Origin of the sequence: Pseudomonas sp. AS2.8 (genome assembly GCF_014190935.1) — a bacterium.
Classification (GTDB): Bacteria; Pseudomonadota; Gammaproteobacteria; order Pseudomonadales; family Pseudomonadaceae; genus Chryseomonas.
In genome coordinates this window covers 1247315-1303344 of record NZ_JACHVV010000001.1, presented here as the reverse complement: position 1 = coordinate 1303344, position 56030 = coordinate 1247315, and the positions used below count along the sequence as shown (strand labels likewise).

Below are 56030 nucleotides of genomic sequence, written 5' to 3'. Positions count from 1 at the left end.
CAGCGCGAAGATCAGACTGCCCCCGACGATGTTGCCGGCCAGGGTCGGCCCGGCAAAGGTCAGCCAGAAGTCACCCCAGCTCGCCTCTCCGGCGAATACCAGATAGGCGACCTCCAGACTGCCGACCACGATGTGGGTGAAGTCCCCGAGGGCCATCAGGTAGGTGATGAGCACGATGATCCAGATCCTGGCGTGCTCTGCCGCCGGCAGCATCCAGACCATGGTGGCGATCATCCAGCCGGAAACGATGCCCTTGGCGAACATCGCCGAGGCATCGTTCTCCATCACCTTGGTGCCGATCTTCAGGAAGGACGCGTCGGCCTTGGCATCGAACAGTGGCAGATGCAGGATCACGTAGGCGACCAGGATGGTCCCGATGAGATTGCCCACCAGTACCACGCCCCACAGCCGCCCCAGGCGGCCGAAGTTGTGCAGCGTGGGCTCGCTCATCACCGGCAGCACCGCCGTCAGGGTGTTTTCGGTGAACAGCTGCTGACGTGCCAGGATCACCGCCAGGAAGCCAGCCGAGTAGCCGAAGCTGGCGATGACCTTGCTGTAGCCACCCTCGGGCAGATTGGCATTGAGCAGCCCCATCGCCATCAACGACAGGCCCATGGTCAGGCCGGCGGCCAGCGCCGACCAAAACAGCGCCGCGATGGTCCTTTCCAGTTCGTGATCACCCTGGGTACGGATGATCTCGTGCAGCACCACGGCGCGTGGCAACTGGTTCTCGTCGACGTCCTCTTCTTCCTCGCGACTCAGCTCGGGGTCGTCCGGACCGGATTCCTTCCGCTGTCGGGGCTCTTCGGCCTGCTCCTGGTCTCTCTTCATCAGACGGCCTGCTCGTCCCAGAGCAGCTCATCGTCGTCGCCAATCTCCGTCACTCGGTTGAGCGCGGCATCAGCTGCCTCTTCCGCTTCGGAAGCCAGATCGAAATGCCTTTCGGTAGCGACCTTGTGAAAGACCGGATGGGCATCTTCGCGTCGTGCCTTGACGGCGATGACTGCTTCGAAACCCTGTTCAGCCGGAACGGCGGACGAGATCGCTTCGTGATGATTGAAATGCTTGATAGCCATAGACGCCGTTGTCTCCACACCTGAGGCGACCGGACTGGTCGCGCCTGATAGATAGACTGTGCCGGCGGAAAAACGATCTGTGGCGAGGGAGCGGATCAGGCGCCGAGCAGCTTCTGCACCTGCAGGTGAAGACGCTCGAGGGAGAACGGCTTGGTCAGCAAGGGGACCTTGCCCAGCAACGGCGAGCCGGTATCGATGATTTCGGCGGGATAGCCGCTGATGAAGAGCACCTTGAGGTCGGGGCGCAGCTTGAGAGCGGGCTCGGCGATCATCACACCGGAGACGTCATCGGGGAGGCGGAAGTCGGTGATCAGCAGATCCAGACGTGGCCGACCGGCCAGGATGCGAAAGGCTTCGAGTGACGAGGGCGCCTGCAGGACGGTGTAACCCAGTTCGGAAAGATAATCCGCCAGAATCATCAAAATCTGCGGCTCATCCTCGACGACCAGGACAACCTTGCTCTGTTCCGCACTCACCATCTGACCCCTGTACCCACACGCTCGGCTCCCTTGGACACAAAGGGCCTGCAAAGTTCCGTTCTAGACGCAGATTTAGGGGGCGCCGGACGTGCCAGCGACCCCCTGGACCTTACTGCTGTTGCTTCTGGCCTTGCTCGTTGAGCGTGGTCTTGCCGGCACCGGTCGCGGCGCCAGCGCCTTCACCGGTCTTCTGACCTGCCGGGGTGCCCATACCAGCGCTGTTGGCCTTCGGCGGATTGCCTGCGCCTTCGGTGGCGAAAGCGGCGCCACTGGCAGCGATCAGACCAGCAAACATCAAGGCAGAGATTTTCTTCGCGTTCATGGTAGGACTCCGGGTTGATTGGACACTGTTTAGGCAGGCCAAGCGCCGATTCGTTCTCTACCAGATGCCGGAGGCGATGTAACGGAATACTAAAGATTGTCTGGCGGGCATTCCAGCGGCGAGCAGGCGTGCCAGAGCAGCGCAGTCACGAGGGCGGATGCCCCAGAGCCGTTGTTAGTCTGGCTATTGCCGCAACGAACCCGGAGCCAGACGCAGGGACTCCTCCCCGCCTCCGCGTGGCGGGAAGGAATCGAGGTCCTCACCCTAGACGGCGAATTCGCGCACCACGCGATTCAAGCCGCTGGCGAGCTTGGAGACCTCGGCGCTGGCGCTGGCGGTCTGGGTGGCTCCGGTCGCGCTCTGGGTGGCCAGGTCACGGATGCTGGTGATGTTGCGATCGATCTCCCGCGCCACCTGCGCCTGCTCTTCGGCGGCGGTAGCGATGACCGCATTGCGGTCGTTGATCTGGGAGATGGATTCGGCGATCTGCTCCAGGGACACATTGGCCAGCTGGGCGACCGAGGTGGATTCGCCGGCCAGTTGCTGACTCTCGGCCATGGCCCTGACGGCCTGCGAGGAGTCATTCTGGATGGCGCCGATCATCTGCTCGATCTCGCGCGTCGACTGCTGGGTGCGATGGGCCAGGGCCCGCACCTCGTCGGCGACCACGGCGAAGCCGCGGCCCTGTTCGCCCGCCCGCGCTGCCTCGATGGCAGCGTTCAGCGCCAGCAGGTTGGTCTGCTCGGCGATGGCGCGAATGACCTCGACCACGGTGGTGATGTCCTGAGCACGCGAGGACAGGGCCTGGATCTGCTCGCTGGTACTGGCCACGTTCTGCGCCAGGGCCTCGATCGACTGCACCGTGCGGGTGACCTTGTCCAGGCCGTCGCTGGTGAGGTTCTGGGTGTGCAGCGAGGTGCTGGCCGCATCGGCGGCATTGCGCGCGACCTCCTCCACTGCCGAACTCATCTCGGTGACGGCACTGGCGGCCTGGTTGACCTCGTCGTTCTGCCGTACATAACCGCGCCCGGCTTCGTCGATCACCGCAGTCATCTCTTCCGCGGCAGAGGCAAGCTGGGTCGAGCTGTCGGCGATATGGGAAACGGTGTCGCGCAGATTGCCCTGCATCTGGGCCAGGGCCTGCAGCATGCCTGCCGCCTCGTCTCGGCCGACCACGGTGATCCGCTCGGTGAGATCCTTGCGAGCGATTCGCTGGGCGATGCGCAGCGCTTCGCCCACCGGCAGGGTGATGCTGCGGATCAGCAGCGCCGCGAGCACGATGGTGGCCGCTATGGTCAGGCCGATCAGCCCATAGACCCAGAACAGGCCATTGGCATAGGTGGCGCCCGCCGCCTGCCCTGCGGCCTTGGCACCGCGTTCGTTGAAGGCGCTCAATTCGGCGATGGTCTTTTCCAGTGCGTTGGTGAGCGGACGGATCGAGGTATTGATCAGGGCGATGGCGCCTTCGTTGTCGCCCGCGCGCAGCTTGGGCTCGAAGGTATCCAGCAGGGTCCGGTAGCTTTCGGCACCCTTGACCACGGCGGTGTACAGCTGGCGATCCTCGGCGTCGGCCACGGTCTTTTCGTAGTCCTTGACCGCGGTGAAGAAGGCGTCGCGATAGCCCGGGAAGGCCGCGACCGTCTGGGCGCGCAGCTGCGGATCCGGCGTGGTGGTGGCCCTGAGGCTTTCCAGGCGCAGCCGCAGCAATCCGCCACTCATCTTCGCCGCCAGCTGGTTGCCCGGCAGCCAGTTGGTCTCTACCTCCTGTTCCGCCTCGAAGAGCTTGCCCATCTGCACCACGGCGACGCCGCCGAGGGCGAAGACGATCAGGACGATCACGGAAAAGAACAGCACGGCGCGGGGCGCGACGTTGAGGCTGCGAAGACTCATAGGTGGATATCCCTAATAAAGTGACTATTAGGGATATCGGCGCAGCGGAGCCCCCTTAAGACAGGGACGACGGACGGCCGCGAACCGACTGCCAGCGGTCGCGGCGTCCATTTGGGAGGACGGTAGCGTCAGAGCAACTGCAGCGGGTAGTCGAAGATGACCCGCAGCTGATCGACCGAGCCGCCGGTGGACAACGAGCCGCGGTGCCAGGCCTGGCGCACGCGAATGGACAGGCCCTTGGCCGTCCCGGCTTGCACAACGTAGCGCCCTTCCAGATTCAGCTCTCGCTCGCGGTCGTCGGCGCCGTACAGTCCGCGATAGGCGCTGGTGGCGGGCAGGTTGCTGCCATCGATGTTGGTGCCCTTGATGTAGCGGGTCATGAGGCTGAGACCGGGTACCCCGAAGGTCTTGAAGTTGAGGTCGTAGCGCGCTTGCCAGGAGCGCTCGCCGGGGGCGTTGAAGTCGGAGAACATCGAAGCATTGCCCAGAAACAGCCCACCGCCGGTGCGCCCGTTGTCGCCCATGCCGATATAGTCGAAGGGTGTGTCGCCGTCGATCCGCTGCCAGCCGAGGGTGACGGTATGGGGGCCCTGACTATAGGCCGCTGCCAGGCTGTAGGCGGTATTGTCGATGGGACCGGCCTTGGCGGCACCGGTGTCGAGGGTGCGGTAGAGGTTGGCGTCGAAGTTCAGCGACTGGGTCGCCGACAACGGCCGCACCAGGTTGAAGTTGCCGTAATACTGATTCCAGATGTCATCCAGTTGGGCGGCATAGAGCGACAGGCTGGCACCCTTGGCCAGCGCGTACTTGCCCCCGGCGAAATCGATGTGACTGGCACGGCGTCGGGCATAGCCGGCCAAGAGGTCGCCGTCCCTGTTGGTGCTGACCTGGTCGGTGCCCGAGGTGAAATGCCCGGCTTCCAGGGTCAGGTCAGGCAGGTCGGTGCTGAGGAGGCTCCAGCCGGTGGCGCTTTGCGGCAACAGGCGACTGGTGCTGATGGCGAAGACCGGTGCCGTGGGCAGTTGCTGACCATAGCGGACCACGGTCTTGCCTACCCGCAGCTTGGCCGCGGCGCCGGCGCGGGAGTACTCGTCCGCCGGTTCGTTGCCGGCGTGCACGGGCAGATTACCCGTCCCTCGCCGCCCGGGACCGCCATCGAGCTTCATGCCCAGGTAGCCGAAGGCATCGACGCCAAGACCTACCGTACCCTGGGTGAAGCCGGACTGATAATCGAGCAGAACGCCCTGGGTCCAGTCCTGCTGATCGGCACGTCCGTTGCGGCGATCGCTACCGAAGTAGTAGTTGCGCAGGGTCAGGGTGAGCTTGCCGTCGTCCACGAAGCCATCGGCCCGGGCCTCCTGCTCCGTCAGCAGCCACGCGCCGCTGCCCAGTACGCTGAGTGCCAGGGGTGTGGCCAGGCAGCCGCCCTGCAGCCAGCGATTGCCTCGGGGTGATCCTTTTCGATGACGCGAGCGTTCCATGAAGTCCTCTGCGGAGTGTTGGAGATCCGGTTGTCTGAACGACGCCCACACGCAGGCAGCGAAATCCTTTCGCGGTCTTGGTGACGTCTAGTGGGCGGTGCCCGCACCCCATGCGAGCACCGATCTCAGGTCAGGGACTCACCCAGTCGGCTGCCCTGCCCCTTTGCAGGTGCGCGTGCCTGCAGGGAGCTGTCGAGCATCGTCAGGTGAATACGCCGGTCGGCGACGGCGTCCACCAGGTTCTCGTCATGGCTGACCAGCAGGATGGCGGTCCCGGACTCCTCGGCGGTTTCGACCAGCAGCTCGATCATCTCCTTCTGGGTGATGAGATCCAGCCGCGAGCTGGGTTCATCGGCGAAGATCAGCGCCGGATCGAGCAGCAGCACGCGCAGCAGGGAAAAGCGCTGCAACTCACCCCCGGAGATATTGCCGGGCAGTCGATCCAGCAGGCGCTCGTCGAGGCGCAGGCGTTGCATCAGCCGACCGATGCGCGTCGCATCCAGCCGGTGCAGCCGCACCAGATCCGCCAGCAATTGGCGAATGGTCACCGAGGGCGCGAAGGCGGCCACCGGGTCCTGGTGCAGCTTCTGGAAGGCGAAGCGACCGAGGCCTGGCTGGCGACGGATCGCCCCGGCGCCGGGAGCGGCCAGGCCGAGCAGGATGTCGCCGAGGGTCGACTTGCCGCAGCCGGACGGCCCCGTCACGCCAAGAATCTCCCCGGGCCGGACGGTAAAGGACAACCCCTCGAACAGCTGCCTGCCACCGCGCTGGGCGGCGAGGTCTTCCACCGCGACCACGGCTTCGTCGGTGAAGGGTCGCGAGGGACGTTTCGGCCACTGGGCGGGATCGGCGGCCAGCAGCTGGCGGGTATAGGCATGCTGCGGCTGGCCCAGCACCTGCTCGGCCGTACCGGCCTCGATGACCTGCCCCTTGAGCATGATCATCACCTCGCCACCCAGCCGGCGCGCGACTTCCAGGTCGTGGGTGATGATGAGCAGGCTGCCGCCCTCGGCCAGCATGGCCTTGAGGAGATCGATGACCTCGTCGATGCGGTCGCAATCCAGCCCCTTGGTGGGCTCGTCGGCGATCAGCACCGGCGAGCCACCGGCATGGGTGGCGGCGAAGGCGAGGCGCTGGGCCATGCCCCCGGACAGCTGGAAGGGATACTTGTGCTCGGCGCCGGTCAGGCCCAGCCGCGCCAGATCCGCGCTGGCCCTGTCGCGGGCTTCGGTACGACCGAGGCCGACCACCTGGGTATAGGTCTCGGCGACCTGGGACAGCGCTCGCATGGTCGGGTCCAGGCTAAGCCAGGGTTCCTGGGGCAGCACCGCCAGCCCCCTGCCCCAGTGCTTACGGCGACCGATCTGGCGGCCTTCTTCGCCGAAACCGTCCGCCAGGCCTATCTGCCCGTGGGCCTGCAGCCCCGCCGGCAGGTTGCCGACGACGCCCTGGGCGAACAGGCTCTTGCCCGAGCCGGTCTCGCCGATGATCGACAACACCTGACCCGGCGCCAGGCGGATGGACAGCGGTTCCACCAGCTGGGTATCGGCGGTGCGGATCTCCAGCGTCGTGGTGGTGAGCAAGGCGGTCATGGCTTGCGGCCTCCGGTGATGAGCAGCAGTGACAGCACGGTCAGGAAGATCGCCAGGATCGGCAGGGCGATGACCAGGGGCGCCTCGGCGTAATAGGGCAGCAACTCGGTGATCATCAGGCCCAGCTCGGCGGTGGGCGGCCGTACGCCGATGCTGACGAACCCCAGGGCGGCGATGGCCATGATGGTCGAGGCGGCGCCAAAGGCGGCGATGGTCAGGAGAACCGGCGCCAGTTGTGGCCAGAGGTGCCGACGCACGATATAGACGGGACCGAAGCCCAGCAGCCCGCTGGCGGCCACCGCTGGCGAGGCCAGTACGGTACGGGACAGCGCCCGGGTCATGCGGAAGTACTCCACCCAGAGCACCAGGGCCACGGCGCTGTAGAGGGCGACGAAGGAGCCGGGAAACACCGCGACGATCAGCAGCACCAGCAGCAGGCCCGGCAGGGCCAGGAACAACTCGGCCAGGCCGCCCAGCAGCTTGTCGACCAACCCACCCTTCCAGGCGGCCAGGATGCCCAGCAGCACGCCGGGAAGGGCGGCGGTGCAGACGCTGATGAAGGCCAGCCCCAGCGAGAAGCGGATGGCCACCGCCAGCCGCGCCAGCATGTCACGACCCAGGTGGTCGGTGCCCAACGGATAGGCGCTGCTGGGCCCCGCGAGGATCGCCTCATAGTCCTGACGGGCGATGTCGCCCGGCCAGAGCAGCGGGGTGAGTACGGCAAAGGCGATCAGCGCCGCCAGCAGACCCAGGCCAAGCCCGCGTGCGGAGGATTTGACCGGAGGCGCCGCCGAAGCGACGGTGGCGTCGAGATTCATGCGTTTCTCCCGCGCGGATCGATCAGGTGGTTGGCGAGATCGACCAGGGTATTGAGGATGACGAACAGCAGCCCCATCGCCAGGGCGGTGCCCTGCACCATGGGCACGTCGCGCTGGACGATGGCGTGGACCAGGCCGTGGCCGATGCCCGGCCAGGCGAACAGCGTCTCCACCACCACCACGCCCTCGATGAGATACACCAGCTGCACGCCCAGGTAGGTCACCACCGGCACGCCGATATTGCGCAGGCCATGGCGCAGGAAGACGCCGGCGCCTCTCAGGCCCTTGAGGCGGCCGAAGCGGTAGTAGGCGGACGCGGCGACTTCCATCGTGGCGTCCCGGGCGACCCGCGACGACACCGCGGCCAGTCCCAGCGCCAGGGTCAGCGTGGGCAGGACGCTGTGCCAGAAGGTGCCGTGGCCGGCCGCCGGGAACAGTTGCCAGGAGATGGCGAACAGCAGCACGAAGATCACGCCCAGGACGAATTGCGGCAGCGCGCGGATCGCGGTGGTCAGCACCAGCAGGCCGCGGTCCAGCAGGCTGCCCGGACGCAGGCCGGCCATCACGCCCAGCGGCGGACCCAGCAGCAGCGACAGGCAGACGGCGCCGATGGCCAGGCAGATGGAGCTGCCCAGTTCGTGGGCGACGACGTCCATCACCGGCTTGCCGGAGACCAGCGAATGGCCGAGATCCAGGGTCAGCAGATCGCCGATCCAGGCGAAGAAGCGCCACAGCAGCGGCTGATCCAGATTCAGCTCGGCCCTAACCGCCTCGGCCGCGGCGGTATCCACCAGGTCATAGCCGTAGCGCCCCGCCGCGATGCGGTAGGCGGCATCGCCCGGCAGCAGGTTCATGAACAGGAAGGTGAGACCGCCGACCAGCAGGGCGACCAGGCCCGCCTGCAGCAGGCGAAAGGCGAGCAGGCGGGTCATGGGGCCCACCGCAGTTTGCTTAGGCCGAAGGTGCGCTCGAAGGGATCGATGGCGGCGCCTTCGACGGCATTGGACACGGCCAGCGTCTGGCGATACCAGGCCACCGGAATCACCGGCAGGTCCTTTTGCACCTGGGCCATGGCGGCGTAGCGCTGGCGCTGCTGCTCGGCCGGATCCTCGCTGGCCAGCAAGGCGGCCAGGGCCTGGTCGAAGGCCGGATTCTTCCAGCCCAGCGGCCCCCACTCGGCGCCGCCGTGGCTGAAGTCATTGAGCAGGGTGACCAGGGGATCCGGCACCAGGGCGAAGTTGCGGCCATAGAGCGCCAGTTGCAACGAGCCATCGTTGTGCGCGGCCGGGATGGCGCTGGAGTTCTGCACCGCGACTTCCACGTCCACGCCCACCTCGCGCAACTGCGCCTGCAGCGCGGTGGCGATCAGCGGCAGCTCGGGCCTGTCGGAATAGGTCAGCAGCTTGAGCCTGAGCGGCGTGCCGTCCTTTTGCAGGATGCCATCGGCGCCAGGGGTCCAGCCCTGCCCGGCCAGCAGCGTGCGCGACGCCGCCGGATCGTAGGCGAGCGGCGCCAACGCGGGGTCGTGCCAGGCGGGCACGTTCCTGGCGAACAACTGAGTCGCTCCGGTACCCGGCGCCCGCAGCACGGCGGCGGCGACGCCTTCGCGCTGGATGGCCAGGCTGAGCGCCTGCCGCACTTCCACCGGGGCGGTGGCGCCGGTACCAGAGTTGGGGGTCAGCAGCACTACCCGTGGGACCGGCTCGATCAGCACCTTGAGGCTGCTGGAGCGCTTGAGTCGGGCGATGCTGGGCGGATCGAGCTGGAACACCAGTTCGGCATCGCCGCTCTCGGCCATCAGGGTGCGGGTCTCACCGCGGCCGGCGGCCAGGTAGGAGGTCCTGGCGATCTCCGGCCTGGCGCCCCAGTAGCCTTCGAAGCGCTCCGCGGCCAGGCGTTGCGGCGGTTCCAGCAGGGTCAGCCGGTACGGCCCCGTGCCGATGATCTTCTGCACCTTGCCTTCGGCGTCATAGGCGGCCGGCGCCAGGATATTGGTGGAGGAATGCGCCAGCAGCGCCAGCAGGGGCTTGAAGGGTTTCGCCAGCCGGATCACCACCTCGTTGCCTTCGGCCGTGACCGACGCCATGCCCGCCTGCCTGAGCACCCCGGGCTTACCCCGCGCCGCATCAAGGGCAGCAGCCGCAGCCTCGGCCGTGAGTTCGCTGCCGTCATGGAACCTTACTCCCTGGCGCAGGGCGAGCCGCCAGGTCAGGCCATCCGCCGATTCGGTCCAGCGCGCTGCCAGGCCAGGGATTGGCTGGCCCTGGGCATCGGCTTCGAGCAGGGTCTCGGTGATCTGCATGCGCTGGAAGACGAAGCCAGAAATGGAAGGATCCAGCCCACCGATCTCGAAGGGGCCGACCACGTCGAAGACGCGTTCTTCAGCGCTGGACAGCGTCGGCACGAAGGCGACCAGGGTCGCCAAGGTCGAAGCGGCCAGCGCCAGGCGAAGGGAGCGGGATACGGGCATGACAGTCCTTAGCAGAGCGAAAGCGCCGGTACCCGCTGCCAACAGCTAGGCATCGGCCAAGCCAATGAAGGCGCACGTTATATCATAACGTTTTCATTAGAATCCAAGGCCAGCCCGTGATGGCAACATCTTGAAACAGCTGGAGAATTTGCTTGGGAGGTGCGGCAGGCGCTGAGGTCTTGTCCGGATAGCCGAAGTCTAGGCGGTCGCCCCTCAAGGGAAGGGGTGGCGAGAAGGGAGTCGAGTGCGACGTGAGTGCGCAGACCGGACGGCCGCTGGCCGCCCTGCCCTGCGCTGCCGATCTCTGCTCAGGCGGCCACGTTCAAGGTGCTGCCCGTGGCGGTGCTGCTGCCGTTGCTGCCAATGCTCTGGTACTGGCGCAATACCGCCTGGACCAGTTGCGTGTAGGGGCTCGACGACTCCTGAGTGCTGGAATCGGCCTCGCTGTCCCCTTGCCCGCCCACCCCCTGCGGTGGCGGTGGCGGCGGCATGCGCGGACGCGCTGAACCGCCCAGTCCGGCAACGCTGGAATCGCTGGAACCGCTGGATTCCTCAGTGCCCCTCTGCCCCTGGGGTCCACCCGGCGGTGGTGCGAAGGCCGAGGCGAATTCGCTTTCGCCGACACTGCCATCGCCATCCTGGTCGAGCATGCCGAGCAGCTTGTCGACGTCGATAGACCCGCTCTCGTCGGTATCCGTCTGGGTATCGCTCGCCGCGCTGGCGGCGGTGGTGAGTTCGCTCTTGCTGATGGAGCCGTCGCCATCGCTGTCGAGCTTGCCGAACAGCTTCTTCAACGGATTGCCGTCTTCACCCCCGCTGACGCTATTGCCGGACGCTGTCGCGCCAGTGCCTTTGATCGCGCTGGCACTGCTGTAGTAGCTGGAGTAGCCACTGCCTATTCCGCTGATCATGGATGTCTCTCCCGGGAAATGCGGACATCAGTGTTCCGCACCACCCAGTATCCGCCGGTTAGATGTCAGCCATTTGGTCACTTTGTATGCCCGGCGATACATCAGGGGCGCGGCAGCACCACCTGGCAGGTCAGGCCACCGCCGGGGGTTTCGCCGAGAGTCAGCTCGCCGCCCATGTGCGCCGCCGCTTCCCGGGCGATGGCCAGCCCCAGCCCGGTCCCGCCAGAGGATCGATTGCGCGATCCCTCCAGGCGATAGAAGGGTTCGAACACGGCTTCCCGATACTGGGCCGGTATCCCCGGCCCGCGGTCGAGGATGGAGATGATCAGCCGCTCCGGCTGCTCGCTCAGGCGGATCTCGGCCTGGCCAGCGTAGCGCAGGGCATTCTGCAGCAGATTGCCGAGGCAGGAGCGCAACGCCATGGGCGCCACCTTCAACGGCTGGCAGCTACCCTGGACAGCGACCTGGGCGCCCTCCTCGGCCGCGTCTTCGGCCATGGCCTCGACCAGCGCCTGGACGTCGCAGAGGATGGGACGCTCCTGCCGGTGCTGTTCGCGCAGATACCTCAGGGTGCCGTCGAGCAACTCGATCATGTCGTCCACGTCCTGGCTGACCCGGGCGTGCAGGCGCGGATCGTCGATGTCCTCGATGCGCAGCTTCACCCGCGCCAGGGGCGTACGCAGGTCATGGGAGATGGCGGTAAGCATGCGCCCGCGCTGCTGGAGCTGTTCGAGCAGATGCTGGTGCATGCGATTGAGCGCCCGCGCGGCCTCCCGGGTCTCCCAGGGCCCAGTGACCGGAATGGGCGAACCGTCGAGATTGTGGCTCAGGTGCTCGGCGGTCTCGGTCAGCTGGCGCAGCGGCCGGGTCAGCAATCGCGCCCCGAGCCAGGCGGCGATCACCAGCGAGCCCAGCTGGAAGATCAGCGGGCCGCCGAGAAACCACTCGATGCGCCGCCAGACGCCGGGTTCCCGGTGCGGGAAAGGTCCGGGCGGCGGTGTCCGGTCGAAGGCGGCCTCGCCCTCCATGGGTGGCGGCGGTGGCGGCGGTCGCTCGCCGAGGCCATGGCGAAACCAGAAGAAAGCCAGCAGATGGCCCAGCAGGATGGCCAGCAGAAAGACCGCGAACAGGCGGGCGAACAGCGTATCCAGGCGGCGCATGGCTAGTGCCCTATCTGCCTGGCATCGAACAGATAGCCCTCGCCGCGCACCGTCTTGATCAACTGCGGCGCGCGGGGATCGTCGCCCAGCTTGCTGCGCAAGCGCGACACCTGCAGATCGATGCTGCGATCAAAGGCCTCGATCGCCCGTCCGCGGGTGGCATCGAGCAGCTGCTCGCGGCTCAGCACCTGGCGCGGCTGCTCGATGAACACCCACAGCAGCCGCACCTCGGCATTGGACAGCGGCACCATCACCCCGGCCGGCGAATGCAGCTGGTGCAGGACGCCATCGAGCTTCCAGCCATCGAAGCTGACACTGGTCCGCGGCGCCTTGCGCTGGGGCACGCGGCCATCCTGGGTCCGCCGCAGCACCGACTGGATCCGCGCCACCAGTTCCCGGGGCTCGAAGGGCTTGGCCATATAGTCGTCGGCGCCCAGCTCCAGGCCGATGATGCGATCCGCCGGCTCGCACTGGGCGGTCAGCATCAGGATGGGAATGCCGCTGTCGCGCCGCAGCGAACGACACAAGGAAAGCCCGTCCTCCCCCGGCAGCATCAGATCCAGCACCACCAGGTCGAAGGCCTCCTCCGCCAGCGCCCGGCGCATCTCCAGGCCATCACCCACGCCGCGGGCATTGATGCTGAAGCGCGCCAGATAGCCACAGATCAACTCGCGGATCGACGGATCGTCATCCACCAGCAGGATGCGCGAGGTCCAGCGCGGGGATTCGGATGACAGCGACATCGGGGCTACCTGAACAGTCGGACGATCTGGACGTGCATGCTAGCCGCTCAGCCCGCGAGGCAGCTATGGCCTGGCATGTAGGCTTGTGTAAAGGTGGTCAAGGGATGGATACGGAGAGAGAGCCGGCCAGGCATGCAACCATCCGCCAGTCGAGAAGCCGTAAGCGCACAATGGTGATCGCGATTGCTAAGCCGTCCGTTCGATGGTACATCGGACAGATCGCCTCCCAGCTGCCGCGGTAGTCCGAAGCTGTGAAGCCATCAAGTACCGCACTCCTGGGCCTCTTGCTGCTCGGCCCCGATAGGGCTGAAGCCCAGCTACCTTTGTTGCGCCTCCTTTCGGAACGCCATCCTTGACGAGCAGATCAGCCGTATCGGCCACCCCTGAAACGAACCCGGAGCCCGTCGCGCTCAATGTCCTGCTGCAGGCCTGCGGCCAGGGCAATCGCCTGGCCTTCGAAACGCTCTACCGCGTGACCTCGAGCCGGCTGTTCGGCGTATGCCTGCAGTACGTGGGCGATCGGGCGGAGGCGGAAGAGGTCCTGCAGGAGGCCTATACCGCCATCTGGCTCAAGGCCGGCACCTTCGACGCCACGCTTTCCAGCGCCCTGACCTGGATGGCGACCCTGGCGCGCCACAAGGCCATCGATCGCCGCCGCGCGCAGCATCGACACGAGCCGCTCGAAATCCTGGCCGAGTGGCCGGCAACCCAGTCCGTCGCCGAAGACTTCGAAGCCCATCGCCAGCGTCGCCAGATCGAGCTCTGTCTGAAAACCCTGGGCAAGGACCAGCAGACCTATATCCGGGTCGCCTTCTTCGAGGGCTATTCCTATGCTGAACTGGCCGCCCGCCACAGTATCGCGCTCGGCACGATGAAAAGCTGGATCCGGCGTGGCCTCCTGCAACTGCGAGCGTGCCTGGGCCTATGAACGACAAGGAGATCCCCCTTCCGACCGACACGCGCTGCTCATCGCGGAATACGCCCTGGGCGTATTGTCCGCCGAAGAACGCCTGCAGGTAGAGGAGCTCTTGCGGCAGGACCCCGCACACCAGGCGCAACTGGCGGCCTGGCAACGGCACTTCGCCGAGTGGGTCGATGAGTTTCCGGTCGTCGAACCGCCGGCCCACGTCTGGCACGGTATCCAGCAACGGCTCTTTCCGACGGAGCAACCGGCACCCGAGCCGATCCGCCGCTGGAGCAACCCGCGCCTGTGGCGCTGGACGACCGGACTGGCACTGGTCGCTGCCCTCGTGCTGGCGCTGCTCGTGCTGCTGCGCCCGGTCCAGGTCACAGCGCCCGCCCTGCTCGCCCGCCTGGAACAGAGCAATGGCAGCCTGGCGTTCAGCGTCACCCTGCAGGGGAATGGTCGGCAACTGCTGTTCGTACCCGCCGGCAAGGCTGATTGGCCAGACAGGAGTCCCGAGGCCTGGATCATCACGGCGGATGGCAAACCCCATTCGCTCGGTCTGCTCCAGGACGCTACGGCCGTGACCCTGGCCGTACCCGCCGGGCTCGCATCGGCACTGACGCCAGGTGCGGTACTGGCGGTCTCCCTTGAGCCGCGAACCGGCTCGCCGACAGGCTCGCCCACGGGACCGGTCATCGCCCAGGGAAAAATAAGCTCGCTTTGATGCATCCGTTTGCCGGGCTGCTCCGTACATTCATCACCCTCATCCGGAGGGCCGAAGAACTCAGGAGACGCACCATGCACACCTTGCTCAAGCGCATCGCCATCGTAGCCAGTCTCGCGATCCTAGGTGCCACCGCCCCGCTCAGCTTCGCCGCTGATACCGTCATGGTCGGCGGGGCGCCCATGTACCCGTCCAAGACCATCGTCGAGAACGCGGTCAATTCCAAGGACCACACCACGCTGGTGGCGGCCGTCAAGGCGGCGGGCCTGGTCGATACCCTCAACGGCAGCGGTCCCTTCACCGTCTTCGCCCCGACCAACGAAGCCTTCGCCAAGCTGCCGGCCGGTACCGTCGATACCCTGGTCAAGCCCGAGCACAAGGCCGACCTGACCAAGATCCTGACCTACCACGTGGTGCCCGGCACCCACACCGCCAAGCAACTGATGGCTGAGGCCAAGATGCACGGCGGCATGACCAAGCTGAAAACCGTCCAGGGCGAAGACCTCACCGTGAAGCTGCATGACGGCAAGCTCTGGCTGGTCGACGCCAAGGGCGGCAAGGCCGCCGTCACCATCGCCGACGTGATGCAGTCCAACGGCGTGATCCACGTGATCGATACCGTGCTGATGCCGAAGTAACGGGCAGGCGGCGTGCGGACACCGGTGAGGGGTGTCCGCCTCTCTGTCGTATCGGCCCACGTGCCAGTTGCCTCTTCCCGGAGCTCATGGACGAACTCGCCCTAAACCCTGCAGGGTGTAAAGGCCGGGATCGACGCCATTATCTTGCACGGGGGAACGTGCAGCACAGCCTCACCGCCGACGGCGGCTACACCACGCGCCTGGAGCTGGAAGCCAAGCTGCCGGAAGACCTGGTCGACGAGATCCAGGGCGACTACACCGGCATCATTGCCTACTACCGCGACCCCAAGACCGGCAAGGAGCACCCGCTCACCGAGGGCGACCAGAGCAAGTCGCGGCGGCTGCGTCACCTGTACGCGACGAAAGCGACGGCGAAGCGGGAATGGAAACGACTGCAGGAAACACAGCAGCGACCTAGCACGCATGCAGACAACCTATAGAGCTTGCAGCCTCGGCTTCCCAATGATTTTATGTAGTGACTATAACGATTATGAATGAGTCTCTACCAATGGAGTGGCTGCTGTTAGTCCTTTCACTACCTACTGAAAACGCCACCGCTCGCCAACGGATATGGCGTGCTCTCAAGGCTTCTGGCGCAGCCGTCCTCCGTGATGGCGTTTACCTAATGCCTGAACGCGACGACTGCCGGGCAACGCTCGATGGTCTGGCATCGGACGTATCTGAAGCGGGGGGTTCTGCCTATGTGCTAAGGGTCGAGGGGCCAGAGCATGTGGACTTCAAAGGTCTTTTTGCGCGCAACGAAGACTATGCAGCGTTGCTCGCAGAGATCGCCCGAACCAAAGCGGCACTGACCGCTGATACCGTTCAGGACGTCTTGAAGCAGGCACGCAAATTCCGCAAAGCCTTCGCGACCCTAGCAGCAATCGATTTCTTTCCAGGCGAGGCTCAGCAGCAAACGGATCAAGGCCTGCAGGAGCTGGAGCTCGCCTGCGCCCGCGTGCTGTCCCCTGATGAACCTCATGACAGCCAGGGAGTGATCACGCCGCTGCGCATAGCGGACTACCAAGGTCGAATCTGGGCTACTCGCCAAAGGCCATGGGTAGATCGACTTGCCAGCGCCTGGCTGATTCGTCGATTCATTGATCCAGAGGCGAAGATGTTGTGGTTAGCGAGCCCTGCAGATTGCCCACGCGAGGCCCTGGGTTTCGATTTCGACGGCGCCGCCTTCAGCCATGTCGGGAGTCGCGTCACCTTCGAGGTGCTGGCGGCAAGTTTCGGGCTTACCCAACCTGCTATCGCCCGCCTGGGGTTGCTAGTGCATTACCTAGACGTCGGCGGCATCCAGCCGGCCGAAGCGGCAGGTATCGAAAGTGTCTTGGTCGGCCTACGCGCGACGCTGCTCGATGACGATCAACTCCTCGCCGCCGCGTCTGCGCTGTTTGACGGCCTGCTAGCCAGCTTCAACAGCGAGGTACCGTCGACATGATCCAAGTAGCCAGGCATAAAACAGACGCCCCGCTGCAAGCCCCCCAGCCCATTGGATTCTGGGAAGCCTTCGTCTTCTGGTTGAAGCTAGGCTTCGTCAGCTTCGGCGGCCCGGCGGGTCAGATCGCGATCATGCACCAGGAACTGGTGGAGCGACGGCGCTGGATCTCGGAACGACGCTTCCTCCATGCACTGAACTACTGCATGTTGTTGCCCGGCCCGGAAGCCCAGCAGCTGGCGACCTACATCGGCTGGCTGATGCACCGTACATGGGGTGGCGTCATTGCCGGTGGGCTTTTCGTACTGCCGTCGCTGTTTATCTTGATCGCGCTGTCCTGGGTGTACATCGCCTTCGGTGAGGTGCCGGTGGTCGCTGGACTGTTCTACGGTATCAAGCCAGCGGTCACCGCAATCGTCGTTCACGCCGCCCATCGCATCGGCTCCAGAGCACTGAAGAACAACTGGCTGTGGGCGATCGCTGCCGCCTCCTTCGTTGCCATCTTCGCCCTGAACCTGCCGTTCCCCTTGATCGTCCTGGGCGCCGCGGTAATTGGCTATTTCGGGGGACGCCTCGCACCGCAGAAATTCAGCGTCGGTGGTGGACATGGGGCAGCCAAGACTTCCTTCGGCCCCGCGTTGATCGATGACGATACGCCCAGTCCAGAACATGCCCGTTTTCGCTGGCCACGCTTGCTCATGCTGATAGCTGCAGGTGCCGTGCTGTGGACGTTGCCGATGGGCATTCTGACCGTCCTACACGGCTGGGAAGGAACGTTTACCCAGATGGGCTGGTTCTTCACCAAGGCGGCGCTGCTGACCTTTGGTGGCGCCTATGCCGTCCTGCCCTACGTGTATCAAGGCGCCGTCACCCACTACGGCTGGTTGACGCCCACTCAGATGATTGATGGGCTCGCTCTGGGCGAAACCACGCCTGGGCCCTTGATCATGGTCGTGGCCTTTGTCGGCTTCGTAGGGGGCTACGTGCAGGCGGTATTCGGCGCCGATCAGGCTTTCCTGGCAGGCGCCGTGGCCGCCAGCCTGGTCACCTGGTTCACCTTCCTGCCGTCATTTCTGTTCATCCTGGCGGGTGGCCCGCTCGTGGAATCTACCCATAACTCCCTGAAGTTCACCGCGCCCCTCACGGCCATCACCGCTGCCGTGGTCGGCGTGATACTCAACCTGGCCCTGTTCTTTGGGTACCACGTGCTTTGGCCACAAGGCTTCGCCGGCTACTTCGATTGGCCCTCGGCACTGATTGCCCTGGCTGCAGCGATTGCACTGTTCCGCTTCAAGCGAGGGGTCATCCAGGTACTGGCTGCATGCGCGATCGCTGGCCTGGCCATCCATCTGCTCCGGCACTGATCAGGTAGCGAAACCTCTGGGGTTGCCAGCGCCAATCAATCCCCAGGGTTCATCGAGTCAGCCAACAGGCGCTTCCTGGCGGCTCGCGCTACAGGGGCACGAAGTGTGCGCCTGTGTGCCAGGGATCAAGCAGCAATATCTACGACGCATAGGAAAGTCCAGCTAGCCCTTCAGGCCCAGCCATCCATGAAATCCCACGTATATTCCAACCCCGATGATCAAGAGACTGGACAGGTAGGGGGCTCGCCGAGCGGCTGCGCTCATCCAGGGCCAACGACCGGTAGCATGGCGGGCACCTATTGCAGCCGCCGCGCCAACGGTCACAAGCGTGATCGCCAATCCGATGCTAAAGCAGAGCACAAGCACTGCACCTAGCGCGATTTGCTTCACCTGTAGGCAAAGCAGAAGCACCGTAATGGCCGCCGGACAGGGAATCAGGCCACCGGTAAGTCCGAAGAGAATGATCTGCCCCGTGGTGACACTCCGGTTGCTGAAGCGCTTACGGATGTCATTGGCATGCGCCTGCTCATGGGCATCCTGATAGCCGTCGGTGGCAAGCTCCAAACCCTCGGAGGGTGCGTGATGATGACTGTGCTCATGGAAGGCCAGATCGTAATCATGGGAATGGCCGGCATGCCCCAGGCTCAGGCGAACGCCAAATTCGTGAGGCTCGGGGATCTCACCGACAGACTCCAGATAGGCCCCCTGGTCTACGAAGCGAAAATGCTGAGTTGCTCCATCCGGACGGATCGTCTTCAGAGCCACTTCGGACGCCGGCCAAGGTAGGCCCATCAACGTTTTCAGCCGCCAGCGCGGAGGTACGCCGTCCTCGATTATCGCCAACTCGACACGTCCGTGGCCGGTATCTATGAGCCGCGCTTCGTCGTGGTGATCATGATGGTCGTGACCTTCGTGGACATGCCATAGCCGCTCGCCGCGCCATGTACGCCAGAGCATCCACAGGGCAATCGTGATGATGATGACAGCCGAAGCCAGCTGAAAATAAGGCTCGGTCGTTTCAGCATCGAGGCCTCGCCCCACATACATCCCGATCATGGCCACCAGCCACACAACGGCCGTATGAGAAAGCGTAGCCGCTAGCCCAAGCAGTACCGCCTGTTTGACAGTGCCACGCACCGCCACGATGAAGGCCGCCATCATGGTCTTCGAATGCCCAGGCTCAAGGCCATGCAAGACACCCAACAAGATAGCGCTAGGGAAATACAGCCAGGCGTGCGAAGCACCCTGTTGCAGCAGGTCAGCAAAGCTAGACATGGCGGGCAGGCCTACAGGTACTTGGTGATTTGCTTGAATTCTTCCAGGGAGGCGTGTTCGCCCCTTGCCACCGCTTCCATCGTGTCTTCAAGACAGTGGTCGATGTGATCCTGGATCAGCGTGCGTTTCGCCTGGCATACGGCCTTTTCAACCGCGTGCAACTGCTGGGCGATGTCTACACAGCCCCGGCCGTCTTCGATCATCTGGATGATGCTACGCAGGTGGCCGTCCGCTCGCTTCAGACGCTTGATGATCGCCTCATGCGACTGGTGGGTATGGGGGTGGGGATGAGAGTGGTCATGCTCGCTCATAGCCTGAGCCCTATGTGAGGATCGACGAAGCGCGCATGCTATCCCCCCCCAGGGGATACGATCAAGCACCTATCCTGCCCGCGGCAACTCTCCCCACCGCATCGTATACCCCCGCGACAGCAACTCTCGCCGCATCTGCCAGCCCGGATCGGCGGGAACCCGCCCCAGATACAACGCGGCCCGCCCGTACCGGGCACTGATCCGGTCCACCACCTGCATCAGCTGCCTGGGTCGCCCTGCCCGGTCGGGGCGAAGAGACCCATCCGTCTTCACAATGCTGCCCAGCACCACCGTGCACTACGGGAAGGCCGAGACCTCGCGATAGATGGGGTCCAGGCGGTACACCTGTGGCCGAACATACGCGAGCTGATGATCTGCTTCTTCAGTGGCGGCGCCTAGTGCGGGCGTATCCACTGGACGGTTCGCATCACCCAGTTCGAGAAATCGGCATAGATCTCTAAGTTAGCTAAAGGCTGCCACGTTATTCGCTGAACACGCTCCATCTCTTACTTTTTCATCGACGGCTGACGGGGCCGCTCCCGGTCGGATGCGTGGCTTTCCTGATAGACTCGACCTTCATCCCGCACTGTGCGGAGTTGAGCCGTATAGCCAACGCCCCGTGCTTGCAGCAGCGTGACGTTATCGGCCCCGCTTCGCCTAGCTACATGACTTTTTGCAATTGCTACCCTGTAGCAGTGCGGCTGCCAAAATCGGTTGAAATGTAGCGAAAGAGCCTAGAACAGACGTAACGAGATGCCTGCCGAAACCGCCCCAACCCCAGCAACCACGCGCCTTGAGCCCTCCCGCCGCTTTTCCGTGGCGCCCATGATGGACTGGACGGATCGTCACTGCCGCTATTTCCACCGCCTGCTGTCCCAGCATGCCCTGCTCTATACCGAGATGGTCACCACCGGCGCCCTGCTGCATGGCGATGCCCAGCGGTTCCTGCGTCATGACGAGACCGAGCATCCCCTGGCACTGCAGCTGGGCGGCAGCGTGCCGGCCGAACTGGCCGCCGCGGCGCGGCTGGGGGAGCAGGCGGGGTATGACGAGATCAACCTGAATGTCGGCTGCCCCAGTGACCGGGTACAGAACAACATGATCGGCGCCTGCCTGATGGCCTATCCCGAGCGGGTGGCCGACAGTGTCAAGGCGATGCGCGATGCGGTGGCCATCCCGGTGACGGTCAAGCACCGCATCGGCATCTCCGGGCGCGACAGCTACGACGCTCTGCGGGATTTCGTCGGCCAGGTCGCCGAGGCCGGTTGCCGCAGCTTCACCGTGCATGCGCGCATCGCCATCCTCGAAGGGCTGTCGCCCAAGCAGAATCGCGAGATCCCGCCGCTGCGCTACGACGTGGCCGCACAGCTGGTACAGGATTTTCCTGATCTCGAATTTATCTTGAATGGCGGCATCAAGACCCTGGACACCTGCCGCGAGCAGCTGGAGGTCTTCGATGGGGTGATGCTGGGTCGCGAGGCCTATCAGAATCCCTACCTGCTGGCCGAGGTGGACGCGGCGCTCTATGGCTGCGACCGTCCGCAACTGACCCGCCACGACGTCATGCTGCAGCTGCGACCCTATGTCGAGGCGCATCTGCAACAGGGTGGTCTCATCCACCACGTCACCCGCCATATCCTGGGCCTGGCGCAGGGCTTTCCCGGCGCGCGGCGCTTCCGACAACTGCTGTCCACCGATCTGCATCGCAGCCCTGAACCGCTGCGCCTGTATGACGAGGCCACTGAACTTCTCAGGGGCCACTGAGTCACGTCTCCACGATGTCCATTCGCTAACCGAAGGAAAGACCTGCCATGAGCAAGCTGGAACAACTCAAGCAATACACCACGGTCGTCGCCGATACCGGCGATCTGGACGCCATCGCCCGCCTCAAGCCCTACGACGCCACCACCAACCCCTCGCTGCTGCTCAAGGCCGCTGCCCTGCCCCGCTACGAAGAGCACCTGCAGGCCGCCTTCAGCGGCGCTAATGGTGACATCGGCCTGGCCTGCGATCGCTTCGCCGTCGCCGTCGGTGGCGAGATCCTCAAGCTGATCCCTGGTCGCATCTCCACCGAGGTGGACGCGCGCCTGTCCTTCGACACCAGCGCCACCCTGGATCGCGCCCATCGCTTGATCGAGCTGTACGAGAAGGCCGGCATCGGCAAGGACCGCGTGCTGATCAAGATCGCCTCCACTTGGGAAGGCATCCGCGCCGCCGAGCAACTGGAGAAGGAAGGCATCCAGACCAACCTGACCCTGCTGTTCTCCTTCGCCCAGGCCGCCGCCTGCGCCGAGGCCGGCGTGTTCCTGATCTCGCCCTTCGTCGGCCGCATCTACGACTGGTACAAGAAGGCCGAAGGCCGTGACTACGAAGGCGCGGAAGATCCGGGCGTGAAGTCCGTGACCCGCATCTACCAGTACTACAAGGCCAATGGCTACGACACCGTGGTCATGGGCGCCAGCTTCCGCAACCTGAACCAGATCGAGCAGCTGGCCGGCTGTGATCGTCTGACCATCAGCCCCGAGTTGCTGCAACAGCTGTCGGAAGCCCAGGGTGACCTGCCGCGCGTGCTGAACGCTGACAGCACCGGTGGCGAGCCCAAGCAGCAGCTGAACGAGGCGGCCTTCCGCTGGGCGCACAACGAAGACGCCATGGCCACCGAGAAGCTGGCCGAAGGCATTCGCCAGTTCGCGCGCGATCAGGAAAAGCTGGAAGTGCTGCTGCCCGGCAAGCGCTAAGCCATCTTTCGGTCAGTGCCTTTCGAGGGCACTGACCAGATCGCGGAAGGCATTGCGGTTGGATTCATTGAGGCCCATCAACACCCGATGGGCTTCAAGCACGCGACTGCGCACCTCGGCTTCGGACTGGTCCTGCGGTGGCAGGTCGGTCAGGCAATCCGGGCAAGGCAGTACGGTCTCGACGATGTTGAACACCTGATCGAAACCCATGGAATCCAGCAGGCGCAGGATGTCCGGGTTGTTGGTGGTCAGCATGGGCAGCAGCCCGATGCGCTGCCGCGACAGGATCGACAGCTTGGCCAAGAGGCCCAGGGTGGTGCTGTCGATGCTCTGCGTCTCGGTCAGATCGATGACGATGGACGAGAAATTCAACGACGAGAAGATGTGCTCGATGGTGGCGTCCAGCGCCGAGCACAGGGTCAGACGCACCTCGCCGGTAAACTTCAGGACGAAGGTGCCATCCTGCTCGGCAAATTGGATTTTTCCGGTGCTCATGCCAGGTTCCTGCTCAACACCAGCAAAGCGATATCGTCGGGCATCTCGGTGACGGATGCCAGATCCAGGGCTTCGCTCAGGCCTGCCAGTGTACCGCCGGCGCGGCGGACGTAGTCGGGCAAGCTGTGTTCTTTCTCTTTCAAATTGTCTCCCGGCAGCAGGTCGAAGATGCCATCCGAAAAGAGGGTCAGGCTGAAACGCTCGGGCAGATCCATCTGGTGGTCATTGTAGGTCGCCTCCTGGAACAGGCCGACCGGCAGACCCTTGCCGGTCAGGAACCGGGTTTCTTCCGGGGTATGCAGGACCGGCAAGGGCAGATGGCCACCGATGCTGTACGCCAGGGTACCCGTGGTTTCGTCGATGACGCCACCCAGCATGGTCACGTGCTTGCCCAATTTGCAATCCAGTAGACCCCTGTTGATGTGGCCGAGCACATCCGAGGGCTTGAATTCGGGCAGGGTGCCGTTGCGCTTGGACTCGTAGAGCAGGCGCGTGGTCATGAACTTGAGCAGCACGGTCACGAAGGCCGAGGACGCGCCATGGCCGGAGACGTCGGCCAGGTAGAAGGCGACGCGGTGCTCGTCGATGCGAAAGTAGTCGACGAAGTCGCCGGACAGATACAGCGACGGGATGATCTCGTGGGCGAAGTTCAGCCCCTCGGTCTCCCAGGGCGTCACCGGCAGCATGTTCATCTGCACGTGGCGTCCGGCGTTCTGGTCTTCCTGCAGCAGGCTCAGGCTGGCCTGCAGCTCGCGATTGGTGTTTTCCAGCTTAACCCGGTAGCGATCGTTCTCCAGGCGCAGGCGGGCGCGATCCAGGGCGCGGTTGACCGAGTGCTCGAGCACCATCAGGTCTTCCAGCGGCTTGATCAGGTAATCGGCAGCACCCAGGCGCAGGGCTTCCACGACGTCGCTCATGACGCCGGCACCGGACAGCACCAGCACGGGCGTATCGATGGACAGCTCGCTGATGCGGCGCAGCAGCGTCAGCCCGTCGACCTGCGGCATGCGCAGGTCGCAGATGATGAGGTCGGGCTGTTCGCGCTCGAATATTTCCAGGCCCTGCTGGCCATTGCTGGCCTGCAGGACGTTGAAGCCACTGTCTTCGAGATAGTCGGCGAGACTGAGGCGAACCACCTCGTCATCGTCAATGATCAAGAGCGTGGCAGGCGAATTAGACATAGAGGATCCAGGCATGCACCCGAACGGCAAACCGGCGGACACTATCCGACACGGGCCACGGTGATTACGACACGGCGGAGACACTACTCCCATCCACCGGGGCGTTCAAGCTTGCCAACCGGATGGAATTTCTTTACAGGGTGCCGTTATGGAGTTTATACCTCCAGCAACCCGCCATCCATCCTCCCAAGCAGTAGGATTGCCATGAGTACCATCGACCGTTCTTACAGTGAAAAGCGCGACTTCATTCGCATGCACGTCGACTCCAAGGCCGTATTGAAGGTCGGCGACGCCTCCTTCGAGGCGCGCTGCGTCGATCTGTCCAGCACCGGCTTCCAGATCGAGGCCGCCACCAGCCTGCAGGTCGGCGACAAGGTGACCGTGCTCATCCCCTCCAGCCATGCCGAACTCCCCGGCCTGGAAGCCGATACCGAAGTCCTGCGCGTCCAGGCCACGGACGCCGGCAAGCAGCTGCTCGGCCTGTCCGTGCTGGAAATGCGCTAGACGCGCCGATCCCCAATAAAAAAGGCAGCCCGCGGGCTGCCTTTTTTATTGGGCCGGGACTAGAAGTCGTCGACCACCTGGCCATCCTTGACCTTGAATTCGCGGGTCTGCAGGTAGGCGTTGCGGATGAACACGTACTTGTCACCGGTGATCAGCCGCTCGGCCTGCAGCAGACCGGCACGGGTGTCGACGGTGCTGAGCGCGAAGGCGCTGTTGCGCACGGCGACGTCGTCCACATAGGGATAGGCACTGGTGTAGCTGTCCGGGATGCGGCCGAGGCCGTCACGCACGCTGCTGGGGCCGAAGAACGGCAGGACCAGGTAGGGACCGCTGTTCGCGCCCCACTTGCCTAGGGTCTGGCCGAAGTCCTCGTCGTTGCGCTGCAGACCGGCCTTGGTGGCCACGTCGACCAGGCCGAGACCACCCAGGGTGGTGTTCATCAGCAGGCGCGCGGTATCGACCCCGGCGTGCTCGACCTTGCCTTGCAGCAGATCGTTGGCCAGGTTGCGCACGTCACCCAGGTTGTTGAAGAAGTTGCTCACGCCGGTCTGCACGAAGCCGGGCGTGAAGCGCTGATAGCCCTGGGCAACCGGCTTGAGGGCATAGGTGTCCAAGGTATCGTTGAACACGAAGATCTTGCGGTTGAAGCCCTCCCAGGGATCGGGATTCTCGGCTTCGGCCGCCATCGCCTGACCGGCAAACGTCAGGGCCGTTGCAAGGAGCGCTCCCCAGACCCTGGAACCACGTCGCTCGACCGTCATCGCTTCTCTCCTCGTTGCACTCAGACGCCTGAAAGGCGCCGATTATAGTCATAGCTTTGCCAGTTTGGCTTAGGGCCAGGCGCAGTCACTCGATCTTTGACCCAACGTTGCGGTCAAAGAGTCCGGACACAGGAGAAACGCCATGACCACCTCTCATCTGCAGGAACAACTCGACCACCTTCGCCACCAGCTGGACCAGGATCCGCCCGCCTCGCCCGAGGACCGGGAAGAGCTGGAACTGCTGATCCGGGACATCGAATTCCAGCTGGCCAACGAAGACGCCACCCACACCCGGGATGGCAGCCTGGTGGAAGGCGTCAATCTGGCGGTGGAGCGCTTCGAGGTCAGTCACCCGACCATGGCCGGCACGCTCCGCTCGATCATGAACAGCCTGAGCAGCATGGGCATCTGATCACTGCCGGACGTAACGCTCCGCGGCGGGCTGGATGGCGTCACTGCTTCGGTAGGGATTGATATCCAGTCCGCCACGCCGCACATAGCGGGCGAACACGGTCAGCTTCACCGGCTTGAGCAGCCGCCACAGATCCAGATAGATGCGCTCGACGCACTGCTCGTGGAAATCCGCATGCTGGCGGAAGGCGACCAGGTAGCGCAGCAGGCTGGCCGGCTCCAGCGCCCGCCCCTCTTCGTACTCGATCACCACCGTACCCCAATCCGGCTGACCGGTGACCGGGCAGTTCGACTTGAGCAGGTGGCTGTAAAACCTCTGACTATCCCGGGCTTCACCCACGCTCAGCAGTTCAACCTGCGGGTGGGCATAGCGATCCAGGCCGATATCCAGATCGTCGACGCACCGGCCATCGGGGCGCTGCACACCGCGAGCCGCCCAGTCATCCAGGGATACCAGGCTGACACCGACGGTACCGCCGGCCGCGGCGCTCAGGTCCCTGACCAGTACGGCTTCGAGTTCGGCCAGGCTGGCGAACGCCGACTGATTCAAGGAATTGAGGTACAGCTTGAAGGACTTGGACTCGATGATGTTCGGCGAATCGGCCGGGATGGCGAATTCGCCGATGGCCACCACCGGCTTGCCGGACGGCAGCAGCCAGGACAGCTCGTAACAGGTCCAGACATCCACCCCGCGAAACGGCAGGTCCTGCCCGTCCAGGCCCAGCTCCGCCCACTTGGGCGCGCGCGGGATCGGATACAGCAGCGACGGGGCGTACTGGCTGACGTACTCGGTGCTTTTGCCCAGGGGAGATTGTTCTACGCTATGCATGACGCTCTGACACTCAATGACGCATGCCGCGCCCGCTCACGAGCAGACGGATGCTGACCAGATAAAGCACGACCACGGCGAACAGCATGAAGGCGATCGCCACCCCGATGCGGATGTCGGACACCCCGAGGATGCCGTAGCGGAAGGCGTTGACCATGTGCAGGATCGGATTGACCAGGGACACCTTCTGCCAGAAGGCCGGCAGCAGGTCGATGGAATAGAAGACCCCGCCCAGGTAGGTCAGCGGCGTCAGCACGAAGGTCGGCACGATGGAGATGTCGTCGAAGTTGCGCGCGTAGACGGCGTTGATGAAGCCGCCCAGGGCGAAGATCGCCGCGGTGAGGATGATCACCAGCAGCATGATGCCCAGGTGGTGCACCTGCATGTGGGTGAAGAACAGCGACAGCACGCTGACGATGGCGGCCACGGCCAGGCCACGCAGGATGCCGCCCATGGCATAGCCGATGAGGATGACGTGGGGCGACACCGGCGACACCAGCAGTTCTTCCACCGAGCGCTGGAACTTGCTGCTGAAGAAACTGGAGACCACGTTGCTGTAGGCGTTGGTGATCACCGACATCATGATCAGGCCCGGCACGATGTACTGCATGTAGGTGAAGCCACCCATGCCACCGATGCGATTGCCGATCAGATTACCGAAGATCACGAAGTACAGGACCATGGTGATCGCCGGGGGCAGCAGCGTCTGCGCCCAGATGCGGGTGAAGCGGCGCACTTCGCGATGGACGATGGTCCGCAGCGCCACCATGTTGGCTTGGAATTCGGTACTCATCGGGCGACCTTGGCTAGATTCTTTTCAACCAGGGAGACGAACAGCTCCTCCAGGCGATTGGCTTTGTTTCTCAGGCTCTGCACCTGGATGCCCGCGGCGTCCAGCTGGCGGAACAGGGCGTTGACCCCGCTGGCCTTGTCGATGGCCACCTCGAAGGAGTGATCGCCCAGCAGCCGGGTCGGATAGCCTTCCAGTTGCGGCGCCGCCGTCAGCGGCTGGACCACGTCGACGATGAAGGTCTCGACATTGAGCTTCTGCAGGAGCTTGCGCATGCTGGTGTGCTCGACCAACTCGCCATGATCGATGATGGCGATGTTGCGACAGAGGTGCTCGGCCTCTTCGAGGTAGTGGGTGGTGAGGATGATGCTGGTCCCCTGCTTGTTCAGCTCGGTGAGGAAGCTCCACATGGAGCGGCGCAGCTCGATGTCGACCCCGGCGGTGGGCTCGTCGAGGATCAGCAGGCGCGGCTTGTGGATCAGGGCGCGGGCGATCATCAGCCGCCGCTTCATGCCGCCGGAGAGCATGCGCGAGGGGGTGTCGCGCTTGTCCCACAGCCCGAGCTGGGTCAGGTATTCCTCGGCCCGCTCGCCGGCGATCCGCGCCGGGATGCCGTAGTAGCCCGCCTGGGTCACCACGATGTCGAAGGCCTTCTCGAACTGGTTGAAGTTGAATTCCTGGGGCACCACGCCGAGGCAGCGCTTGAGGCCCGCCGGATCCTTGTCCAGGTCGTTGCCGAACACCGAGACCTCGCCGCCCGACTTGTTTACCAGGGTCGAGAGGATGCCGATGGTGGTCGACTTGCCCGCTCCGTTCGGACCGAGCAGCGCGAAGAAATCACCTTCGACCACATCCAGGTCGATGCCCTTGAGCGCGGTGAAGCCGTTGTTGTAGGTCTTGGTCAGACCACGAATGGAGAGAGCTAGACTCATGTGCCTCCCGGCAAGAACTGATTCGCAAAGAAAAGTGCTACTTCCTATAACCCCGGCAGAGGGCAAAGGTTCGATCCTAGTCGAACCAGACAACGTCGGACAGTGCCCCTATACTGCGCAGCCGCTTTTTCAGGAGACACCCATGGCCACTTCCTATCTCGACCACCACGTTGCCCTTCTCGCCCAGTTGCGTGCGGTCCTGGCCGACGTCGGCACGGCCGAGCAGGTGCCGTCGGAGAATCACGCGCTGTTTCTCGACCGCTTCGACGAGCTGGTCGCCGGCCTGCCGCAGGCGCCCGAAGAATACGCCTATCTCGGCCAGGACCTGCTCAGCCAGATCTTCAGCCGCTATCCGCAGATCGCCCACCGGGTACCGCGCGACCTGCTGTGGTTCTTTGGCGGCGACTGCCTGCACTTCATGCCGGACGAAGAGCTGGCGCTCTATCAGCGACTGGACGAGCGACGCCACGAAGCGGAATCCCGCGGCGAAGTCTTCGACTGGGCACAGGAACAGCGTCTGCTGACCCTGCCGGATGACGCAGCGCGCCACTGAAACGCCGAAGGGCTATCGAACCGGTCGATAGCCCTTCGAATCCGCAAAACGCGCTATCTCTAGTAGTAGGCGTTTTCGCGGTTGGTGTGGTCGGTGACGTCGCGCACGGCGGTGAGCTCGGGGATCCGCTCCAGCAGGGTGCGCTCGACGCCATCCTTGAGGGTCAGATCGACCTGGCCACAGCCCTGGCAGCCGCCGCCGAAACGCAGCACGGCCACGTTGTCGTCGACGATGTCCACCAGGCTGACCATGCCACCATGGCTGGCGAGCCCCGGATTGATCTCGGTCTGCAGGTAGTAGTCGACGCGCTCGTTGAGCGGGCTGTCCTCATTGACCATGGGCACCTTGGCGTTGGGCGCCTTGATGGTCAGCTGACCGCCCATGCGGTCGGTGGCATAGTCCACCAGGGCGTCTTCGAGGAAGGGCTGGCTGATGGCATCGAGATAGGCGGTAAAGCTCTTCAACCCTACCGGCTGGTCATCGGGCTTCTCTTCGCCGGGCTTGCAGTAGGCGATGCAGGTCTCGGCGTACTGGGTGCCGGGCTGGGTAATGAAGATGCGGATACCGATCCCGGGGGTGTTCTGCTTTTCCAACAGGTCGGCCAGGTAATCCTGAGCCGCGTCGGTAATGGTGATGGCGCTCATGGTCACTCCTCAACAGGTGTCCCAAGTTTACGCCACCCCACCCCGCGACGAAAGCCCTAGTGAAACAGTCGGATAATCGTCTCAATCGAGCCGCTGCACGAAACTGGTCACCCGGTTGCGCCCGCCGTGCTTGGACTCGTAGAGCGCCTTGTCCGCCTGCTGGATCATCTGCTCGTGATTGCCCAGGGGCACCGACAGATCGGTGATGCCGATACTGATGGTGAAGGCGATGGGCGTTCCCAGCACGTCGAGACGCATGGCCTCCACGGCCTCGCGCAGGCGCTCGGCGAGCAGCCGCGCGCCCTCCACGCCGGTGTCGAGCAGCACCACGCCGAATTCCTCGCCACCGTAGCGTCCGGCGATGTCGGCATTGCGCACATGGGTCTTGATCACCCCGGCCAGCGCCTTGATCGCCTGGTCGCCCACGGCATGGCCGTGGGTGTCGTTGATGCGCTTGAAGTGATCGATGTCGAGCATCATCAGCGCCAGGCGGCCGCCATAGCGCTGGTGGCGGGCGAATTCCTCGGTGAGGCGCTCTTCCCAGTAACCGCGATTGGCCAGCCCGGTGAGGCGGTCGGTACGCGACAGCTCCTGCAGCTTGTCGTTGGAGAGCTCCAGTTGCCGCTTGTTGATGGCGACGTCGGTGACGTCGTAGATCACCACGCAGATGTGGGCGATGGCACCGGTGGAATCCCGCAGCGGCAGCAGGGTGACGTTCTGGTACATGAAGGCTTCCACGCCGGTGATCGGCTGGTAGCTCTTGAAGTGGACCAGATAGGGTCGCTGTTCCCAGATGGAAAAGGCCCGGGTACCCAGCAGCACCACGCTCTCGGCCTTGGCACGAAACCAGGCTTCGTCGATCTCGGCGAAGACGGCGAACAGCGATTGCTGGCTGACCTCGCTGAGGATCCGCCCGGAATGGTTTTCCATGAAGCTGTTCCAGACCTCGATGCGATAGTCGAGGTCCAGCACCACCACGCCGACATCGATGTTCTGCACGATGTCCAGCAGCCAGTGGAGTTCATTGATATCGATCTGTGCCGCCATGCTCAACTCATCAGGTAGCCGATCTTGCGGGTGATGCGCTTCACCGAATCCTCGGTGAACAGCAGCAGCAGATCGAAGTGGACGTTATGGCCTTCCAGGCTGTAGCTGAGCTCGACCGCCAGGGTCTTCTTCCAGCGCGTCTTGTTGACGACGATGAGTTCGTCGATCGACGCGTGGTGGCCGAGGATGGTCGGATGGCCCTGGGAAAAGCGGATATCGAACTGCTCGGCGATGCCGGCCAGGCAGGCGCCGATGATGATGCTCGACAGGTCCAGCAGCATCTCGATGTCGCCAGACTCCCCCGCCTCGCGCCAGCGCACCAGCTGCGCCATGTCGTCGAATTCCGAGTCATGGAAGATCAGCAGCGCCTCGCCGGCGATGCCCTCGCCGATGTAACCCTGGCAGACCGCACTGAGGCGATCCTCACGCTGGGCGTCCACCAACGTCATGTGCAGTTCGCTGACTTCCAGGATATTGACGTTGGGAATCGGCAGCTGGACGAAGACGTTCAGCGCCTTGGCCAGCAGCGCGCCGGCACGGCCCATGGAGACGTTGACCACCTCGCGGAAGGCATCGCGGAAACTGACCTCCAGCTCGGGGCGCGGGACGGGTTCCGCCGGCACCGCCGGATTGGGACTGTAGAGGCCGTGGCGTGCGAGCACCGCGGCCAGTTCGGCGGGATCGGCGGGCTTGCGCAGGAAGTCCAGGGCGCCCAGTTCACGGACCCGGGCTACCGCCTGTTCCTGGACGTCGCCGGAAACGACGATCACCTTGACCGCCAGGCCTTCGTTGCGGATAGCCGCCAGGGTGCCGTAGCCATCCAGGATCGGCATGGTCAGGTCCAGCAGCATCACCTGGCCCAGACCCTGGCGCAGCGCCGTGAGGGCTTCCTCGCCATTGGTGGCCTGGGTGATGGATACCGGCCAGCCTTCGGGCAGGGAGCGAACCAGCTGCTTGCGCGCCATGTTCGAGTCGTCGCATATCACCAGAGGAATCACGGCCACCTTCCATGACGCAGTTTTGACGCACAGTAAACGTCGGTCATCTGTCAGTAAAGCAGCACTTCGAAGGCCTGCCCACCGGCCGCTCTAGATCGTCAGACGTTTACGCCATGAAAGACTCGCCGACCCTGCATGAGCGCTGTTCATCATGGACCGTCGCCAATACCGGGGTGTCCGCCGGCTTTTGCTATGCTGCCACCCTTTGTCCCGCGTCTCTTCATCTCTGTGGAATGCCCATGACCGATCGCAGCTCTCGCCTCGCCGCCCTCCGCCACGCCCTCGCGCAGCGCATCCTCATCCTCGACGGCGGCATGGGCACCATGATCCAGAGCTATCGGCTGGAGGAAGCGGACTACCGCGGCGAGCGCTTCGCCGACTGGCCGAGCGACGTCAAGGGCAACAACGACCTCCTGCTGCTGACCCAGCCGCGGATCATCGCCGAGATCGAAAAGGCCTACCTGGATGCCGGCGCCGATATCCTGGAAACCAACACCTTCAATGCCACGCGCGTCTCCCAGGCCGACTACGGCATGGAAGCCATCACCTACGAGCTGAACCTGGCCGGCGCCCGGGTCGCCCGCGAGGTGGCCGACGCCAAGACCCTGGAGACCCCGGATCGTCCGCGTTTCGTCGCTGGGGTCCTCGGCCCGACCAGTCGGACCTGCTCCATCTCTCCGGACGTCAACAACCCCGGCTATCGCAACGTCACCTTCGATGTGCTGGTGGAGAACTACACCGAGGCCACCCGTGGCCTGATCGAAGGCGGCGCCGACCTCATCCTGATCGAGACCATCTTCGACACCCTCAACGCCAAGGCCGCGATCTTTGCGGTCCAGGGCGTGTTCGAGGAGGTCGGCATCGAGCTGCCGATCATGATCTCCGGCACCATCACCGACGCCTCCGGCCGTACCCTGTCGGGCCAGACCACCGAAGCCTTCTGGAACTCGGTGCGGCACGCCCAGCCGCTTTCCGTCGGCCTCAACTGCGCCCTGGGGGCCAAGGAACTGCGGCCCTATGTCGAGGAGCTGGCAACCAAGGCCGACACCTTCGTCTCCGCCCACCCCAACGCCGGCTTGCCCAACGCCTTCGGCGAATACGACGAAAGCCCCGCGCAGATGGCGGCGGTGGTCGAGGAATTCGCTGCCAGCGGCCTGCTCAATATCGTCGGCGGCTGCTGCGGCACCACGCCGGCGCATATCCAGGCCATCGCCGAGGCGGTCGCCAAGCATCCGCCGCGGCAGCTGCCGAAGATCCCCAAGGCCTGCCGCCTGTCCGGCCTGGAACCCTTCACCATCAGCCGCGAGTCGCTGTTCGTCAACGTCGGCGAGCGCACCAACATCACCGGTTCGGCCAAGTTCGCCCGCCTGATCCGCGAAGAGAACTACGCCGAGGCCCTGGAAGTGGCCCAGCAGCAGGTGGAAGCCGGCGCCCAGGTCATCGACATCAACATGGACGAGGGCATGCTGGATTCGAAGGCGGCCATGGTCACCTTCCTCAACCTGATCGCCTCCGAGCCGGACATCTCCCGCGTACCGATCATGATCGACTCCTCCAAGTGGGAGGTGATCGAGGCCGGTCTCAAGTGCATCCAGGGCAAGGGCATCGTCAATTCCATCTCCATGAAGGAAGGGGTCGAGTCCTTCATCCATCACGCCAAGCTGTGCAAGAGATACGGCGCGGCGGTGGTGGTCATGGCCTTCGACGAAGACGGCCAGGCCGACACCGAGGCGCGCAAGAACGAGATCTGCGCGCGTTCCTACGACATCCTGGTCAACCAGGTCGGCTTCCCGCCGGAAGACATCATCTTCGACCCCAACATCTTCGCCGTGGCGACCGGGATCGAGGAGCACAACAACTATGCGGTCGACTTCATCAACGCCTGCGCCTTCATCCGCGACAACCTGCCCTACGCCCTGACCTCGGGCGGCGTGTCCAACGTCTCCTTCTCCTTCCGCGGCAACAACCCGGTGCGCGAGGCCATCCACTCGGTCTTCCTTTACCACGCCATCCAGAACGGCCTGACCATGGGCATCGTCAACGCCGGCCAGCTGGAGATCTATGACGAGATCCCGGCCGCCCTGCGCGAGCGGGTCGAGGACGTGGTGCTCAACCGCACTCCGGCCGGCACCGACGCCCTGTTGGCGATCGCCGACGACTACAGGGGCGGCGGCGCGGTCAAGGAAGCCGAGACCGAGGAATGGCGCGGCCTGCCGGTGGGCAAACGGCTGGAGCATGCGCTGGTCAAGGGCATCACCACCTATATCGTCGAGGACACCGAGGAGTGCCGCCAGCAGTGCGCGCGCCCCATCGAGGTCATCGAGGGCCCGTTGATGAGCGGCATGAACGTGGTCGGCGACCTGTTCGGCTCGGGCAAGATGTTCCTGCCCCAGGTGGTCAAGTCCGCCCGGGTGATGAAGCAGGCGGTGGCGCACCTGATCCCCTTCATCGAGGCGGAGAAAGGCGACAAGCCCGAGGCCAAGGGCAAGATCCTCATGGCCACGGTCAAGGGCGACGTCCACGACATCGGCAAGAACATCGTCGGCGTGGTGCTGGGCTGCAACGGCTATGACATCGTCGACCTGGGCGTCATGGTCCCGGCGGAAAAGATCCTGCAGACCGCCATCGCCGAGAAGTGCGACATCATCGGCCTGTCCGGCCTGATCACCCCCTCGCTGGACGAGATGGTCCACGTCGCCAAGGAGATGCAGCGCCAGGGCTTCACCCTGCCCTTGATGATCGGCGGCGCCACCACCTCCAAGGCCCATACCGCGGTCAAGATCGAGCCGCAGTACAAGAACGATGCGGTGGTCTACGTCACCGATGCCTCGCGTGCGGTGGGCGTCGCTACCCAGTTGCTCTCCAAGGAACTCAAGGCCGGCTTCGTCGAGCGCACGCGCGCCGATTACGTCGAGGTCCGCGAGCGCACCGCCAATCGCAGCGCCCGCACCGAACGCCTGTCTTACGAAAAGGCCGTGGCCAACAAGCCCGCCTTCAACTGGCTGGGCTACCAGGCGCCCACGCCCAGCTTCACCGGCACCCGGGTGCTGGAAGACATCGACCTGGCGGTCCTGGCCGAGTACATCGACTGGACGCCCTTCTTCATCTCCTGGGACCTGGCCGGCAAGTACCCGCGCATCCTCACCGACGAGGTGGTGGGTGAAGCGGCCACCGCGCTGTTCCACGACGCCCAGGCTATGCTCAGCAAGCTGATCGACGAGAAGCTGATCAGGGCCCGCGCCGTGTTCGGCTTCTGGCCGGCCAACCAGGTCCGCGACGACGACCTGGAAGTCTATGGCGAGGACGGCCAGCCCCTGGCCACCCTGCACCACCTGCGCCAGCAGACCATCAAGCCAGAGGGCAAGCCCAACCTGTCCCTGGCCGACTTCGTCGCGCCCAAGGAGACGGGCGTGACCGACTATATGGGCGGCTTCATCGTCACCGCCGGTATCGGCGCCGAGGAGCTGGCCAAGGACTACGAGCGCAAGGGCGACGACTACAACTCGATCATGGTCAAGGCCCTGGCCGACCGCCTCGCCGAAGCCTGCGCCGAGTGGCTGCACGCGCAGGTGCGCAAGGAGCACTGGGGCTATGCCGCGGACGAGACCCTGGACAACGAGGCGCTGATCCGCGAGCAGTACAAGGGCATCCGCCCTGCCCCCGGCTATCCGGCCTGCCCCGATCACACCGAGAAGGCCACCCTGTTCAAGCTGCTGGACCCCGAGGCCAGCTTCAACGAGGCCGGTCGCAGCGGCGTCTTCCTCACCGAGCACTACGCCATGTTCCCGGCGGCCGCCGTCAGCGGCTGGTACTTTGCCCATCCCGAAGCCCAGTACTTCGCCGTGGGCAAGATCGACCGGGATCAGGTGGGCAGCTACACCGAGCGCAAGGGTCAGGAGCTGGCGGTGACGGAGCGGTGGCTGGCGCCGAATCTGGGGTACGACAACTAGCCCGGCAGACGCCTCAGGTAACAAAAACGCGGCCCTTTTCGCGGGCGTCCCTACTAGGGTGTAGGGACTTCCATCGACGAGGACCGCGTGCCCATGAAAGGCCTTACCCTAGCCGCCGGCAGTCTCCTGCTCGGTCTCGCCACCCTGAATGCCAGTGCCGCGCCCCAGGCGCTGAGTGAAGCTCAGTGGCCCTTCACCGCCACGCCACGGGCCACCCTGGACGCACCCTGGGCCATCGCCTTCCTGCCGGACGGCACGGCGCTGGTCACCGAGAAAGGCGGCGTCCTCAAGCACCTGAACGTGCAGACCGGCCAGGCCCAGGACATCAGCGGGGTACCCAAGGTGGTCGCCGCCGGCCAGGGCGGGCTGGGCGATGTCATCCTGCACCCCCAATACGCCGGCAACAGGCTGATCTACCTGAGCTATGCCGAGGCCGGGGCAGACGGTACCCAGGGAGCGGCGGTAGCGCGGGCCAAGCTGGCATTGAAGGATGACGGCAGCGGCTCGCTCAGCGAACTTAGGGTGATCTGGCGACAGACGCCGAAGGTCACTGGCAACGGCCACTATGGCCATCGCATGAGATTTGGCCCGGACGGCAAGCTTTGGATTACCTCTGGTGAGCGGCAAAAATTCACCCCCGCTCAAGATATGAATAGCAATCTTGGAAAGATCGTTCGTATCAATGAAGACGGACGAGTTCCTTTAGACAATCCCTTTGCCAAAGACGGTGGAGTGGCTGCTCAGGTGTGGTCTCTCGGCCATCGTAATCCGCTGGGCATCGCCTTCGACGCCCAGGGCAGGCTATGGGAACAGGAAATGGGACCGCAGGGCGGCGACGAGCTGAACCTGATCCAGCGCGGCAGCAACTACGGCTATCCCGAGGTCTCCAATGGCGACCATTACGGTGGCAAGCCGATTCCGGATCACGCGACCCGTCCGGAATTCATCCCACCGAAGATCACCTGGACGCCGGTGATCTCGCCGGCCGGCCTGATGATCTACGCGGGCGACCGCTTCCCTGCCTGGAAGGGCAATGCCTTCATCGGCGGGCTGTCGTCCAAGGCGCTGGTGCGGATCGAACTCAAGGGCGAAGAAGCGCGCGAGGTGGAACGCTATGCCATGGGTACGCGCATCCGCGACGTCGAGGAAGGCCCCAACGGCAGCCTCTGGGTGCTGGAAGACGGCGCCAAGGCGCGACTGCTCGAATTGCAGCCGAAGTAGCGGCAGGCGTCACCCAGGGAGGGGTGACCGCCGACTCAGCGCAGCTCGGAAGGCGAGCGGCGAACGATCTTGATCGAATGCTTGATCTCGGGCTTACGGGTCACGCTGATCGGCCGCTTGGTGACGGTGTCCAAGGTGATGTTCCAGAAGCCGGTGCTGGGTACCGTGATCCGCGCCGGAAAGGTGTCGAAGGCGCCGCCATGGTAGGAGTGGCGGCCGCCGTTCTTGAAGCTGCGGAAATTGGCATCGTTCATCAGGCGGATGTTGCACACCCCCGAACTCTGGATGACGACCAGGTCGCCCTCGTTGAGATGCTCGCGCTGGTGGATGAACTTCATGACGGGTCCTCGTCTTGCAAAGGACTAGGATAGCATCCCTGCCCTGTCCTATTATCGCCGCCCGCCCCCGACCTGCCCTTTTCCCATGCGTATTTCCGATGTCGTCCAGTCTCTCGCCGATGCCGGCGCCAAGCCCAAGCACAGTGCCCGGATCCTGCGCGCCTGGTGCCAGGGGCTGCCCCTGGATACCGGCACCCGGCGCCAGCAGGCGGAAAACTTCCTGCCACTGGAGGTGCGCCAGGCCATCCCGGCGCTGACCGCGCGGCTGGAAGGCCTGGCCCGGGTGACCTCGGAGCACCCGGGGGCCGACGGTTCGGCACGGATGCTGGTGACCCTTGGCGATGGCCAGGCGGTGGAAAGCGTGCTGTTGCCCCGCGATGGGCTTTGCGTGTCGTCCCAGGTCGGTTGCGCGGTGGGCTGCGTCTTCTGCATGACTGGCAAGAGCGGCCTCCTGCGTCAGGTGGGCAGCGCCGAGATCGTCGCCCAAGTGGCCCTGGCGCGACGCATTAGGTCGGTCAAGAAGGTGGTCTTCATGGGCATGGGCGAGCCGGCGCACAACCTGGACAACGTGCTGGAAGCCATCGACCTGCTGGGCACGGCCGGCGGGATCGGCCATCGCAACCTGGTGTTTTCCACCGTCGGCGATCCGCGGGTGTTCGACCGCCTGCCCCGGCAGGCGGTCAGGCCGGCGCTGGCGCTGTCGCTGCACAGCACCAATGCCGAGCGGCGGGCCCGGCTGCTGCCCAAGGCGCCCCGCTACGAACCGGGCGAGCTGATCGAACAGGGTGAAGCCTATGCCCGGTTGATCGGCTATCCGATTCAGTACCAGTGGACGCTGCTGGCCGGCATCAACGACGGCCAGGACGAGATGGACGAATTGCTGCGGCTGATGAAGGGCAAGTACGGCGTGCTCAACCTGATTCCCTACAACAGCCTGGAAGTGGACGACTACCAGCGCCCCGACGGCGAGCGCATCGTGCAGATCGTGCGCTACCTGCACAGCCGCGGCCTGCTCACCAAGGTGCGCAATTCCGCGGGCCAGGATGTCGATGGCGGTTGTGGCCAGCTGCGCGCCCGGGCCGAGGTGCTGCGCCCCGTACGGGTCAGCGCCTGACCGATCGTCCTGCGCGCGGCCCCGCCCATCAGGTGCGGCGGAACGCCCGGCCTGGTGTTCCCTCAGAGTGCATTCGCACCATTCAGAGGGAAGCTTTTCCATGCAGGATCGCATCAAACGCCACGACCCCTTCATCGCCGGCCTGAAGGAACGCCTGCCCGAAGAGCTGCGTGAATCCTTTACCGAGGAGCAGCTGGAAGCCCTCAAGCTGGCCTTCGGCACCCGCAGCTGGGGCAAGCACAGTGTCGATCTTCGCGGCACCGTCAAGTTCTGGCACCGCCGCTACTACTTCGTCTTCCTCGCCGGTCGCAACTACCGTCAGCTCTCGCGCCTGGAGCAGGAATTGTCCCTGCTCGGCAAGGCCACGGTGCTGGCGGTGATCCTGCTGGCCTGCGGCCTGGTGGGCCTGCTGCTGCTCTATCTGCTCAAGTCGGCGCTGGGCATCGACATCTTTCCCGACTACTCCTTCGGAGTTTGGACCTGGTTCAAGGGTCTATTCGACTAGCACGGATTCGCTTGACCCTGGCAGGGAGGCTTGCCCCTCGGGAGACCTCCTATGCCCCACTTGAATCGCCGCCGGACCCTTGGCCTGCTGGCTGCCAGTGCCGCCCTGCCCCTGCTGGGCGGCTATCCGCTCCACGCCTTCGCGGCGGACGACGAATATCTCGCCCTGGTCGAGAAGGAAGCCCCCGGCATCGGCTTTTATCGCCTGGCCGACGGCAAGCGCGTCGGCGGCCTGGAACTGCCCGAGCAACCCCACGAGATCGTCGCCAACCGCCAGGGTCGCTATGCCTACGTCGGCCAGTACGGGGTCAAGAGCTGGCAGGCGCCTGGCGAGGGCGGCCACCAGGTCAGCGTGATCGATCTCGCCGAGCGCCGGCTGGTGAGATCCATCGACCTGTCGCCCTATCACCGCCTGCACGGCATGCGCCTGGACGACCAGGGTCGCCTCTATGTGCTCAGCGAGACCGACTCGCTGCTCATCCGCTTCGATCAACCCGCCACCGCCGAATCACCCAGCCAGATCGTCCCGGTCGGCGGCACCCGCAGCCACTACTTCGTACTGACCCGTGACGGCCGTCGTGCCTATGTTGCCGATACCCTGAGCGGTCTGGTGATCCTGGTCGATGCGCACAATCCCGCCGTGCTGCCGGTGAAAAGGTATCTTGGCCAGGCGCCGGAGGGCTGCTGCCTGAGTCCGGACGAGCGCACCTTCTATGTGCTGGATCGCTTCGCCGGCATCCTCCATGCGCTGGATGCCCGCGACCTGACGCCGCTCCGCCAGGTCAAGCTGCGCGGCGAAGCGGTACGGGTAGCCGCCCTACCCGATGGCCGCCTGCTGGTTTCCAACCTGGCGGACAAGAGCCTCTCGCTGCTGCGGCCCGATACCCTCGCCGAAGCCGCCTATCTGCCCATGGGCAGCTCGGTGCCCGGACTCAACCTTGATCCCCGTGGCGAGCGCCTGTTCGCGGCCCTGGAAGACAACCAGCTGGCGGTGGTCGATCTGCGCAGCTGGCGCGAGATCCGCCGCTTCGCTACCGGCAAGGCGCCGGATACCGCCGTGGTCTTTCGCGCCTGAGACTCCGCAGTAGGGGGATTCGCTGCCAACCAGTCAGCGGATCCGCGAGGCACGAGAATCATCCGCATTTAACAATCTGAATCATTGTGATACAAATCACCGACCTGCGGGCGCCTCTGCGCCCCTTCGCTTCCGTCGGTGATAGCTTTCATGCTCGTTCCCTTTCTGATCATGCTCCGCGAAGGCATCGAAGCGGCGCTCATCGTTGGCATCATCGCCAGCTATCTGCAACGGACCGGTCGCGGCCACTGGATGCCCGCGGTCTGGATCGGCGTGATGCTGGCCGCCGCCCTGTCGCTGTTCGTCGGCGCCGGCCTGCAACTGGCCAGCGCCGAATTCCCGCAGCGTCAGCAGGAGCTGTTCGAAGCGGTGGTCGGCCTGGCAGCCACCGCCATCCTCACCTCCATGGTGTTCTGGATGCGCAAGGCGGCGCGTTCGATCAAGACCGAACTGCACGACTCCCTGGAGAACGCCCTGTCCGCCTCGCGCAACCAGGTATATGCCCTGATCGGGATGGTCTTCCTGGCGGTCGCCCGCGAGGGCCTGGAAACCGTGTTCTTCCTGCTGGCGATCTTCCAGCAGAGCGCCGGCCCCGGCGCGCCCGTGGGTGCCCTGCTGGGGCTGATCATCGCCATTGCCGTGGGCTATGGCCTCTATACCGGTGGCGTGCGCCTGAACCTGGGCAAGTTCTTCCGCTTCACCGGCCTGTTCATCCTCTTCGTCGCGGCTGGCCTGTTCACCAACTCGGTCAAGGCCCTGCATGAAGCCGGCCTGTGGAATTCGCTGCAGCAGGTGCTGTTCGACTGGAGTCACGTACTGCCCGCCGACGGCCCGGTCGGTACGGTACTGGCCGGGATGTTCGGCTATCAGGACACCCCGACCGTCAGCACCCTTGGCGCCTACCTGCTGTTCCTGGCAGTCACCCTGCCGCTGTTCTTCCGTACCCCGGCGCCGCCCCAGCGTCCTGCCGTGACCACCCCTGCCTCGCTGGAGCGCCCGTCTTGAACAACGCCAACCCCCATTCGCCGAAGCACGGCTCCACGGCCATGCGCCTGGCCGTGGTCGGCTCGGCCACGCTGCTGATCGTGGCGGCCGCCGCCTTCTACTACGCCTCGCGCTCCGCAGGCGAGCGTCACGCCAGTGTGGCCGACGGCGAAATCAAGGTCGATATCCTGGCCAATCGCTGCGAACCCAACGCCCTGGAAGTGCCTGCCGGGCCGGCGCGCTTTCGTATCGTCAACCGCTCGGACCGGGCGGTGGAGTGGGAGATTCTCGATGGCGTCCTGGTGGTCGAGGAGCGCGAGAACATCGCCCCCGGCCTCAGCCAGGTCATCAATGCCACCCTGGCCCCTGGTGACTACGCCATCACCTGCGGTCTGCTGAGCAATCCGCGCGGCACGCTGAAGGTACTGCCGACCGCCGCCTCGGAAGCCGCCAGCAAGGCCGGTCCGACCCTGACCCAGTTCGTCGGCCCGCTGTCGGAATACCGCGTCTACCTGAATCAGCAGAGCCGCCTGTTGCTGCAGGGCCTCGCCACCCTGCAGCAGGCGCTGGCTGCGGGCGACCTGGAGCAGGCGCGCGCCGCCTATGCGGCAGCCCGCCTGCCCTACCAGCGCCTGGCAGCGACCGCGCAGCGCTTCGCCGAACTGGACAATCGCCTCAACGCCCGTGCCGACTACTATGAAAAGCGCGAGCAGGATCCGGCCTTCGGTGGCTTCCATCGCCTCGAACAGGCACTCTTCGCCGGCAACAGCACCCAGGACCTGGCACCGGTCGCCACCCGCCTCGAGCAGGACGCCGCCGCCCTGCGCGACGCCCTGCTCGGTCAGTCGCTGCCGCCCGAGCAACTCAGCGGCAACGCCGCGCGCCTGCTGCACAACCTGGCCAGTACCCGTATCTCGGGCGAAGAAGAACGCTACAGCCAGCTCGTCCTGCCCGGTTTCGCCGCCAATCTGGACGGCACGCGCAAGGTGATCGAGTTGCTGCGCCCGCTGCTCGGCAAGGGGCATCCCGAGCTGCAGCAACGCCTGGATACCCAGGCCGACGCCTTGGCCGCGGCCCTGGGCGATGTCCAGCGCCCCTACTCTTCCCTGTCCCCTGACGACCGCCAGCGCATCGCCGCCGCGGCCCAGGCCCTGGCCGACTCGCTCGACCAGGTCGCCCCGGCCCTCGGCCTTGCCGCGACCAAGACCACGCCATGAAGAAGTCCGCTCCCGATCAGCCCAACATCGAACGTCGCCGCCTGCTGGGTGGCCTCGGCGCCGCCAGCGTGGCCCTGGCCGGTGCCGGGCTCTGCCCGATGCACGCCCGAGCGGCCAGCACCGCCGAGGTGACCCGTGCCCCCGGCAGCGCCAATACCCACCAGCGCCAGGCGTTCCTGGGCCGGCACCAGAGCGGCGTCGTCACCCCGCGTCCGGCGGCCGGAATGATCGTGGCCTTCGATGTGCTGGCCAGCGATCGTGAGGACCTGGAACGCCTGCTGCGGACCCTCGACGAGCGCATCCGCTTTCTCATGCAGGGTGGCCCGGTGCCGGAGGTCGATCCCAGGTTGCCGCCGCTGGATTCCGGCATCCTCGGCCCGGTGGTCACGCCGGACAACCTCACCATCACCGTCTCGGTGGGTGAGTCGCTATTCGACGACCGCTTCGGCCTGAGCGCGGTCAAGCCGCGGCAACTGCAACGCATGACCGGCTTTCCCAACGACGCCCTGGAAGCGGACTGCTGCCACGGCGATCTCTGCCTGCAGTTCTGTGCCAACACCCCGGACACCAACATCCACGCCCTGCGCGACATCGTGAAGAACCTGCCCGACCTGCTGGCGATCCGCTGGAAGCAGGAAGGCAGCGTGCCGGTGCAGGATCCGCCACCCGGGCAACCCGCGGAGAGCGCGCGCAACTTCCTCGGCTTTCGCGACGGCTCGGCCAACCCCGACTCCACCGACCCGCAGGCGATGGACCGGATCGTCTGGGTCCAGCCCGGCAGCAGCGAGCCGGCCTGGGCCGCCCAGGGCAGCTACCAGGCGGTGCGCCTCATCCGCAATTTCGTCGAGCGCTGGGATCGCACCCCGCTGCAGGAGCAGGAAGCCATCTTCGGGCGGCGCAAGGCCAGTGGCGCGCCCATGGCTGGCGGTCACGAGACCGATGTGCCGGATTACGCCAGCGATCCCAAGGGCAAGGTCACGCCGCTGGACGCCCATATCCGCCTGGCCAACCCCCGCACCGCGGCAAGCCAGCGCAACCTGATCCTGCGCCGCCCCTTCAACTACTCCAATGGCGTACGCAAGAACGGCCAGCTCGACATGGGCCTGCTGTTCATCGCCTACCAGGCCGATCTGGAACAGGGCTTCATCGCCGTGCAGAAGCGTCTGGATGGCGAACCCCTGGAGGAATACATCAAGCCCATCGGCGGCGGTTACTTCTTCGTCCTGCCGGGGATCACCGATGCCAAGGACTACCTCGGCCGCAGCCTGCTGGCCGCCGCATCGCTTTAACACCTCGACAGGAGAAGTCGAATGAAACGCTCGTTCCTCGCCGTTGCCCTCGGTCTGGCCCTCGCCACGCCGGCCTTCGCTGCCAACTCGCCGCTGGATCTGGTCGGCCCCATCTCCGACTACAAGATCTATGTCACCGACAACCTGGCCAAGCTCACCGAGCAGACCCAGGCCTTCACCGCGGCGGTCAAGCGCGGCGACCTGGCCACCGCACGCAAGCTCTACGCCCCGACCCGGGTCTCCTACGAGCAGGTCGAGCCCATCGCCGAACTCTTCAGCGACCTGGACGCCGCCATCGACTCCCGCGAAGACGACCACGAGCAGGGCGTCAAGTCCGAGGACTTCACCGGCTTCCATCGCCTGGAGCACGCCCTCTTCACCCAGAACACCACCGAAGGCCAGGGCCCCCTCGCCGACAAGCTGCTGGCCGACGTCAAGGACCTGCAGGCCCGCGTCGACGGCCTGACCTTCCCGCCGGAAAAGGTGGTGGGTGGCGCCGCGGCGCTGATGGAGGAAGTGGCGGCGACCAAGGTGTCGGGCGAGGAAGAGCGCTACAGCCACACCGATCTCTACGACTTCCAGGCCAACGTCGACGGCGCCAAGAAGATCGTCGACCTGTTCCGCCCGCAGATCGAGAAGCAGGACCAGGCCTTTGTCGCCAAGGTCGACAAGAACTTCGCCACGGTCGACAAGATCCTGGCCAAGTACAAGACTAAGGACGGTGGCTTCGAGACCTACGACAAGGTCAGCGAGCGTGATCGCAAGGCCCTGGTCGGTCCGGTCAACACCCTGGCCGAAGACCTCTCCACCCTGCGCGGCAAGCTGGGGCTGAACTGAGGCCCGCGGTGGGCGGTGTCCGGCGCCGTCCACCCCACTCCCGCTTATCGCCGGAATAGATTTATATATAAAGAAACATCGCTTTTAAGCATATAGACCTGCTGCTATCGTGCACGGCCTAGAAAAGTCGCCAGAGCGCCCTCCGGGTGCCCAAGACTTCGATCACGCGCAGCCGTGCGCGCCGCCTGACAGCAGGATGACCATGTACGTTTACGATCAGTACGATCAGCGGATCGTCGAAGAGCGTGTCGCCCAGTTTCGCGACCAGACCCGCCGCTTCCTGGCCGGAGAGCTGGGTGGCGAAGAATACCGCCCGCTGCGCCTGCAGAACGGTCTCTACATCCAGCGCTATGCGCCCATGCTGCGGGTCGCCGTGCCCTATGGCCTGCTGAACACCACCCAGGTGCGCAAGCTGGCGCAGATCGCCCGTGACTACGACAAGGGCTACGCCCACATCAGCACCCGGCAGAACTTCCAGTTCAACTGGCCGGAGCTGGAAGACGTCCCCGAGATCCTCGCCGAGCTGGCCACCGTGCAGATGCACGCCATCCAGACCAGCGGCAACTGCATCCGCAACACCACCACCGACCAGTTCGCCGGTGTCGCCCATGACGAGCTGATCGATCCGCGCCCCTGGTGCGAGATCATCCGCCAGTGGTCGACCTTCCACCCCGAATTCGCCTTCCTGCCGCGCAAGTTCAAGATCGCCGTCAACGGCGCCGCCCTGGATCGCGCCGCCATCGAGGTGCACGACATCGGCCTGGAAGCGGTGCGCAACGAGGCCGGCGAACTGGGCTTCCGCGTGCTGGTCGGCGGCGGCCAGGGCCGTACCCCCCACACCGGTGAATTCATCTGTGAATTCCTGCCCTGGCAGCACCTGCTCAGCTATCTGGAAGCCACCCTGCGGGTCTACAACCGCTACGGGCGCCGCGACAACAAGTTCAAGGCGCGCATCAAGATCCTGGTCAAGGCCCTGGGTGCCGACGCCTTCGCCGAAAAGGTCGAGGCCGAGTGGGCTCACCTCAAGGACGGCCCCATCACCCTGACCGACGCCGAAGTGGCGCGGGTCTCCGCCTTCTTCGTCGATCCGGCCTATGTCGAGTTGCAGGACCAGGACGAGGCCCTCGCCCGCCTGGACGCCGAGCAGCCTGGGTTCGCCCGCTGGCGCCAGCGCAACACCTTCCGCCACAAGCGTCCGGGCTACGTCGCCGTGACCCTGTCGCTCAAGCCCACCGGCGTGGCCCCCGGCGACGTCACCGATCGCCAGCTGGACGCCATGGCCGACCTCGCCGATCGCTACAGCTTCGGCGAGCTGCGCACCTCGCACCAGCAGAACGTCATCTTCGCCGACGTCCGCCAGGACCAGTTGCTGGAGCTGTGGCACGCGCTGCGCGAGCACGGCTTCGCCACGCCCAACATCGGCCTGCTGACCGACATGATCTGCTGCCCGGGCGGTGATTTCTGCTCCCTGGCCAACGCCAAGTCGATCCCCATCGCCGAAGCCATCCAGCGCCGCTTCGACGACCTGGACTACCTGTTCGACATCGGCGAACTGGACCTCAACATCTCCGGTTGCATGAACGCCTGCGGCCATCACCACGTCGGCCACATCGGCATCCTCGGCGTGGACAAGAAGGGCGAGGAGTTCTACCAGGTCTCCCTGGGCGGCGACGCCGGCCGTGACGCCACCCTGGCCAAGATCCTCGGCCCCTCCTTCGCCCAGGACCAGATGCCCGAGGTGATCGGCAAGCTGATCAACGTCTACGTCGAGCAACGCACCGAAGACGAGCGCTTCATCGACACCTACCGCCGTATCGGTATCGACCCCTTCAAGGAGCGCGTCTATGCAAAGAATCATTAAGGGCGACCAGCTGGTCACCGACAACTGGCACCTGCTGCCCAAGGACGTCGCCTTGGCAGACGTCCCCAACAGCGACGACGTGATCATCCCGGCCGCCCTGTGGCTGGAACACGGCCATGCCCTCACCTGCCGCGACGGCAAGCTGGGCATCTGGCTGGACAGCGACGAAGAGCCGGAGAGCATTGCCGGCGACCTTGAGCATTTCGCCCTGATCGCCATCAACTTCCCGGCCTTCGTCGACGGTCGCGGCTACTCCTATGCCCGGCTGCTGCGCGAGCGCTTCGGCTGGACCGGCGAACTGCGCGCCATCGGCGATGTACTGCAGGATCAGCTGTTCTTCCTCAAGCGCTGCGGCTTCGACGCCTACGTGGTCCGCGCCGACCGCGATCCGGAAGCGGCCCTGGCCGGTCTGCGCGACTTCAGCGTGACCTATCAGGGCGCGGTCGACCAGGCGGAGCCGCTGTTCCGTCGTCGCCAGGCCTGACCGCCGCGGACGCAAAAGAAAACCCGCCGCGGCGGGTTTCTTTTTGCCTGGCCGTCATTCAACCAAGATCGACCACCACGCGCCCCACCATCTTGCCCGCCAGGATCTGGCTGATGGTATCGGGCAGTTCACCAAGGCCGACCTCGCGGGTCAGGCTGTCCAGGTCGTCCAGCTTCCACTGCACCGAGAGCTTGTCCCAGAGCGCGGCCTTGGCCATCAGCGGCAACTCGACGGAATCCACGCCCAGCAGATTCACCCCGCGCAGGATGAAGGGAAAGACCCCGGCTTCGAAGGTGGTGCCCGCCGTCATGCCGCAGCAGGCCACGCTGCCACCGTATTCCAGCGACTTGATGACGTTGAAGAGGATGTCGCCCCCGACGGTATCCACCGCCCCGGCCCACTGCTGATCCAGCAGCGGCTTGCCGACGCCATCGGCCAGAGTCGCACGGTCGAGGATCTGCCGGGCGCCCAGGCGATGCAGCCACTCCGCGCGCTCCAGCTTGGCGGTGGACGCCGCCACGTGATAGCCGAGCCGCGCCAGCAGCTTGACCGCCAGACTGCCCACGCCGCCACTGGCGCCGGTGACCAGCACGGTGCCGGCCTCCGGGGTCAGACCCATCTGCTCCAGCTTTTCGACGCACAGCGCCGCGGTGAGACCGGCGGTGCCCAGCACCATGGCCTCGCGCAGGCCGAGATTGTCCGGCCGGCGGATCACCCAGGCGGCCGGCACCCGGATGTACTGGCCGAAGCCACCGGGGGTGTTCATGCCCAGGTCATAGCCGGTGACGAGGACCTCGTCGCCCACGGCGAATTCGCCCGCGCTGGACTGCTCCACCACCCCGGCTGCGTCGATGCCTGGCGTATGGGGATAGCGCCGGGTCACGCCACGGTTGCCGATGGCCGAGAGCGCGTCCTTGTAGTTGAGCGAGGAGTAGCGCACCCGGATCAGCACCTCACCCGCGGGCAGGTCGTCCAGGGTGCGCGTCACCACCTCCTGCCGGAACGCACCATGGGCCCCTTCGGTCACCCAGAGCGCCTGAAAATTGCTCATCGCAGAACCTCCGTTGGAGTCTTGTTATCGGCCGCCAGTCCCTTGGACCTCAGCGCCAGCGGGTCGACTCGGCGAGGCGCTCCCACCAGGTGCTCACCAGCCGATCGACACCGACGCTGGCGGCCATGCCCAGGCGTTCGGGCAGCGACTTCTTCTCGACGAAGCGCAGCGAAAAGACCTCGACCACCTGGGCCCGTTCGGCCAGGTATTCGTCGCTGGTGCGCAGCTCGTCCACCAGCTGCTTGCCCAGCGCGGCCTGGCCGAGCCAGACCTCGCCCGTGGCGACCTCGTCGATATTGAGCTGCGGCCGGTAGTGGGCGACGAAATTCTTGAACAGCACATGGGTGGTATCCAGATCGTGCTGGAATTTTTCCTTGCCCTTCTCGTCGTTCTCGCCGAACACCGTGACGGTGCGCTTGTACTGGCCGGCGGTGAAGACCTCAAAGTCCACGTCATGCTTCTTCAGCAGGCGGTGGACATTGGGCAGCTGGGCGACCACGCCGATGGAGCCGAGGATAGCGAAGGGCGCGCAGAGGATGCGGTCGCCGATGCAGGCCATCATGTAGCCGCCGCTCGCCGCCACCTTGTCGACACAGATGGTCAGGGGGATCCCGGCCTGGCGGATGCGCGCCAGCTGCGAAGCGGCCAGGCCATAGCTGTGCACCAGGCCGCCGCCGCTTTCCAGCCGCACCACCACCTCGTCCTTGGGCGTCGCCAGGGTCAGCACCGCGGTGATCTCGTTGCGCAGGTGCTCGTTGGCCGTGGCCTTGATGTCGCCATGGAAGTCGAGCACATAGACCCGCGACTTGCCGGTCTCGCTCTTGCGCTTGGTCTTCTCGGCCTTGGTCTCGCGCTTGCGCAGGGCCTTGAAGGCCTCCTTGCCCAGCACGCTCTGCTGCAACCTCAGCCGCAGATCGCGATAGAAGTCATTGAGCTTCTGCACCTGCAACTGGCCGGCGGAACTGCGCCGGTTGCGGCCGCGCACGGCAGCGGTGAACAGCAGCACGGCGATGATGGCGACCACCACGGTGACGGTTTTGGCCAGGAAACTGGCATAGTCGGCAAGAAACTCCACGGACTCTCCTAGGATGGCGGCAGCAGTGCCCTGCCCAGCATACCGAGTCGCCCGACCGATAGAAACTCGGCGACTCCCAGGCGGTCTTCCTGCACGGGCTGGCCATTCGCAGCGATTAGGTCGTGCGCCTGCCCAGGGCTTTCAAACAAGCGTATGAATATCCGTTGACAGGCCTCCTGTCGCCCCCTACCCTCGGTCGAGTGCCCTGCCCCTCCGCCTGGAGTGGGCCTCATCGAAAAAGACCACAAGGACCCCCGCCATGAGCGCAGCCGAAGCCATCGCCACCCTGAAGAGCAAGTTCGACCCCTCCGCCGCGGCCGGCCTGGACCTCACCTATCAATTCGACGTCGAGGGCGGTGACAACTACTACGTGGTCGTCAAGGACGGCACCTGCGACGTCCAGCAGGGCGATGCGGCCGATCCGGATTGCACCCTGATCATGGACCAGGACACCCTGGCCGGCATCGTCAGCGGCGAAACCGACGGCATGCAGGCCTTCATGTCCGGCAAGCTGCGCGTCGAAGGCAACATGATGCTGAGCATGAAGCTGGGCGAACTCTTCCCCAACTGAGCGCCAGTCGTGAAAAAGCCGGGCCATCGCCCGGCTTTTTTGTGCCTGGAATTAGGTCTGCCGCAGCGGCGCGAACGGTGTGATGTTGCCATCCCAGTATCGTAGCGTGGAAAACGGCGCAGCCTTTTCCACTGCAGACTTCGCGGCAAAGGCCCTTCACCCCATCGCTCTCCCGTAGGGAGAGGGGGCTATTCGCGCAGGCGTTCAGCTCCATTCGCTCCGGCACGCCCGTGATCGGCCGGCGTGCCTCGACCGTAGGCACGCCCCCAGTCCCAAAGATCCAGAACGTGTGCGGCTTTTCCTGCCCTGGTTCAGGGACGGCGAGGCGCTGCGGCGGGAGTAAGATCGCCATCCCAGCCACCGCCAAGTGCGGCGATCAGCTGGACGCTGGCACTGAGGCGGCTGCCCAGCAGGGTCAGGTTGGTGCGCTCGTTGCTCAGGGCGGTGGTCTGCAGGGTGACCACGTCGAGATAGCCGATCAGCCCGGCCTGGTACTGGTTCTCGGCCAGTTGCAGGGCACGGCGCGCGGCATCCAGCGCTTCCTGGCGCACGCCGGCTTCGTCGCTGTAGGTGCTCAACTGCACCAGATAGTCTTCCACCTCGCGGAAGCCATCGAGCACGGTCTGGCGATAACCGGCGACGCTGGCGTCGTAGCTGGCCTCCGCGGACTCCACCTGGGCGCGTCTCAGGCCGCCATCGAACAGCGACAGGGCAAAGGACGGCCCGATCGACCAGAAGCGATTCGGCGTGCTGATCAGGTTGCCCCACTGGCTGGCGCTGTAGCCGCCGCTGGCACTCAGGGTCAGGTCGGGATAGTAGGCCGCTTCGGCGACGCCGATGGCGGCATTGGCGGCCATGACCTGGCGCTCGGCCTGGGCGATGTCCGGACGCCGCTCCAGCAGCGTCGAGGGCACGGCGCTCGGCAGCGGCGGCAACTCGGGAATGGCCTTGACCGCGGCCAACTGGAAGTTGGCCGGGACTTCGCCGACCAGGACCGCGATGGCGTTTTCCAGTTGGGCACGCTGATACGTGAGGTCGATGGCGTCGGCCTGGGTGCTCTTCAGCTGGGTGGTCGCCTGGGCCACATCCGCCGGGGTGACGATGCCGGCGCGGTACTGGTTCTGGGTCAGGCGCAGGGAACGCTCGTAGGCGGCCACGGTGGCGTCGAGCAGGCGCTGCTGGGCGTCCAGCACCCGCAACTGCAGGTAGTTGGTCGCCAGTTGCGTCTGCAAGCTCAGGCGGGTGGCCGCGAGCTCCGCGGCGCTGGCCTGGGCGGAAGCCCGATCCGCCTCCACCTGGCGCCTCACGCGACCCCAGAGATCCAGCTCCCAGCTCACCCCCAGGCTGGCGTCGTAGGCGTTGCTGATGGTGCCTGTGCCACCGCTGCTGAAGGTGCTGCTGGTGCCATTGGAGTTGCGGATGACGGTGTTGCTGCCCGAACCACCCCCGCGCCCGGAGCGGGTGGCGCCCAGGCTGCTGGACAGGGTCGGGAACAGCGACGCCCGCGCCTGGCTGACCAGGGCCAGGGATTGCCGATAGCTGGCCTCGGCCTGGGCCAGGCTCTGGTTGCGCTGGTTGAGCTGGACCATCAGGCGGTCGAGGGTCGGATCGTCATAGCGCCGCCACCAGTCGCCACGGATCTCCAGGTCCCTGGGCGCTGCCGCCTGCCAGCCTTCGGCATGGCGATAGGCGACCGGCACCGCGGTGGTCGGCCGCTGGTAGTCCGGGCCCAGGGTACAGCCGGCCAGCAGCAGAGCCAGGGTCAGCGTCGGCAGGCGCAGGGTTGGGGTCATAGCGGCGTATCCAGGGCAGCGTCGGTACGGATGCCGCGCCAGCGATTGACGCGGCGGCGCAGGCGTTCGAAATAGAGATAGACCACCGGGGTGGTGTAGAGCGTGAGGATCTGGCTCAGCACCAGGCCGCCGACGATCACCAGGCCCAGCGGTTGGCGCATCTCGGCGCCTTCGGTATCGCCGATCAGCAGCGGCACGGCACCGAGGATGGCGGCCATGGTGGTCATGAGAATGGGCCTCAGGCGCAGCAGGCAGGCCTGGCGGATGCCCTCCTCGGGCGTCAGGCCCTGCTGGCGTTCCAGTTGCAGCGCCAGGTCCACCATCATGATGGCGTTCTTCTTCACCACCCCGATCAGCAGGAACAGCCCGAGCATGGAGATCAGGCTGAACTGGCCGCCGGTGAGCTGGATGGCGAGCAAGGCCCCTACCCCGGCCGACGGCAGCGTTGAGAGGATGGTAAGGGGGTGCACGTAGCTCTCGTAGAGCACGCCGAGCACGATGTAGACCAGCACCAGGGCGCCCAGGATCATCAGCGGCTGCCCGGACACCGTGCTGGCGAAGATGTTGGCCGAACCGCCCAGGCGCCCCTGGACATCGCTGGGCAGGCCGATGGCCGCCACCGCGCGCTGCACCGCCCGGGTCGCCTGTTCCAGGCTGACATCCGGCGCCAGGTCGAAGTTGATGCTTTCCGAGGCGAACTGGCCATCGTGGGTGACGCGGTCCTCGGCGAGGCTGTTGGTGTAGTAGGCGAAGGCCGACAGCGGCACCTGGGCGCCGCTGTCGGTGATGACCCGCACCTGTTCGAGGACGGTCGGATCCTGGGCATAGCGCGGATTGATCTCCATCACCACCTTGTACTGGTTGAGCGGCTCGTAGATGGTCGAGATCTGCCGCTGGGCGAAGGAGTTGTTGAGCACCGCGGCCACGGTCTCCATGTTCACGCCGAGGCGCTTGGCCTTCTCGCGGTCGATCTGCAGGGTGATCTGCTGGGTGCTGCCTTCGCGGCCATCCACCGCGGTCAGCTCCGGCAGCGCCTTGAGCGCGGCCAGCACCTTGGGCTGCCAGGTTTCCAGCAGCCCGACGTCGCCCGAGAGTAGGTTGTACTCATAGGACGAGGTGCTCTGCTGGCGACCACCGAATCTCAGGTCCTGGTCGGCCATGAGGAACAGCTGGGCGCCCGGCACCTTGGGCGCATTGGCACGGATGCGCTCGATGACCTTCTGGGCATCCAGCTGGCGCTCGGCGATGGGCTTGAGGCGAATCAGCATCACCGCGTTGTTCACCCCGCTGCCGGAGCCGGAACTGCCGACGAAGCCGGAGGCACTGGCCACCGCCGGATCGGCCAGCAACGATTTGCGCAGGATCTCGATCTTCGGCTGCATCACCTGGAACGACAGGGCGTTGTCGCCGCGGATGAAACCGATCAGCTGGCCGGTGTCCTGCTGCGGCATGAAGGTCTTGGGCACCACCACGTAGAGCGCCACGTTGAGCGCTATGGTCGCGATCAGACTCAGTAGGGTCAGGCGCCGATGACGCAGGGCCCAGCCGAGGCTGCGGTCGTAACCCGCCACCAGGCGGCGATGGGCCCGCTCGCTGAAGCGCTGCAGACGACTTTCGGTGGCGGGATCGTGGGGCCTGAGCCAGCGCGCGCAGAGCATGGGCGTCAGCGTCAGGGACACCACCAGCGACACCAGGATGGCCGCCGCCAGGGTCAGGGAGAATTCGCGGAACAACTTCTCGACGATGCCGCCGATGAAGAGGATGGCGACGAAGACCGCCACCAGGGACACGTTCATCGACAGCAGGGTGAAGCCCACCTCGCGGGTGCCCTGGTAGGCCGCCTTGAGCGGCGCCATGCCGTTGTCGATGTGGCGGGCGATGTTCTCCAGCACCACGATGGCATCGTCCACCACCAGCCCGGCGGCCAGGATCAGGGCCATCAGCGACAGGGTGTTGAGCGAGAAGCCGAGGAGGTACATGACGGCGAAGGTACCCACCAGGGAGATGGGCACCGCCAGGGCCGGGATGACCGCGCTGCGCAGCCGACCAAGGAACAGCCAGACCACGCCGATCACCAGGAAGACGGCGATGATCAGGGTCAGCTCGGCTTCGTGCAGGGTCGCCTTGATCACCCCGGATCTGTCCATGGCCACTTCCAGGCGCGCGCTGGCCGGGACGATGGCTTCCAGCGCCGGCAGGCGCGCCTTGAGCGCGGCGATGGTCTCGATGATGTTGGCGTTGGCCTGGCGATTGACCACCAGCAGCACGGCGCTCTGGTCGTTGTAGAAGCCGGCGTTGTAGCGGTCTTCCACCGCGTCGCTGACCTTGGCGACATCGCGCAGGCGCAGCGTCGCGCCCTCCTGGTAGCGGATGATCAGCGGGGCGTAGTCAGCGGCCTTGAACAGCTGGTCGTTGGCCTGGATCTGCCAGTTGTGCTCGTCGTTGGCCACCGCGCCCTTGGGGCGGCGCTGGTTGGCGCTGTTGATGGCGGTGCGGACATCGTCCAGCGCCAGCCCGTAATGCTCCAGCTGGCGCGGTTCCAGCTCGACGCGCACCGCCGGCAGGGAGCTGCCGCCGATCTGCACCTCGCCCACGCCGTTGACCTGGGACAGGCTCTGGGCCAGCACCGTGGACGCCAGGTCGTAGAGCTCGCCCTTGCTCAGGGTCTTGGAGGTCAGCGAGAACACCATGATGGGTGCCTGGGACGGATTGACCTTGCGATAGCGCGGCATCTGACGCATGCCGCTGGGCAGCAGGTTGCGCGAGGCATTGATGGCCGCCTGCACCTCGCGGGCAGCGGTATTGACGTCCTTGTCCAGATCGAACTGGATGATGATCTGCGTCGAGCCCTGGCTGCTGCGGCTGGTCATGGAGCTGATGCCGGCGATGGTGCCCAGGGAACGCTCCAGCGGCGTGGCGACGCTGGAGGCCATCACCTGAGGACTGGCGCCGGACAGGGTCGCCGAGACCGTGATGGTCGGAAAGTCCATCTGCGGCAGGGGCGCCACCGGCAACAACCGGAAGGCGATGGCGCCGAGCAGCAGCAACGCCAGGCTCAGCAGCAGGGTCGCGACCGGCCGGGCGATGAAGGGCGCCGAGAGATTCACCTCAGGCCGTCCTGCGCCGGCGCAGACGCTCGCCCAGGCTGTCGAAGGCCAGGTAGATCACCGGGGTGGTGAACAGTGTCAGCACCTGGCTGACCAGCAGGCCGCCGACCATCACCAGACCTAGCGGCTGGCGCAACTCGGCGCCGGCCCCGGTAGCCAGCATCAACGGCACCGCGCCGAACAGCGCCGCCAGGGTGGTCATGAGGATCGGCCGGAATCTCAGCAGCGCCGCCTGGTAGATGGCCTCCTCCGGCCTCAGTCCCTGGTGGCGTTCGGCATCGAGGGCGAAGTCGATCATCATGATGGCGTTCTTCTTGACGATGCCGATCAGCAGGATGATGCCGATCACCGCGATCAGGCCGAGGTCGTTGCCGGTGAGCAACAGCGCCAGCAGCGCGCCGATGGCCGCCGAGGGCAGTGTCGAGAGGATGGTCAGCGGATGGATGAAGCTCTCGTAGAGCACCCCCAAGACGATGTACATCACCACCACCGCCGCCAGGATCAGCAGCAGGGTACTGGACAGCGAGGCCTGGAAGGCCGCCGCCGCGCCCTGGTAGCGGGTGTTGATGCCCACCGGCAGGCCGATCTCCTGCTTGGCCGCGTCGATGGCCGCCACGGCGGCGCCGAGGGAAACGCCGCTGGCGAGGTTGAACGACAGGGTCACCGCGGGGAACTGGCTGAGGTGGTTGATCACCAGGCGCGTCGGCCGCTGCTCCATCTTCACCAGGCTGGACAGCCGCACCGGGGCGCGACCGGTGTCCGTGGTGGTCTCGGTGGTGCTGGCCGTACCGGTGCCGCTGCTGCCGCTGGACGAGGTACCGCTGCCCGCCTTCACCCAGACCTGGCTGAGGGCGTCCGGCCCCAGGCTGTCGGCGGCGGCGCTGGCCAGCACCACCCGGTATTGGTTGGCCTGGGTGTAGATGGTCGAGATCTGCCGCTGGCCGAGGGCGTCGTAGAGGGCGTCGGTGATGGCCGAGACCTGCACGCCGAGGCGCGCCGCGGCGTCGCGGTCGATGGTCAGGTACAGCTGCAGCCCCTTGTTCTGCAGGTCGCTGGTGACATCGGTGAGTTCCGGGCGCTCGTGCAACGCCTCGATCAGGCGTGGCACCCAGGTGTCGAGCAGGCTGGCATCGGGCGAGTCCAGGCTCAGCTGGTACTGGGTCCGGCTGACCCGGTCCTCGACGCTGAGGTCCTGCACCGGCTGCATATAGAGGGTGATGCCCACCACCTTGGCGACCTCGGGCCGCAGCCGGTCGATGACCTCCTGGGCGGTGACGTCGCGCTCGCCCTGCGGCTTGAGGTTGATCTGCATGCGCCCGCTGTTGAGGGTGACGTTGTCGCCGTCGACGCCGATATAGGAGGACAGACTGGCCACCGCCGGGTCCTGCAGCACCACCTCGGCCAGCGCCTGCTGGCGCTCGCTCATGCCGCGGAAGGAGATCGACTGGGGCGCCTCGGTGATGCCCTGGATGGAGCCGGTGTCCTGGGCCGGAAAGAAGCCCTTGGGCACCAGCAGGTAGAGCACGGCGGTGAGCACGAAGGTCGCCACCGCCAGCAGCAGCATCAGCGCCCGGTGGGCCAGCGACCAGCGCAGCGCGCGGCCGTAGCCGGCGATCAGCCGTTCCAGCCAGACCAGCCGGTGCTCGCCGGCCTGTTCGCGCTTGAGCAGCCGGGCGCACATCATCGGCGTGAGCGTCAGCGAGATCACCAGGGAGATGAGGATGGCCACCGCCAGGGTGATGGCGAATTCGCGGAACAGCCGGCCGACCACGTCCTGCATGAACAGCAGCGGGATGAGCACCGCGATCAGCGAGACGGTCAGGGACACCAGGGTGAAGCCGATCTGGCGGGCGCCCTTGAGCGCCGCTTCCATGGGCGTGGCGCCCTCTTCCAGATGCCGGGAGATGTTTTCCAGCATGACGATGGCATCGTCGACGACGAACCCGGTGGCGATGGTCAGGGCCATCAGCGACAGGTTGTTCAGCGAGAAGCCGGCCAGGTACATGGCGCCAAAGGTGCCGATCAGCGACAGCGGCACCGTGACCGAGGGAATCAGGGTGGCGCTGAAGCG

General features: G+C 65.2%; 53 protein-coding genes and 2 pseudogenes (2 of these 55 running past the window's edge). 23 read left to right on the top strand and 32 right to left on the bottom strand.

The window, feature by feature from the left end:
• From FHR73_RS05925 to FHR73_RS05865, 14 genes and pseudogenes are all read right to left on the bottom strand, one after another.
• A protein-coding gene (locus FHR73_RS05925) for a formate/nitrite transporter family protein (protein WP_260175598.1) crosses the window boundary here: on the bottom strand, positions 1–831 show its 5' portion. Its footprint begins 33 nt before the window's first position; only the first 831 of its 864 coding nucleotides appear in the window; its start codon is at positions 829–831; its stop codon lies beyond the left edge, outside the window.
• Positions 831–1076: a hypothetical protein gene (locus FHR73_RS05920; RefSeq protein ID WP_183629986.1), complete on the bottom strand. Its 246-nt coding sequence runs from the start codon at positions 1074–1076 to the stop codon at positions 831–833. The genes FHR73_RS05925 and FHR73_RS05920 overlap by 1 nt, the downstream gene beginning before the upstream one ends.
• A gap of 95 nt (positions 1077–1171) precedes the next feature.
• Positions 1172–1555: a response regulator gene (locus tag FHR73_RS05915; RefSeq protein ID WP_085982650.1), complete on the bottom strand. Its 384-nt coding sequence runs from the start codon at positions 1553–1555 to the stop codon at positions 1172–1174.
• Positions 1556–1664: 109 nt separating this feature from the next.
• Positions 1665–1877 carry a hypothetical protein gene (locus tag FHR73_RS05910; RefSeq protein WP_037007037.1) on the bottom strand — a complete coding sequence of 71 codons (213 nt, stop codon included), beginning with the start codon at positions 1875–1877 and terminating at the stop codon, positions 1665–1667.
• A 264-nt stretch (positions 1878–2141) separates the two neighbouring features.
• Positions 2142–2930 carry a methyl-accepting chemotaxis protein gene (locus FHR73_RS22725; RefSeq protein ID WP_409258667.1) on the bottom strand — a complete coding sequence of 263 codons (789 nt, stop codon included), beginning with the start codon at positions 2928–2930 and terminating at the stop codon, positions 2142–2144.
• Positions 2931–2996: 66 nt separating this feature from the next.
• Positions 2997–3767, bottom strand: a pseudogene (locus FHR73_RS22720) (MCP four helix bundle domain-containing protein); the annotation flags it as partial.
• 128 nt (positions 3768–3895) lie between these two features.
• Positions 3896–5200 carry an OprD family porin gene (locus FHR73_RS05900; protein WP_409258666.1) on the bottom strand — a complete coding sequence of 435 codons (1305 nt, stop codon included), beginning with the start codon at positions 5198–5200 and terminating at the stop codon, positions 3896–3898.
• A gap of 173 nt (positions 5201–5373) precedes the next feature.
• Positions 5374–6840: an ABC transporter ATP-binding protein gene (locus tag FHR73_RS05895; RefSeq protein WP_183629983.1), complete on the bottom strand. Its 1467-nt coding sequence runs from the start codon at positions 6838–6840 to the stop codon at positions 5374–5376.
• Positions 6837–7658, bottom strand: coding sequence for an ABC transporter permease (locus tag FHR73_RS05890; RefSeq protein WP_183629982.1), 822 nt, complete (start codon positions 7656–7658; stop codon positions 6837–6839). The genes FHR73_RS05895 and FHR73_RS05890 overlap by 4 nt, the downstream gene beginning before the upstream one ends.
• The gene (locus FHR73_RS05885; protein ID WP_183629981.1) at positions 7655–8590 is read right to left on the bottom strand and encodes an ABC transporter permease; all 936 of its coding nucleotides are present in this window, start codon (positions 8588–8590) and stop codon (positions 7655–7657) included. Before FHR73_RS05885 ends, FHR73_RS05890 begins: the two co-directional genes overlap by 4 nt.
• Positions 8587–10128 carry an ABC transporter substrate-binding protein gene (locus FHR73_RS05880; RefSeq protein ID WP_183629980.1) on the bottom strand — a complete coding sequence of 514 codons (1542 nt, stop codon included), beginning with the start codon at positions 10126–10128 and terminating at the stop codon, positions 8587–8589. Before FHR73_RS05880 ends, FHR73_RS05885 begins: the two co-directional genes overlap by 4 nt.
• A gap of 308 nt (positions 10129–10436) precedes the next feature.
• Positions 10437–11039, bottom strand: coding sequence for an EF-hand domain-containing protein (locus FHR73_RS05875; protein WP_183629979.1), 603 nt, complete (start codon positions 11037–11039; stop codon positions 10437–10439).
• Between the two features lie 101 nt (positions 11040–11140).
• A complete protein-coding gene (locus FHR73_RS05870) occupies positions 11141–12199 on the bottom strand; it encodes a HAMP domain-containing sensor histidine kinase (RefSeq protein WP_183629978.1) in 1059 nt (352 codons plus the stop codon).
• A 2-nt stretch (positions 12200–12201) separates the two neighbouring features.
• Positions 12202–12942: a response regulator gene (locus tag FHR73_RS05865; protein ID WP_027602269.1), complete on the bottom strand. Its 741-nt coding sequence runs from the start codon at positions 12940–12942 to the stop codon at positions 12202–12204.
• A gap of 352 nt (positions 12943–13294) precedes the next feature.
• On the opposite strand from FHR73_RS05865, the gene FHR73_RS05860 reads away from it, so the two are divergent.
• The 6 genes and pseudogenes from FHR73_RS05860 to chrA all read left to right on the top strand — a co-directional run bounded on the left by FHR73_RS05860 (position 13295) and on the right by chrA (position 18019).
• The gene (locus tag FHR73_RS05860) at positions 13295–13870 is read left to right on the top strand and encodes a sigma-70 family RNA polymerase sigma factor (protein ID WP_183629977.1); all 576 of its coding nucleotides are present in this window, start codon (positions 13295–13297) and stop codon (positions 13868–13870) included.
• On the top strand, positions 13833–14573 hold the full coding sequence (locus FHR73_RS05855; protein ID WP_183629976.1) for an anti-sigma factor domain-containing protein: 741 nt from the start codon (positions 13833–13835) through the stop codon (positions 14571–14573). Before FHR73_RS05860 ends, FHR73_RS05855 begins: the two co-directional genes overlap by 38 nt.
• A gap of 74 nt (positions 14574–14647) precedes the next feature.
• Positions 14648–15211: a fasciclin domain-containing protein gene (locus tag FHR73_RS05850; RefSeq protein ID WP_183629975.1), complete on the top strand. Its 564-nt coding sequence runs from the start codon at positions 14648–14650 to the stop codon at positions 15209–15211.
• A gap of 105 nt (positions 15212–15316) precedes the next feature.
• A pseudogene (locus tag FHR73_RS05845) lies at positions 15317–15651 on the top strand (phage late control D family protein); the annotation flags it as partial.
• Between the two features lie 68 nt (positions 15652–15719).
• Positions 15720–16658, top strand: coding sequence for a chromate resistance protein ChrB domain-containing protein (locus tag FHR73_RS05840; protein ID WP_183629974.1), 939 nt, complete (start codon positions 15720–15722; stop codon positions 16656–16658).
• On the top strand, positions 16655–18019 hold the full coding sequence (gene chrA / locus FHR73_RS05835; protein ID WP_183629973.1) for a chromate efflux transporter: 1365 nt from the start codon (positions 16655–16657) through the stop codon (positions 18017–18019). The genes FHR73_RS05840 and chrA overlap by 4 nt, the downstream gene beginning before the upstream one ends.
• 162 nt (positions 18020–18181) lie before the next feature.
• Here chrA and FHR73_RS05830 read toward each other — a convergent pair whose 3' ends face one another.
• The 3 genes from FHR73_RS05830 to FHR73_RS22715 form a co-directional block, all read right to left on the bottom strand.
• Entirely contained in the window at positions 18182–19294 is a 1113-nt protein-coding gene (locus FHR73_RS05830) for a nickel/cobalt efflux protein RcnA (protein WP_183629972.1), read from the bottom strand.
• Between the two features lie 11 nt (positions 19295–19305).
• Positions 19306–19605, bottom strand: a complete 300-nt coding sequence (locus FHR73_RS05825; protein ID WP_183629971.1) for a metal-sensing transcriptional repressor — start codon at positions 19603–19605, stop codon at positions 19306–19308.
• A gap of 69 nt (positions 19606–19674) precedes the next feature.
• A complete protein-coding gene (locus FHR73_RS22715) occupies positions 19675–19824 on the bottom strand; it encodes a DUF4113 domain-containing protein (protein ID WP_183629970.1) in 150 nt (49 codons plus the stop codon).
• Between the two features lie 534 nt (positions 19825–20358).
• Here FHR73_RS22715 and dusA point away from each other — a divergent pair.
• The gene (gene dusA, locus FHR73_RS05815; RefSeq protein WP_183629969.1) at positions 20359–21369 is read left to right on the top strand and encodes a tRNA dihydrouridine(20/20a) synthase DusA; all 1011 of its coding nucleotides are present in this window, start codon (positions 20359–20361) and stop codon (positions 21367–21369) included.
• 47 nt (positions 21370–21416) lie between these two features.
• On the top strand, positions 21417–22343 hold the full coding sequence (gene tal, locus FHR73_RS05810) for a transaldolase (protein WP_183629968.1): 927 nt from the start codon (positions 21417–21419) through the stop codon (positions 22341–22343).
• A gap of 12 nt (positions 22344–22355) precedes the next feature.
• On the opposite strand, the gene rssC is transcribed toward tal, so the two are convergent.
• Together rssC and rssB are read right to left on the bottom strand one after the other, a co-directional pair.
• On the bottom strand, positions 22356–22838 hold the full coding sequence (gene rssC / locus FHR73_RS05805; RefSeq protein ID WP_007158388.1) for an anti-sigma factor antagonist RssC: 483 nt from the start codon (positions 22836–22838) through the stop codon (positions 22356–22358).
• Positions 22835–24019: a two-component system response regulator RssB gene (gene rssB / locus FHR73_RS05800; RefSeq protein WP_183629967.1), complete on the bottom strand. Its 1185-nt coding sequence runs from the start codon at positions 24017–24019 to the stop codon at positions 22835–22837. Before rssB ends, rssC begins: the two co-directional genes overlap by 4 nt.
• Positions 24020–24223: 204 nt before the next feature.
• Between rssB and FHR73_RS05795 the strand changes: the two genes are divergently transcribed.
• Positions 24224–24523 (top strand): PilZ domain-containing protein, encoded by a 300-nt coding sequence (locus FHR73_RS05795; RefSeq protein ID WP_183629966.1) that lies wholly within the window; start codon positions 24224–24226, stop codon positions 24521–24523.
• Between the two features lie 59 nt (positions 24524–24582).
• Here the strand turns inward: FHR73_RS05795 and FHR73_RS05790 are convergent, their stop codons facing one another.
• On the bottom strand, positions 24583–25209 hold the full coding sequence (locus FHR73_RS05790) for a VacJ family lipoprotein (RefSeq protein WP_273861521.1): 627 nt from the start codon (positions 25207–25209) through the stop codon (positions 24583–24585).
• Between the two features lie 217 nt (positions 25210–25426).
• Between FHR73_RS05790 and FHR73_RS05785 the strand changes: the two genes are divergently transcribed.
• A complete protein-coding gene (locus tag FHR73_RS05785) occupies positions 25427–25696 on the top strand; it encodes a DUF4404 family protein (RefSeq protein WP_007158392.1) in 270 nt (89 codons plus the stop codon).
• On the opposite strand, the gene queF is transcribed toward FHR73_RS05785, so the two are convergent.
• Genes queF through FHR73_RS05770 form a run of 3 tightly spaced genes read right to left on the bottom strand, consistent with a single transcriptional unit; the run spans position 25697 to position 28246 of the window.
• Positions 25697–26524 (bottom strand): NADPH-dependent 7-cyano-7-deazaguanine reductase QueF, encoded by an 828-nt coding sequence (gene queF, locus FHR73_RS05780; protein ID WP_183629965.1) that lies wholly within the window; start codon positions 26522–26524, stop codon positions 25697–25699.
• Positions 26525–26537: 13 nt separating this feature from the next.
• Positions 26538–27317, bottom strand: a complete 780-nt coding sequence (locus FHR73_RS05775) for an ABC transporter permease (RefSeq protein WP_183629964.1) — start codon at positions 27315–27317, stop codon at positions 26538–26540.
• On the bottom strand, positions 27314–28246 hold the full coding sequence (locus FHR73_RS05770) for an ABC transporter ATP-binding protein (protein WP_183629963.1): 933 nt from the start codon (positions 28244–28246) through the stop codon (positions 27314–27316). The genes FHR73_RS05775 and FHR73_RS05770 overlap by 4 nt, the downstream gene beginning before the upstream one ends.
• A gap of 142 nt (positions 28247–28388) precedes the next feature.
• Between FHR73_RS05770 and FHR73_RS05765 the strand changes: the two genes are divergently transcribed.
• Complete coding sequence (locus FHR73_RS05765) at positions 28389–28799, top strand: PA2817 family protein (protein ID WP_183629962.1); 411 nt, start codon at positions 28389–28391, stop codon at positions 28797–28799.
• A gap of 59 nt (positions 28800–28858) precedes the next feature.
• On the opposite strand, the gene nfuA is transcribed toward FHR73_RS05765, so the two are convergent.
• The 3 genes from nfuA to FHR73_RS05750 form a co-directional block, all read right to left on the bottom strand.
• Positions 28859–29443 (bottom strand): Fe-S biogenesis protein NfuA, encoded by a 585-nt coding sequence (gene nfuA, locus FHR73_RS05760; RefSeq protein WP_133863080.1) that lies wholly within the window; start codon positions 29441–29443, stop codon positions 28859–28861.
• 81 nt (positions 29444–29524) lie between these two features.
• Positions 29525–30490: a diguanylate cyclase gene (locus FHR73_RS05755; RefSeq protein WP_183629961.1), complete on the bottom strand. Its 966-nt coding sequence runs from the start codon at positions 30488–30490 to the stop codon at positions 29525–29527.
• Between the two features lie 2 nt (positions 30491–30492).
• Positions 30493–31455, bottom strand: coding sequence for a response regulator (locus FHR73_RS05750; protein ID WP_221191408.1), 963 nt, complete (start codon positions 31453–31455; stop codon positions 30493–30495).
• A 266-nt stretch (positions 31456–31721) separates the two neighbouring features.
• Here FHR73_RS05750 and metH point away from each other — a divergent pair, with 266 nt between their 5' ends.
• Together metH and FHR73_RS05740 are read left to right on the top strand one after the other, a co-directional pair.
• Positions 31722–35438: a methionine synthase gene (gene metH, locus FHR73_RS05745; RefSeq protein WP_183629959.1), complete on the top strand. Its 3717-nt coding sequence runs from the start codon at positions 31722–31724 to the stop codon at positions 35436–35438.
• Positions 35439–35531: 93 nt separating this feature from the next.
• Positions 35532–36659 (top strand): PQQ-dependent sugar dehydrogenase, encoded by a 1128-nt coding sequence (locus FHR73_RS05740; RefSeq protein ID WP_183629958.1) that lies wholly within the window; start codon positions 35532–35534, stop codon positions 36657–36659.
• Between the two features lie 35 nt (positions 36660–36694).
• Here FHR73_RS05740 and FHR73_RS05735 read toward each other — a convergent pair whose 3' ends face one another.
• Positions 36695–36997, bottom strand: coding sequence for a DUF1883 domain-containing protein (locus FHR73_RS05735; RefSeq protein ID WP_133863084.1), 303 nt, complete (start codon positions 36995–36997; stop codon positions 36695–36697).
• Positions 36998–37082: 85 nt separating this feature from the next.
• Between FHR73_RS05735 and FHR73_RS05730 the strand changes: the two genes are divergently transcribed.
• From FHR73_RS05730 to FHR73_RS05690, 9 genes are all read left to right on the top strand, one after another.
• Positions 37083–38111, top strand: a complete 1029-nt coding sequence (locus tag FHR73_RS05730) for an RNA methyltransferase (RefSeq protein ID WP_183629957.1) — start codon at positions 37083–37085, stop codon at positions 38109–38111.
• A 100-nt stretch (positions 38112–38211) separates the two neighbouring features.
• Positions 38212–38616, top strand: a complete 405-nt coding sequence (locus FHR73_RS05725; protein WP_007158404.1) for a hypothetical protein — start codon at positions 38212–38214, stop codon at positions 38614–38616.
• A gap of 51 nt (positions 38617–38667) precedes the next feature.
• On the top strand, positions 38668–39690 hold the full coding sequence (locus FHR73_RS05720) for a YncE family protein (RefSeq protein WP_183629956.1): 1023 nt from the start codon (positions 38668–38670) through the stop codon (positions 39688–39690).
• 150 nt (positions 39691–39840) lie between these two features.
• Positions 39841–40695: an iron uptake transporter permease EfeU gene (gene efeU, locus FHR73_RS05715; RefSeq protein WP_183629955.1), complete on the top strand. Its 855-nt coding sequence runs from the start codon at positions 39841–39843 to the stop codon at positions 40693–40695.
• Positions 40692–41891, top strand: coding sequence for an iron uptake system protein EfeO (efeO, locus tag FHR73_RS05710; RefSeq protein WP_409258652.1), 1200 nt, complete (start codon positions 40692–40694; stop codon positions 41889–41891). Before efeU ends, efeO (FHR73_RS05710) begins: the two co-directional genes overlap by 4 nt.
• Positions 41888–43180: an iron uptake transporter deferrochelatase/peroxidase subunit gene (efeB, locus tag FHR73_RS05705; protein ID WP_183629954.1), complete on the top strand. Its 1293-nt coding sequence runs from the start codon at positions 41888–41890 to the stop codon at positions 43178–43180. Before efeO (FHR73_RS05710) ends, efeB begins: the two co-directional genes overlap by 4 nt.
• A gap of 21 nt (positions 43181–43201) precedes the next feature.
• A complete protein-coding gene (gene efeO, locus FHR73_RS05700; protein WP_183629953.1) occupies positions 43202–44017 on the top strand; it encodes an iron uptake system protein EfeO in 816 nt (271 codons plus the stop codon).
• 202 nt (positions 44018–44219) lie between these two features.
• A complete protein-coding gene (locus FHR73_RS05695) occupies positions 44220–45878 on the top strand; it encodes a nitrite/sulfite reductase (RefSeq protein WP_183629952.1) in 1659 nt (552 codons plus the stop codon).
• Positions 45862–46362: a DUF934 domain-containing protein gene (locus tag FHR73_RS05690; protein ID WP_183629951.1), complete on the top strand. Its 501-nt coding sequence runs from the start codon at positions 45862–45864 to the stop codon at positions 46360–46362. Before FHR73_RS05695 ends, FHR73_RS05690 begins: the two co-directional genes overlap by 17 nt.
• 58 nt (positions 46363–46420) lie before the next feature.
• Here FHR73_RS05690 and FHR73_RS05685 read toward each other — a convergent pair whose 3' ends face one another.
• Positions 46421–47413, bottom strand: a complete 993-nt coding sequence (locus FHR73_RS05685; RefSeq protein WP_183629950.1) for a YhdH/YhfP family quinone oxidoreductase — start codon at positions 47411–47413, stop codon at positions 46421–46423.
• A 49-nt stretch (positions 47414–47462) separates the two neighbouring features.
• A complete protein-coding gene (gene sohB / locus FHR73_RS05680; protein WP_183629949.1) occupies positions 47463–48488 on the bottom strand; it encodes a protease SohB in 1026 nt (341 codons plus the stop codon).
• A gap of 259 nt (positions 48489–48747) precedes the next feature.
• Between sohB and FHR73_RS05675 the strand changes: the two genes are divergently transcribed.
• On the top strand, positions 48748–49059 hold the full coding sequence (locus FHR73_RS05675; protein WP_017640561.1) for an SCP2 sterol-binding domain-containing protein: 312 nt from the start codon (positions 48748–48750) through the stop codon (positions 49057–49059).
• A gap of 311 nt (positions 49060–49370) precedes the next feature.
• On the opposite strand, the gene FHR73_RS05670 is transcribed toward FHR73_RS05675, so the two are convergent.
• The 3 genes in view from FHR73_RS05670 to FHR73_RS05660 are tightly spaced (at most 1 nt apart) and all read right to left on the bottom strand, a layout consistent with a single transcriptional unit that may run on beyond the window.
• The gene (locus FHR73_RS05670; protein ID WP_183629948.1) at positions 49371–50852 is read right to left on the bottom strand and encodes an efflux transporter outer membrane subunit; all 1482 of its coding nucleotides are present in this window, start codon (positions 50850–50852) and stop codon (positions 49371–49373) included.
• Positions 50849–53959, bottom strand: a complete 3111-nt coding sequence (locus FHR73_RS05665) for an efflux RND transporter permease subunit (protein WP_183629947.1) — start codon at positions 53957–53959, stop codon at positions 50849–50851. The genes FHR73_RS05670 and FHR73_RS05665 overlap by 4 nt, the downstream gene beginning before the upstream one ends.
• A gap of 1 nt (position 53960) precedes the next feature.
• Positions 53961–56030, bottom strand: the 3' portion of a protein-coding gene (locus FHR73_RS05660; protein WP_183629946.1) for a multidrug efflux RND transporter permease subunit. 1062 nt of this gene lie beyond the right edge of the window; only the last 2070 of its 3132 coding nucleotides appear in the window; its start codon lies off the right edge, out of view; its stop codon occupies positions 53961–53963.

Bases quoted from the DNA above. Each gene is read 5' to 3' on its own strand.
- FHR73_RS05915 (WP_085982650.1), bottom strand. From the start codon at position 1,555: ATGGTGAGTGCGGAACAGAGCAAGGTTGTCCTGGTCGTCGAGGATGAG.
- FHR73_RS05735 (WP_133863084.1), bottom strand. From the start codon at position 36,997: ATGAAGTTCATCCACCAGCGCGAGCATCTCAACGAGGGCGACCTGGTC.
- FHR73_RS05685 (WP_183629950.1), bottom strand. From the start codon at position 47,413: ATGAGCAATTTTCAGGCGCTCTGGGTGACCGAAGGGGCCCATGGTGCG.
- tal (WP_183629968.1), top strand. From the start codon at position 21,417: ATGAGCAAGCTGGAACAACTCAAGCAATACACCACGGTCGTCGCCGAT.
- metH (WP_183629959.1), top strand. From the start codon at position 31,722: ATGCCCATGACCGATCGCAGCTCTCGCCTCGCCGCCCTCCGCCACGCC.
- FHR73_RS05785 (WP_007158392.1), top strand. From the start codon at position 25,427: ATGACCACCTCTCATCTGCAGGAACAACTCGACCACCTTCGCCACCAG.
- FHR73_RS05910 (WP_037007037.1), bottom strand. From the start codon at position 1,877: ATGAACGCGAAGAAAATCTCTGCCTTGATGTTTGCTGGTCTGATCGCT.
- FHR73_RS05765 (WP_183629962.1), top strand. From the start codon at position 28,389: ATGGCCACTTCCTATCTCGACCACCACGTTGCCCTTCTCGCCCAGTTG.
- chrA (WP_183629973.1), top strand. From the start codon at position 16,655: ATGATCCAAGTAGCCAGGCATAAAACAGACGCCCCGCTGCAAGCCCCC.
- queF (WP_183629965.1), bottom strand. From the start codon at position 26,524: ATGCATAGCGTAGAACAATCTCCCCTGGGCAAAAGCACCGAGTACGTC.
- FHR73_RS05830 (WP_183629972.1), bottom strand. From the start codon at position 19,294: ATGTCTAGCTTTGCTGACCTGCTGCAACAGGGTGCTTCGCACGCCTGG.
- efeO (WP_183629953.1), top strand. From the start codon at position 43,202: ATGAAACGCTCGTTCCTCGCCGTTGCCCTCGGTCTGGCCCTCGCCACG.
- FHR73_RS05725 (WP_007158404.1), top strand. From the start codon at position 38,212: ATGCAGGATCGCATCAAACGCCACGACCCCTTCATCGCCGGCCTGAAG.
- FHR73_RS05750 (WP_221191408.1), bottom strand. From the start codon at position 31,455: ATGGCGCGCAAGCAGCTGGTTCGCTCCCTGCCCGAAGGCTGGCCGGTA.
- FHR73_RS05770 (WP_183629963.1), bottom strand. From the start codon at position 28,246: ATGAGTCTAGCTCTCTCCATTCGTGGTCTGACCAAGACCTACAACAAC.
- efeB (WP_183629954.1), top strand. From the start codon at position 41,888: ATGAAGAAGTCCGCTCCCGATCAGCCCAACATCGAACGTCGCCGCCTG.
- FHR73_RS05885 (WP_183629981.1), bottom strand. From the start codon at position 8,590: ATGACCCGCCTGCTCGCCTTTCGCCTGCTGCAGGCGGGCCTGGTCGCC.
- FHR73_RS05870 (WP_183629978.1), bottom strand. From the start codon at position 12,199: ATGCGCCGCCTGGATACGCTGTTCGCCCGCCTGTTCGCGGTCTTTCTG.
- FHR73_RS05890 (WP_183629982.1), bottom strand. From the start codon at position 7,658: ATGAATCTCGACGCCACCGTCGCTTCGGCGGCGCCTCCGGTCAAATCC.
- FHR73_RS05880 (WP_183629980.1), bottom strand. From the start codon at position 10,128: ATGCCCGTATCCCGCTCCCTTCGCCTGGCGCTGGCCGCTTCGACCTTG.
- FHR73_RS05720 (WP_183629956.1), top strand. From the start codon at position 38,668: ATGCCCCACTTGAATCGCCGCCGGACCCTTGGCCTGCTGGCTGCCAGT.
- nfuA (WP_133863080.1), bottom strand. From the start codon at position 29,443: ATGAGCGCCATCACCATTACCGACGCGGCTCAGGATTACCTGGCCGAC.
- FHR73_RS05850 (WP_183629975.1), top strand. From the start codon at position 14,648: ATGCACACCTTGCTCAAGCGCATCGCCATCGTAGCCAGTCTCGCGATC.
- FHR73_RS05795 (WP_183629966.1), top strand. From the start codon at position 24,224: ATGAGTACCATCGACCGTTCTTACAGTGAAAAGCGCGACTTCATTCGC.
- FHR73_RS05695 (WP_183629952.1), top strand. From the start codon at position 44,220: ATGTACGTTTACGATCAGTACGATCAGCGGATCGTCGAAGAGCGTGTC.
- FHR73_RS22715 (WP_183629970.1), bottom strand. From the start codon at position 19,824: ATGCAGGTGGTGGACCGGATCAGTGCCCGGTACGGGCGGGCCGCGTTG.
- FHR73_RS05675 (WP_017640561.1), top strand. From the start codon at position 48,748: ATGAGCGCAGCCGAAGCCATCGCCACCCTGAAGAGCAAGTTCGACCCC.
- FHR73_RS05920 (WP_183629986.1), bottom strand. From the start codon at position 1,076: ATGGCTATCAAGCATTTCAATCATCACGAAGCGATCTCGTCCGCCGTT.
- FHR73_RS22725 (WP_409258667.1), bottom strand. From the start codon at position 2,930: ATGACTGCGGTGATCGACGAAGCCGGGCGCGGTTATGTACGGCAGAAC.
- FHR73_RS05865 (WP_027602269.1), bottom strand. From the start codon at position 12,942: ATGTCGCTGTCATCCGAATCCCCGCGCTGGACCTCGCGCATCCTGCTG.
- FHR73_RS05895 (WP_183629983.1), bottom strand. From the start codon at position 6,840: ATGACCGCCTTGCTCACCACCACGACGCTGGAGATCCGCACCGCCGAT.
- efeU (WP_183629955.1), top strand. From the start codon at position 39,841: ATGCTCGTTCCCTTTCTGATCATGCTCCGCGAAGGCATCGAAGCGGCG.
- FHR73_RS05755 (WP_183629961.1), bottom strand. From the start codon at position 30,490: ATGGCGGCACAGATCGATATCAATGAACTCCACTGGCTGCTGGACATC.
- FHR73_RS05670 (WP_183629948.1), bottom strand. From the start codon at position 50,852: ATGACCCCAACCCTGCGCCTGCCGACGCTGACCCTGGCTCTGCTGCTG.
- FHR73_RS05730 (WP_183629957.1), top strand. From the start codon at position 37,083: ATGCGTATTTCCGATGTCGTCCAGTCTCTCGCCGATGCCGGCGCCAAG.
- FHR73_RS05775 (WP_183629964.1), bottom strand. From the start codon at position 27,317: ATGAGTACCGAATTCCAAGCCAACATGGTGGCGCTGCGGACCATCGTC.
- FHR73_RS05740 (WP_183629958.1), top strand. From the start codon at position 35,532: ATGAAAGGCCTTACCCTAGCCGCCGGCAGTCTCCTGCTCGGTCTCGCC.
- rssB (WP_183629967.1), bottom strand. From the start codon at position 24,019: ATGTCTAATTCGCCTGCCACGCTCTTGATCATTGACGATGACGAGGTG.
- FHR73_RS05790 (WP_273861521.1), bottom strand. From the start codon at position 25,209: ATGGCGGCCGAAGCCGAGAATCCCGATCCCTGGGAGGGCTTCAACCGC.
- FHR73_RS05840 (WP_183629974.1), top strand. From the start codon at position 15,720: ATGGAGTGGCTGCTGTTAGTCCTTTCACTACCTACTGAAAACGCCACC.
- dusA (WP_183629969.1), top strand. From the start codon at position 20,359: ATGCCTGCCGAAACCGCCCCAACCCCAGCAACCACGCGCCTTGAGCCC.
- rssC (WP_007158388.1), bottom strand. From the start codon at position 22,838: ATGAGCACCGGAAAAATCCAATTTGCCGAGCAGGATGGCACCTTCGTC.
- FHR73_RS05825 (WP_183629971.1), bottom strand. From the start codon at position 19,605: ATGAGCGAGCATGACCACTCTCATCCCCACCCCCATACCCACCAGTCG.
- FHR73_RS05690 (WP_183629951.1), top strand. From the start codon at position 45,862: ATGCAAAGAATCATTAAGGGCGACCAGCTGGTCACCGACAACTGGCAC.
- FHR73_RS05875 (WP_183629979.1), bottom strand. From the start codon at position 11,039: ATGATCAGCGGAATAGGCAGTGGCTACTCCAGCTACTACAGCAGTGCC.